The following is a 42,445-nucleotide window of genomic DNA, read 5'->3' as shown; positions in this document are numbered from 1 at the left end:
GAACCAAAAGTACAGTGCGATCAGTGTACTGATGAAGAACATGCTAAAAACAGACGTTCTGAATTCATGATCGTGAAGAAGTAAGCACTGCTTCTTAAAATACGTTATAACTAAAAAGCACCCCGTTAAGGGGTGCTTTTTTTATTTCTAGGAATTGACGGTAAATATTTAGGGAGCTTACTTTTGTTTTTGAGCGCGCTTTTTTCGCGTTTAAACCTGGATTTACGGAAACAATATAGTGGCTGAGGAATGCTCGCCGTTTTATGTATATCGGCCCTGAAAAAGGCTGATTCTGCTTCAGTAGTAATTTGTAAAACAGTAGAAATAAAAAAAGCGCCCTTTGTAGGGCGCTTTTCATTTTTTAACTCAAATTATTCACTTTTAGCAAACTTAATGAATGTTAATTCACCAGTATCTGCATCAGTATAAGAAACCTCCATGGTATCATACGTTAATGATATTAGGTTTTGTATAGTTTCTACTTCAGTTGGAACACCGTCGATTTCTTCCGTAGTGGTCAAAATCAAAGTTCTTCCGTCTTTTCTGTATTTTCCTTCCTCTAAAACTTCGCTTTCACAAGTTGTTCCGTTGTAGTGGAAATCCGTAAAGCTAAAGCTGAAATCCTCATTTAAACGAAGGTAGTCAAGATCACATTCCGAATCATTTTCATAAGGAAGATAATCCAGGATGTTTTCATCATTTAATGAACCCGTCTCGACAGGAACCCATTTTCCTGCTAAATAATTTGGTTGCACGAAGTTAACATCGTCGTCATCATCACATGAAGCAGTCAATGCCAATAGAGTAAACGCAAAGGAAATCTTAAATATGTTCTTCATGTTTCTTAGTTGTTAAAACCGTATACTTTTACGTTATCAACCTGGAAAGCACCGTCTAAAGTAAGGTCAGTACCAGATCCTCTGAATTTGTAAGCTACATAGATATTTCCAGTATAAGCAGATAAATCTACAGTAGAATTAAGAAATTGATACCACGCTGTAGCTTTTACCGGAGCATTGTAAGTTACAGGTGTCCAAGTTGCAGTAAGTAAATTTGAACCGTTATAATCTGTTGAAACCAAAACTTCTAAACTGTTGTTAGGAGAATCTACATCCAAATGGTGCTGACAAACATCAAACTTAAGAATGTTGTTATCATAAGTGTTAAGGTCGATCGCCGGCGTAACTAACCAAACCACGTTTGTAGCATCACCTGAGTTGAATGCGCTGAATTCCGCATAACCATTAGTTACACCACCGGAAGTAAAGGTTTTTTCTCTCCACAAATCGTTTCCTAATTGTGCGAAATTAACCCATCCCGGATTGTTCAGGTTGGTATTGTTTGTAGCCGTTTGGAAATCTTCCGAGAAGAAAGGAGTAGCTAAACCAAAACGAGGGTTGCTCAACATGATGTCTCTTTCGTAACGTGCCATGAACTGATAAGTATCACCGAAACGAGTTAATACACCTCTAACTTTTCCGCTTCCTGTTGCTACCAATTTATGAGCATATATTGCAAATGAACTTGTTCTGAAAACCATCTGAGTTCCCGTTCTGTCCATGATATAGTGGTTTGTAGCCCCACCCAAGTCGTTGTTTGACTCGTAGTAGTGTTTGCCAACTGCTGCATCTGTAAACTGAACATTGTCAACTTCAACAAGTTTGTTTAAGTAACTGTCTGCATTAGTACCCAATTGCGCAAGACTAACATGCTGAACCAATTCTTCTTCGTTTACAACCGTACATGAACCTTTCAATGCATTTTTTGTTTGTGAGATGGAAAGACGGCCTACTTCCGCAACACCGTCAGAAATGTAAGCACCTCCGATTCTCATTCCGCCATCACTGATATCCGTGTAAAGGCCTCTCATTTTGATAAAGACTTTTTTACCCGGCTGATAGTCGATGAATGAAGAAGTAAGTTCTGTAGGTACGCTGAATGCTTTTGAACCATCCAAAGTCTGGAACGAAATTGATTTGAAGAAGTTTCCTGCCTCATCACTTGAAGTAACGTAAGCTTCGATAATGTCATCTTCGGTGTACTGTGCCAATACATCACCTGCTGGAATTTCAGAAACCTCTTTGGTTTTTACCAATGCTGGTTCAGTGCATTGTAAGTCCGGAGTATTATAATCGTCACCATGTACACATCCGGTTAAAGCCGTTCCCAAGAACGTGAATAAAAGAGCTGATTTTATGATTCTTGTTTTCATTTTTTAAAAAAATTAGAAGTTAATGTAAAGGTTAACGAAGTAGGTTCGTCCGTAACCGTAGAAATATTTAGGGGCGAAAGCCGGAGTGCCGCTTGAAACATCCTGATTTAATTCTCTGTATGACGCATTTCTTGCCTGCTCGTAACCACCTGTTTTGTATTTGATGTCAAATACGTTGTTTAACGAAGCGAAAACGCCAATCATTTGTTTTCCTATTTTCCATGATTTTCCACCGGTAAGGTTAACCAATGTTAAATCGTCAAATTTCTCCTGTTTAAGCAATTGACGTGCTCTTTCCTCTGTAGCTTCCGGGAATGAATTTCCGTTTACGCTTTCAGGGTTTCTGTAGAAATTATCGGTTCTCAGAATTGGAGCGATATCAATGTAGCGGTCTGCTAAATAGTTCACGTTGGCACCGATCCACCAAAAATGAGGATCGCGGTATTCCAATCCGAAGGAAGCTGCTTTTTGTGGCATACCCGGTTGGTAGTAGTTTTTTAATTTAGATTCTCCATAGTTGGTGACCGGAGCTAAATTTGTACTTGAACCTAAAGCATCCACTGTCAATGCTACATTTGGATTGTTATCATAGGTATATTCTCCGTATGAAGCAACAGCTGTAGCCTTTATCGTTGTAGTGATCTGGTATTCGAAACCAAACTCTGCACCGATGTTTTTCTTGTCAATTCCTGTTACCGTTTCCGCAACGAAATTGCTGGATTCGTCTGTAGTATCAGGATTACCGTCGTCTACCGTAACTCCGTCCGCAAAGAAGAAAGAAGTTTCCGTAGCGTTTTCTGTTTTTGAGTAGAAAGCGGTTAAACGTGCTTTTACTTTTGGTGATCTGAAAATGTAACTTGCATCGGCACTGGAGATAGTCTCGTTGCGTAATCCCGGCACGATGTTGTTGTTTACACGCGCGTTAGGGAATGTATTTCTTAACGTCGGCGCTTTTGACATTCTTACTCCGTTGAAAGTAAACAAGTGGTTTCCTGAAAGTTTATAAGTCAGACCTCCTTTGAAACCGAAGTTGTCAAATGCAATTTTACGGCTGTCTCCAAAAGAGTTTGATGGATAGTAACCGTTTCTGTATAAACCTTCTCTTTGGTACTCGTTTCTTGCGAAAGTCTGTGCTAAATAGAAATCAAATTTTCTGTACGTGAATTTGAATTGCGTGAATGCATCGATTGCCGTTGCATAAAGATTGTAGTTGTAGCCATAGTTATCGCCTTCTCCTACAATTCTTCCCGGATTGTTTAAGTCTGATTCGACCTGGTTTTCGTTATTTCCGAACGTATTGATGTCGGTATAATAGTTACCTCCTAAGAGGTCCAATAAAGTTTTGTGGTTGTGTGATTTTAAATGTCTGAAAGTTGCTCCGGCATTTAAAACAATGTTATCAGCGATCTGAGAGTTCAGGATTGAATTTGCGGTCCATTGTGTATCGTCTGTTCTGTCTTCGTATAATACATAAACACTGTTTCCTGCGTCGGTTTTCTTGTTGGTATCATACATGCGGTCCCAGTTTAACTGTCTTTTGTTCGGATCAAGGAAGGTAGCAACATTCGGATCGGATGCACTAACCAAATCAGGCTGGTGAATACCTCCTAAACCACCCGGTTGATAAGCTGAGGGATCGTTAGCCAATACGTAAGCAGGGTCGTTGTTGTATAATGACTGGTAGTAGCTAGGCAGGTTTCTGTAGTAAGTGGGATCCGGATTGTTCACACCCTGGAAGTCGATTCTGCTGTTTCCAACAGTTCCGGTCTGAAACGCCACATTGGTGTTCAAACTCGTTTTTTCGTTCATTTTCCAATAGTGACTTAACATTACGATAGGCTCCTGTACGTCTTTGTCACGGGAATTTCTCTTTTTTCCGTCTTGCCAACCCCAGTAAGAATTATAGTTGCTGCCAGCCATATTATTGACTTCATTCGTGTTAGGAGAGTTTTTTCCTCTGCTGTTTTGTGCGTAGATAGAGGTAAAGTTGATGCTGTGGCTGTCGTTGATTCTTTTTTCAACACTTGCGAAAAGCGAGTTAGCGCCGTAATCTGTTCCGTCGAAGTAGCCTTCTTCAGCCCATCTTCTTGATCCGGAAATCACGAAAGCCCATCCGTCACTGTTCATTCCTGAAGCATAGGTTCCCATACTTCTCCAGCTGTAGTTTGTATTTGTACTTGAGAAAGATACTCTCGCTCCCGGACGGTAGAACGAAGCTCTTGTGCTGATTTGTTGTGTACCTAGGATGTTTCCAAAGGTATAATCTGAAGGAGCAGAACCCATGGTGAATTCCTGGTTTCTCATCGCGTCGTTCAAACCTCCCCAGTTGCTCCATTGCGGACGGCCGTCGTAAAGTTTGTTCATTACAACACCATTGATCATGGTAGTTCCGTATTCGTTGTCTAAACCACGGATTTTGAAACGCGCTGTTCCCCAGTTGAAAGCAGCTGCTTGTTGGTAAGCATCGCGCGAAGCCTGTAAAAGTCCCGAAGTACTTTCGGAACCACTGTTGTCATCACCTAAATCATTGTCGGTAATTACAACTAAGGCTAAACGCTGCTCAGTGGTAACGTCTTCTTCTAAGACAATAACACCTAAGTCAAGAGTTTCCCCTTTTTTAATTTCAATTGTAAAAGTTTGAGGTAAGTAACCACTGCTGCGAATCAAAAGGACCTGATTTCCTTCAGCTGCGGAAGTAAAAGCGAACGTTCCCAAAGCATCTGTAGTCGTTGACTGGTTCGTGCTCTGAATAGTTGCAATAACATTTTGTAGTGCTTTCTGCGTTTTTGAATCGACGACCTTACCTTTTACGGCGGGGCTTTGTTGCGCCCAGGCAAAAACGACTTGCATTACAAGTAAAGTACAAATTACAAGTTTTTTCATAAAGTAAATTAAAGTTAATCTCCTGTTTATTAAAGAATAAGAAACTAAGGGGCGCAAATTTACGTGTTTTACAACAACCTGCAATAGTCTTGTTATATATTTTTACAAAACTTAATCATAAGTTAATCATAAATTTTTTTGTTTTTTGGGGAAGAACAAAAAGAAATAGTTGTAACGGATTGATTTTTAGTTAAATAAAAATAAAAATTTGTTTTTTCATATCGATTTTTTTTGTGAAAATTTATTAACTTATAAAAGTAAACAAATTAGCATTATTATGTTACATTTGTTGCCCGAAAAATTAAATTCGGAAAGGATTCCAAATTGTTTGGCAGTATATTTGAGTTGGAAAATGAAAGGTATTAAAAAATACCAATCCGTTAATAAATTTAATAGTAACAAATTACAGATAATCAATTTATGAAAAATAGAATTATCATTCTTTTTGTCTTGTTCCTTAGTGGGATTACAGCCATCGGTCAGAATCAAAACAAGAAATTTGCGGTTCAGACAGTAGCTTTTTACAATTTTGAAAACCTTTTTGATACGATCAATCAGGCGAATAATGATGAAGAGTGGCTTCCGAACGGCGCACAAAACTGGACAGGTACTAAGTACAAAAAGAAATTGGAAAACTTAAGCCGCGTTCTGTCCGAATTGGGAACCAGCGAGTATCAGAAAGAATCTCCTGTTTTGATCGGAGGAAGTGAGATTGAAAACCGCGGCGTTTTGGAGGATCTGGTAAAACAGCCGAAATTAATCGATAAACATTACGGAATTGTGCATTTCGATTCGCCGGACAAGCGTGGTATCGATGTGGCTTTGTTGTACAAGAAAGATCATTTCCAACCGCTGAGTTACAAAAACATCCCGTTGATTATTTATGAAAAAAACGGCGATAAGAAAGATAAAAAGGAATCTGAAGAGAAGACGGATGACAATTCCCATGTAGATGCCAGCTCAAAACGAATCTATACACGTGACCAATTATTGGTGACTGGTTTGTTAGACGGTGAAGAGATCAATGTGATTGTTTGTCACTGGCCCTCGCGTTCAGGAGGAGAAAAGAAAAGTGCTCCTTACCGTGAAGCTGCGGCAGCGTTGACAAAAAAGATTACCGATTCATTACAGCGCATTAAACCGGAAGCAAAAGTGATTATTCTTGGGGATTTGAACGACGGCAGTTTCAATAAAAGTGTTAGAGAAGTAATCGGCGCTAAAGGAAAAAAATCGGATGTAAAACCTTTGGGTGTTTACAATCCTTTTGAAAGCATGGCCAACCAGGGTATGGGAACCATCGGTTACCGTGACGCTTGGGATATTTTTGATATCATTATGATTACTGAACCACTTATCAAAACGGATTACAGTTCGTGGCGCTACTGGAAGGCAGGTATTTATAACAAACCGTTCCTGATTACAACCGCAGGTCAATATAAGGGTTATCCGTTGCGACATACGCTGACCGAAGTAGGTTTCAGCGATCACTTCCCCGTTTACATCTATTTGATTAGGGAAGGAAAATAAAATAGAAAAGCCGGCGAGAGTCGGCTTTTTATTTTTGTAAATTAGCGGAGCTAAAGATCAGATTATGGCAGTTCAAAAACCTTTCAACCTCAATCAGTGGATTGACGAAAACCGACATTTGCTGAAACCGCCCGTTGGCAATAAGAATATTTATGTGGATTCTGACGATTATATCGTGATGATAGTCGCAGGTCCTAATGCCCGAAAAGATTATCATTACAATGAAACCGAAGAGTTGTTTTATCAGCTGGAAGGAAACATAAAAGTCGTAATCCAGGAAGGTGGCCAACGCAAGGAAATGGAACTGAAAGCTGGTGATATGTATCTACATCCCGGTCGTGTTCCGCATTCACCTGTGCGGAGCGAAGGTTCGATCGGATTGGTAATCGAAAGAAAACGTGCCGGCAAAGGTTTTACCGACGGATTGCTTTGGCATTGCGACAACTGCAATCATAAATTATATGAAGTGTATTTCGAATTGAAGGATATCGAAAAGGACTTCCTGCCTCATTTTCAGCATTTTTATAATTCGGAAGAATTACGCACCTGTTCTGAATGCGGTACCGTTATGGAAACGGATCCAAGGTTCACAATTAAGAAATAATTAAGTTTTATTTCACTAAAAGTCAATACTTTCGCAAAAAATTTCCAAAAAAAGATGGACAGTTATCTGAGGAACAGTAGTAATTAAAGGATTGGCTTTTGAATCATAAAGAGCCTTTCCCAAACAGGCACATACTTTTATGATTAGATTTTACAAAAGTCAGGACGGATTGTTTTCGACTGACATTCAGGGAAAAAACTGCTGGATCAGTGCAGTTAGCCCAAACCAGGAAGAAACCCGATATCTGTTGGAAGAACTGCAGATTCCCGAAGCGTTCTACAACGACATTGAAGATATTGACGAACGCCCGCGTATCGAAATCGAAAACGGCTGGGTGCTTATTATTCTCCGCGTTCCCTTTAAGACAAATGATGCAAAACTGCCTTACAATACGGCTCCTATCGGACTGATGTTCAAAGATGATGTATTTGTTTCGCTGTGTTTTCAGGAATGCGAACTGCTGGAGGATTTTGTGATTTACACCCAACGCAAAAAGGCGGGAATAAAAGATCCTTTCGATCTGGTGCTGAAACTTCTGCTTTCTTCGAGCATTTGGTTTCTGAAATACCTGAAGCAGATCAACCTCCTTATCAAAGCCGCGGAAGACAACCTGGAGAAATCCATCCGAAACGAAGATTTACAGCAATTGCTTCAGATTGAAAAATGTTTAGTATATTTCATTACTTCATTAAAGGGTAATGAAGTGTTGTTCCATCGGATCAAAAACCTGAAGAATTTCAAAGAAACGTACGATCCGGAGTTGGTGGAAGATGTGGAAATCGAATTGCGTCAGGCCGAAGAAACCACGAACATTTACAGCAACATTCTTACTGGAATGATGGATGCATATGCCTCGGTGATTTCCAATAATCTGAATGTGATCATGAAACGACTGACCTCGATATCGATCATTTTAATGATTCCGACCGTGGTAGCGAGTTTTTATGGTATGAATGTTCCTAATAATCTGGAAAACAACAGCTTCGGTCTTTGGATCGTCTTGGCGGTTTCGATTGTGATTTCGGGAATCGGGGTGTTTCTTTTTAAGAAGAAAAATTTGTTTTAACGTATTTTTTGTTATAAAACATTGATAAAAAGCGTAACTTTGCAAAAATTTAAAAAACACAGAAGACTATAAATAATGACAACAACAGCAGTAGACCAATTTGGTATTCAGGAAGCCTTGCAACAATTAGGCTTAAAAGAGATAAATGAGGGAACTTCTACAGGTTCTACCTGGTTTTCTAACGGAAAAATAATCGAATCATATTCTCCTGCCACAGGTGAATTGATCGGAAAAGTTAAGTCTTCTACTAAAGAAGATTATGAAACAGCGATGAGCGCTGCAGAAGAAGCGTTCAAAACATGGCGTTTGATGCCGGCTCCAAAACGTGGTGAAATCGTTCGCCAAATGGGAGAGGAGCTTAGAAAATATAAAGAACCACTGGGGAAACTTGTTTCTTTTGAAATGGGAAAAAGCCTTCAGGAAGGTTTGGGAGAGGTTCAGGAAATGATCGACATCTGTGATTTCGCAGTAGGATTGTCACGTCAGTTATACGGATTGACAATGCACTCTGAGCGTCCGATGCACAGAATGTATGAGCAATGGCATCCGTTTGGAGTAGTAGGGATCATCTCTGCATTCAACTTCCCGGTAGCCGTTTGGTCTTGGAACTCTATGTTGGCTTGGATCTGTGGTGACGTTTGTATCTGGAAACCAAGTTCTAAAACACCTTTATGTGGTGTAGCTTGTCAAAATATTATCCAAACCGTATTGGAAAGAAATAATCTTCCGGAAGGAATCAGCTGTTTAGTGGTTGGTAACGAATCCGGTGATTTGATCAATAACGATAAACGTATTCCTTTGGTATCGTTTACAGGTTCTACAAGAATCGGTCGTCACGTGTCTCAGGTAGTGGCTTCCCGTTTCGGAAATACTATCCTTGAGTTAGGTGGTAACAACGCGATCATCGTTTCAGAACACGCTGATTTATCAATGGTATTGGTAGGAGCGGTATTCGGAGCGGTTGGAACTGCAGGTCAGCGTTGTACTTCAACCCGTCGTCTGATCATCCACGAAAGTGTATACGATAAAACGTTAGACGTATTGAAAAACGCTTACGGACAGTTGAAAATCGGAAATCCTTTGGATGAGACGAATCACGTTGGTCCGCTAATTGACAAAGGTGCGGTTCAGGATTACCTAAACGCAATCGCAAAAGCGAAAGAAGAAGGCGGAAGAGTAATCGTGGAAGGCGGTGTATTGGAAGGTGAAGGATACGAAAGCGGATGTTACGTAAAACCATGTATCATCGAAGCGAAAAACGAATTCGAAATCGTACAGCACGAAACGTTTGCTCCGGTATTGTATGTAATGAAATACAGTACAATCGAAGAAGCGATCGCAATGCAAAATGGCGTGCCGCAAGGATTATCATCATCAATCTTCACCAACAACATGAGAGAAATGGAGTTGTTCCTTTCTGCTGCCGGTTCAGACTGTGGTATTGCCAACGTAAACATCGGAACTTCCGGTGCAGAGATCGGCGGTGCTTTCGGTGGAGAGAAAGAAACTGGCGGTGGTCGTGAGTCAGGATCTGACGCATGGAAAGCTTACATGAGAAGACAAACCAATACGATTAACTACGGAACAGCGCTTCCGTTGGCACAAGGCATTCAGTTTGCTTTTTAATTAGGGTTTACACATTTATAGTAAAAGGGTTCAGAATTTCTGAACCCTTTTTTTTATAATTTTTTGATGGTTGCCAATTTGTTGGGAAAACACAATCTAAATGTGAAATTATCTGTTGTGCGAAAATCATAAAACAACGCAATTTTGTGTGCTAGGGTTTGTCTTTTTTTTAGATTCGTAAAAATTTTAAGAAGGACCTTACTTAGCTTATGTAAGCTCCTCGGCTACTGGAATCAGAGAACATTTAGGTTATACAAGTTGGTGGCCATTTTAAAAAAGACAACTATGAAAAATTTTCTTATATATTTAAAAAAGGTGAAATGTGGCCAGTGTGGTTTTGTACAAAACTACTTTAGATTCCCTAAAAATTGGAGACAATTTTTATGGGGTGGCTATACTTGCACAAATTGTGGTTCAGAGATAGATAAGTTTGGCAATTTAATAAAGAAAACAAATTCTTAAAAATAAAATCTTCTGTAAACAGCAATTTGCAACAATAGTGATTTTGAGACTTTTAAGTATATAAGGCTGTTTGGTAGATGTAATCAAATTTGATTTAAAATAGGATAATTTAGTTGAAAAGGGCCGGGTAATTAGTATCCGGCTCTTTTTGTTTTAGCACTGTGAAGATTAACAAAAATTTAGAAATTTTACTACAAAAGCTTGGCTATCTTTGAAATTCAAAATTTAAAATATGCGCTATCTTATTGTTTTCATACTATTTTCTTTTGGAAGTTTTGCCCAGACAGTTTCTTTGGATACGATCGTTTTGAAAGAGGTAATCATTCAGAAAAACAACAAGAAGGAGATAAAATACGTTTCGCCAGGAAAAGGTACGGTTAGAAGTGGTTTCGGGGCAGATTTTCAAATAGTCAGTTTGTTGGATAATATACCGTCCGGGCAATTACAATCCGTGACATTTTATTTTAACGATAGAAGTATTTTTGATGCCATGATGCAGATGGAATATAAAACGGCCGATTTTGAATTGCTGTTGTTTACCGTTAAAGACAATCAGCCGGATAAAAGACTTTTGGAAGAAGAGCTGCTTTTTACCGTAAAGGATTTTGATAAGGGAAAGATTATTCTCGATGTTTCTGCTTTAGAAATTTCTAATGAAAAACAACTTTTTGTTGGGTTTCGGAAGTTGGAGAAAACGGAAAAATCTAATTTCAATATTATTTTCAAAAAGGATCCCAAAGGAATCACGATGGTTCGAACTTCGGAAATGAAATCTTGGAGCGAATTTCCATCCATAACCGACAGGCCAGATGAAAAAGGAACCTTGAAAATTGATTTAACTTTAAAATAAAGAAATGCCGACTTTCATAAGTCGGTTTTTTTATGCAATTTTATTTAAGAATTGAAACTTGTTCACGATGAAAAAATATCTGCTTTTACTCTGCTTCTTTCCTTTTCTGATGGCAAATCAGTGCAATAATGACGATGACGGCCAGATAAATTGCACTCAGGAAGCGAAAGCCGGACTCAACGTCACGGTTCGCCATGCTCTGACCAATGCGGTTTTGACCGAAGGAGTGATTGTGGTAGCAAGAGATGGAACTTATTCCGAAACACTGGAACTGTTCCCGGGGACTGATGTTTTTTCAGGAGCCTGGGAAAGAAAAGGGAATTATGTACTGACGGTTTCAAAATCGGGTTATCAGACCTATACTTCGGAAACAATAAAAGTTTCTTCGGATGTTTGCCATGTGATTCCTCAAACGGTTGTAGTTCAACTTGTCCCGGAATAAAAGGGCTTGCTTTATATTCCGGCTGTTGCAATGTTAATCGGACAGGTGTACTGTACGTTCACGAGTTTTCCGTTTGAAACCGCGGGTGTAAATTTGTTGTTTTTCGCAAATTTTTCAATGGCTAAAAGTGCCTCCATTTCGAATTCGAAATATTTCGACGATTTCGGAATACCGGTTAACACAAGTTCGCCATTTTTAGTGATTACAAATTGTACCATAAGGGCAGTAGTTATTCCTTCTTCGGAAAACCGGAATTCCGGAACGTTATATTGTCTCCCAATAGCTCTTCGAAACAGGAAACTCACACAACTTTCCTCGGGCTTTTTGTTTGCTGTTTTGCAATTCTCATGTGTGGGCTCGCTGTAAGATTCATCGGGACCGGGATTTATCTGACCCGATTTCAAAATGTTTTCGGGATTGTCAGTTAGGATGCCCACTCGCAGGGACTTATCCCGTAAACCATATAAAGAGTCTAATTTAGCCAATTTGGCCTTATAAAATACTTCTATGGAGGTAAGTTGTTCTGATGACAAATCAGCTATCCAAAAACTTTTGTGTGCGGCTTTAAAGTTGGTATATAACCCGATCAATTCCTTGTAAAAATCATTGTTTTGGGAATTATAGTCTTTGGGCTTATTTGCTCTGGAGGCCGCCGTATTTTTAAGCAACAACTGCTCCAGTTGGGCACAATTATTTTCCTGAATTTTAAAAGCTTCGTTCAGCTTGTCGCTATTTGTGGAAGGCTTATCATTTTGTGCACTAATAACGTGTCCTAACAGCAATAAAGCAATTAAAAAATAGTTTCTCATATAATTTGATTTAAAAAAATATACTGCTCCGAATTACTTCGTCTTCTTCACATACTGTGTAAGGATCACAATGTATTGTCCTTCCACGCGTCCTTCAATCTGTTCGGCATTGTCCCAAACCAGTTTGATGTTGTGAACAGCAGCCCCACGTTTTGCCGTAAAGTTAGCGCCTTTTACGTCCAAATCTTTAATCAGCACCACAGAATCCCCGTCCTGTAAAATATTGCCGTTAGAATCCTTGTGAACGATTTTACCTTCGCCTTCGTCACCTTCCCCGGTTGCTTTTGCCCATTCCAAAGCCTCTTCGTCCAGATACATCATATCCAGCAAGTCGTTCTTTTTTAAACGGGTAAGCATACGCCAGGAAACAACTTGTACAGGTAAATGCTCACTCCACATACTGTCTGAAAGACAATGCCAATGGTTAGCATCGGTGGTTTCCGGGTTTTCAATCTGTCCTACGCAGGTTTTGCACGCCAAAATACTGTCGTTTAAAGTATCTTTCGAATCCGGCGGAATATTATATACTACCAAATCGTGTGGGTTGCCACACAATTCACATTTGGAATCACTACGGTCTTTTAATTTTTTTTCTATTACGCTCATGATAATTGTTTTTATGGATTATAAATTAAAGCTGGCTCCAATATAAAAGACAGCTTGATTGTTCAGTTTTTCGTAGCCTTCCGGTTTTCCGCCATAGCTGCTTATCGGGAAACTTACTTCAGAGAAAAGTCCGAAACCTTTGGTAAAGAAATAACGGGCGCCCACATGACCACCGAAATTTCGCGTACCTAAATTCAGGCCGGGATAGATGTCGAATTTTTGTTCAATTCCGAAAACATCGGCAATATTGGCGTTAAAGCGCGCTCTTAAGTCCGCTTGATCTTCAAAATCTGCACCATCGCCATCAACACCGGTTAAATACGTAGCGCTAAGACCGATGGAGATGTTTTGTCCTACGCCATAATCAAAAGAGGTTACGATTCCGGCCGCATGATCCTGAAAATTGCCGCCCACTTGAAATTTTTGATCTCCTTTTCCGCTAAAAACCTGTCCGTAAGTTAAAGTGAGGGAAGTAAGTGCCAAAAAGGTTAATAATTGTTTCATTGATTTATTTGAGTTAGTTTTTAATTTAGGTATTGTGATTAGTTGCGACCTTTTTCGTCCGGATATAATTCGGGTAGCGGAGTGCTTTGCCAGAATTCCTTCGAATCGACGTCCATGATAGTCAGACGGCCTTTAAAAGCTGCACCGGTGTCCATATTCCAAACATTGGCGCGGTTTACCGGAACCGAATAACCGATTCGGGTTACGGGTGTATGACCGATGAAGATTTCCTCGTAGAGCGCCATTCGTTTCGGGTAAAACAGATCTTTTCGCGAAAGTGTCTTGTCCATCGCCAAAGCCGCTTCCCATAACGTACGGTCCCACCAGAACATCCCGCGGAAATATTCGTATTCCACTCCTTTTAGGCTGGTAAAGCCGGCGTGCACGAAAAGTCGGTTTTTTTCATCCAAATAGTAGTCGTTCAGTTTGATGAGAAATTCGATGTGAGCTTCAATTCTGTCTTTTTCGATTTTTTCATAAACGTCAACGGTAGACTGACCTCCGTGCAGTCGCCATTCTTCGTTGTCATAACCTTCCGTAAGCCATAGCAAAAGCATTTCCTCGTGATTTCCCTGAATGAAAGTACAATCGTGAGTTTTCTCCAGTTCGATTAAAAAGTCGATTACATAAGGTGTGTCATTCCATCCGTCAACAAAATCGCCTAAAAAAATCAGTCGGTCGTTTGTAGTTACGTGCGCGCGGTCCAAAATCTGTTTCAGGGCTTTTAGCCCGCCGTGTATATCTCCGATTACCAGAGTTCTGCTCATTGTGTGCTTAATTTTAGTCAAATTTCTTAAAAACAATCGAAATTATCAAATATGAAAGAAAAGTATTACAAAATATTTTTTATATTTGCTGTAGATTTTAATTTCTTAAGTAAGAGAATTGAGATTTTTTCAGAGTTAAACATCTAATTAAGTAACCCGGTTACAGCAAGTTAAAAGAATTACTATAAGCCGAAAAAGAATAAAGCATGCCTTGATTTAGCTTCTGTGTCGGGTACTTGTTAGATTTAGGATTCTGAGGTCAACCTCGTCTAATTATACTTAACCTTACGTAAAACCCGCATGGTTTCCTTGAAGTAAATGTACGCCATCTGGTTTTCAAGAGTTTTTAAATACGGTTTGGCTTCAATCAGTTTCAGCTTCGCTTCTTCGAAACCGTTTAGGTAACAGATCATAAGCGTGGAAGGTAAGTTTTCCAGATCTTTACTTTCTCTTGCGGATAAACTCAGTCCCTTTTGAAGTTTCTGAATCAGCGCTAAATTCGAATTATAGATGTGATGCAGCATTTTTCGATTGTATTGCGGCGGTTCGAAAAGCATTTTTGTTTCCATTTTGTAATAGCCATTCTCATAAAAATGAAGCGTTACCTGCTCCAGCGGATAATAACTGGTTCGGTCGTTCAATCCCAATAGCACATATTCGGTAATTGTAAAATCATTATCCGAATATTCCACTGTTACTTCATCGAAGGCCGAATAAAACAGTTTCACCTGTTCGTTGATAAGCTCGATATCCACTCGGGAATAGAACGTTTTCTCGCGGATTTTTTTCTTATTTCCGGCCCAACATACTATAAAAAGCTCTTTAAAGACTTTGTATTTTGGAGTCATGTCCGGATGACGGTTGTTCATAAAATCAATCACGCTTTCCAGCGTATGGGCAATGCTGTTATGCGAGTTGTTTTCAATACTGATGACTGTTTCGGCGTTTAAGTTCTTCGCTTTGATCGACATCGAAACTTCAGTCGTGGTTTCCACAGGCATGGTCGAGCTGCCGCGTCTTAAGAAAACACTGCGCGCGACAATGGTATGGATACCTTTTTTAAACGAAGAAATCTTATTATTGGGTTTAATGGTGACCAATCCAACCACTTTGTCTTTCGGAAGATTGGGAAAGGGAACATTCTCATATTGGATTTTCGGCGGATTATCCAAAAAAGCATTCACAAGATTCTGAATACGGCTGTCATCGAAGAAATCGTCTCCCACAATTTCATTGTCTTGATCTTCAACACCAACAACGATATAGGAATTGTTCAACGGGTTGGAATTGGAAAGCGCGCAAATGTGTTTCAAAAACTTGGCCTTGCCTTCCTTAGTGTGCAGGTTAAGCTGTCTTTTTTTATCATAAAAAGTACTTTCGTCACTGTGGGCGAGCAAATTTTTGATGAGAAGACGCTTATTGATCATCCTGAAAAATGTTTATGGTATAGTGCAAAGGTTCGTATAAAGGTCGTTAAAATTCTGTTAAGAGATATAAGGTAATGGTAAAAGAAACGTTTTAAAATTTACAACCCCATTAAAATAACCTAAAAAGAGTTACTATGAAAATCCTTAAAAACTACAGGTGGGCATTTTTGCTAATGGCCTGCGTCTCTGCTTTTTTAATAAGCTGTAATGACAATGATGATTCCGAAGTCGGTGGTACTTCAAAAATTACGGTTCGAATGACGGACAATCCGGGAGATTACGATGAAGTTAACGTTGAGGTAGTCGACGTGGTGATCAAATCGCCGGAAGGTGGCTGGGTGAGCATCGGTAACATAAATCCTGGTGTTTACAACCTGTTGGATTTAACAGGAGGCGTGAATGTTATATTGGCGGATAATTTAGTGCCATCCGGCTACTTGAGCCAGATGCGCTTAATCCTGGGCGACGAAAATACTGTGGTAAAGGACGGGGTGACATACCCTTTGCATACGCCGAGCGCCCAACAATCCGGATTGAAACTACAAATCAATCAAACATTGCAACCGGATTTTACTTATAACTTCCTTTTGGATTTCGATGTGCAGAATTCCGTGGTAGTGGAAGCAGGCGGTTCGGGTAACTATAATCTGCATCCGGTGATCCGGGTTACCACAGAAACCATGTCAGGAGCCATTAAAGGAATCGTAGAACCGATAACCGTGCCGACTTTAGCATCCGTTCAGGTCAATGGAGTAACCGTTTCGGCATATACAGACGCCTTCGGAGCTTTTCAGCTTAACGGAATTCCATCGGGAACTTATTCGGTAACTTTAACACCGGATCCGGCTTCCGGTCATGCCGTTCTGGTAGTTGCCAATGTCGTCGTGGTTAACGGTGAGATTACCAACATGGGAACTCTTGTCCTGCCATAAGTTAACAAGAAATGAAAATTTTATTAAAAGACAGCCAAAACCATGGTTGTCTTTTGTTTTTTAACCAATTGTTAACAACTAAGCACTAAATTAATTATCAATTTGCAGTGTTAAAATATCTTATTAATTTCACGGCTCAAAAAACACACGCAAATGGAAGATACGACAGCTACTATGGACATTAGGGCAATTAATGAAAAAATAGAGAGAGAAAGTGCTTTTATTGACCTTCTGACAATGGAAATGAATAAAGTAATCGTCGGTCAGAAAACCATGATCGAACGTTTACTTATCGGCCTTTTGGCGCAGGGTCACATTCTTTTGGAGGGTGTTCCCGGACTGGCAAAAACCTTAGCCATCAATACCCTGTCACAGGCAGTTCACGGTACGTTCAGCCGAATTCAGTTTACACCCGATTTGCTTCCTGCCGATGTAGTGGGAACCATGATTTATAATATGAAAGTAAACGACTTTTCAATTAAGAAAGGTCCTGTTTTCGCCAATTTCGTCCTTGCCGATGAGATTAACCGTGCTCCGGCTAAAGTACAGTCTGCATTGTTAGAAGCCATGCAGGAAAAACAGGTCACCATTGGGGAACAAACCTTCAAATTGGATCGACCGTTCTTGGTAATGGCTACGCAAAACCCGGTGGAGCAGGAAGGAACCTATCCGTTACCGGAAGCACAGGTAGACCGTTTCATGCTGAAAGTGGTTATCGATTATCCAAAAATGGAAGACGAACGTCTGGTAATACGTCAAAACCTGAATGGCGGATTTGAAAAAGTGAGCCAAGTGGTAAGTATCGACCAGATCTTACGCGCACAACAAGTCGTTCGTGAGGTGTATATGGACGAGAAAATTGAGAAATATATCCTGGACATCATTTTCGCAACACGTTACCCTGAAAAATATAAATTGGCGGATTTGAAACCGTTGATCAGTTTCGGAGCATCACCTCGTGGAAGTATCAACCTGGCCTTGGCAGCAAAATGTTATGCTTTCATCAAACGCCGTGGTTATGTAATTCCGGAGGATGTTCGCGCCGTAGTACATGATGTATTGCGTCACAGAATCGGGATTACTTATGAAGCGGAAGCGGAAAATGTTACTTCGGTAGACATCATCAACAAAATCGTTAACGAAGTTGAAGTGCCTTAATCAGTAGGAAGATTTTAGTAGGCAGTGTAATACTATAGCCTGAAATCTCCATTCTGCATTCTGAAAAATATGGATACCAAAGAATTACTGAAAAAAGTACGGAAAATTGAAATCAAAACCCGAAGACTGAGCGATCATGTCTTTTCGGGCGAATACCATACGTCTTTTAAAGGACGCGGAATGACTTTTTCCGAAGTGCGCCAGTACCAGTTTGGAGATGACGTTCGTGCCATCGACTGGAACGTGACCGCACGCTACAACGAGCCTTATGTAAAGGTATTTGAAGAAGAACGTGAACTGACCATGATGTTGATGGTAGACTGTAGCGGATCGGAAAGTTTCGGCACCAAAAATCAGCTGAAAAGCGAAATCGTTACTGAAATTGCGGCAACCATGGCTTTTTCAGCGACGCAAAACAACGATAAGATCGGACTGATTTTGTTTTCCGATCAGATCGAATTGTTCATTCCTCCGAAAAAAGGAAAATCACACGTACTTCGTATCATTCGCGAGCTGATCGAATTTAAGCCGCAAAGCAAAAAAACCGATTTGTCTCAGGCACTGAAATTCCTGTCCGGTATTCAAAAAAAGAAAGCGATCGTATTCGTAATTTCCGATTTTATGACCAGTGATTACGAACAAACACTGAAAATTGCAGGAAAAAAACACGATGTAACAGGCGTACGCGTTTACGACCATCGCGAAGAATCTATGCCGAATGTCGGAATGGTTGCCATGGAAGATGCGGAAACCGGCGAAATCATGACGGTGAATACCAATTCGAAATCGGTACGCATGGAATACGAGAAAAACTACCTGAATAATGTAAAATATTTTAATGAAACATTTTCACGTTGCGGTTCTGGAGCGGTAAGCACAAGGGTAGATGAGAGTTACGTAACCAAATTGCTGGGCTATTTTAAATCGAGATAATTATAATTGGTTGCGAATTAGTACAAGTAGTGACAAAAATGACAAACAGAAAAAGATACATATTCCTTTTTTTACTGATGGCAACCTTGGGTTTTGCCCAACAACCGGTGCAAACCAGTGTCGACTCGACCAAAATTAAAATTGGTTCGCAGTTCAATCTGACTTTAAAGGTAAAAGGAACCAAAGAAACCCGTGTCGCATTCCCGGAAAGCAAAAGCTTCGGAGCATTGGAAGTACTGGAATCCTATCCGATAGACACGATTAAGAAAGATGCCACTTACGAATTCATTAAAAAATACGGTTTGACACAATTCGACTCCGGTCGTTATGTGCTGCCGAGAATTCCGGTGTTGATCGGAAATAAACAATTCCTGTCGGATTCGGCAGTAATTGTAGTCAATAATGTTGTTGTCGATACCTTGAAACAGAAAATGTACGACATCAAACCGATTGTTGAGGTTAAGGATCCTTCCTCTAATTTTTGGTGGTATTTATTGGGAATAGTGCTTTTAGGCGGATTAGTATTTGCAGGTTATAAGCTTTATATAAAATACAAGAACCGCCCGAAAGAGGAAGTGATTGTTTATGCTTCTCCGATTGAAAAAGCGACTACTTTATTACAGAGTTTGGAGAAAAAATCATTGTTGCAGCACGGAGATGTGAAAGCGTATTATTCGGAAATGACAGATATTACGCGTACTTACATCGAAGAAACGGTTCATATTCCGGCCATGGAAAGTACGACCGGTGAGCTTTTAGAGGCCATGAAACAGGCATCAATGAAGAAGAAAATGGGCATTCGCCAGGAGACGATGGAAACCTTCGAAAAAATCCTGAAAAATGCCGATCTGGTAAAATTCGCGAAATCCAAACCGATGGATTTTGAAATTATCGAAGACCGTAAAAACATAGAAAGTATCATTTTAACGATCGACAAGGCCCTTCCAAAGGAAATCGAGGAGGAAGAAAGCGAATCGGATTACGAGCGACAGCAGGAAGAACTCAAACGCGCGAAAATCAGAAAACGTAATACGATTTATGGTGTCGCTGCAGGTGTTGCGCTTTTCCTGGTTCTTGGATTTGTATTAGCCAAGGGAAATCTGTTCGGAAGTTCCAACCAGGAATTGTACGATCAGGATTGGATTACCAGCGAATACGGAAATCCGGGCGTGATCATTGCAACGCCTAATGTTTTGAAGCGAATCGATAATGAAAAGGAATTACCAAAATCCACTATGGCCATGATGAAAGAGATGCAGATTTTCGAATTTGGCGATTATTTCGATGATTATTACGTGGCCGTATCTACTTTCAAATATAAAAAGGAGACCAAAGTGGATCTGGATAAATCGCTTGAGGGTAGTTTGCAGGCATTGGAAGCCAAAGGGGCTCAGGATATTATCGTGAAAACCGAAGATTTCAATACTGGTGAAGGACTGTCCGGACGAAAAGCCTATGGTACCATGAACTGGCTTGACAAAATCACGAAAAAATCCAAAAAAGCCTATTACGAATTTGTAATGTTCAGTCAGGACGGAGGATTACAACAGGTATTTACCATGCATGAAGAAGGTGATGAATTTGGAAGCAAAATCACCGCCCGAATTTTAGAATCAGTTGAACTTAGAAAAGCAGCGCAATAATGAAGAACATCACGTTTGCAAATCCGGAATTCTTTTGGCTGTTTTTGGTTGTACCGATGGCTCTTGCCTGGTTTTTTTGGAAACGAAAAGAACAATCCGCAACGTTGAAAGTCAGTTCGCTTAAAGGATTTAAAGTGGCGAAATCGGTGTTGCCGAAATTAAAACCGGCATTGTTTGTCATGCGGATTTTAGCTTTAAGTGCTTTGATTGTTGCCATGGCGCGACCGCAATCTACGGATGTAACGAATAAATCCAGAACGACACGCGGAATCGACATTGTTATGGCAATCGACGTTTCGGGAAGTATGCTGGCCAAAGATTTAAAACCGAACCGTATGGAAGCCTTGAAAAGAGTAGCTTCCGAATTCGTGGAGCAACGCCCGAACGACCGTATCGGTTTAGTGGTTTATGCGGCCGAAAGTTATACCAAAACGCCGGTAACCAGCGACAAGGCAGTTATTTTGGATGCCTTGAACAGTGTCAAATATGATAATTTGCTTCAGGACGGAACCGGTATCGGAGTAGGATTGGCTACGGCGGTAAACCGTTTAAAGGACAGCAAAGCTAAAAGTAGAGTGATTATCCTTTTAACGGACGGGGTAAACAATTCCGGATTTATCGATCCGAGAATGGCTTCGGAAATTGCCAAGGAATGCGGAATAAAAGTATACACCATCGGAATCGGGACCAACGGCATGGCAGAGTTCCCTTATTCCATTGCGCCTAACGGACAGTTTTTATTCCGCATGATGAAAGTGGAAATCGATGAAAAACTTATGAAGGAAATCGCCCAGATGACCGACGGAAAGTATTTCAGGGCCACGAGCAACAAAAGTTTGGAAAACATTTATAGTGAAATCAATAAATTGGAAACCACGGAAGTACAGGAACAGCGTTTCTATAATTACGATGAAAAATACAGGTTGTTCGGATTTATGGCTCTTGGTTTGCTGAGTTTGGAATTATTGTTAAGAAAGACCTTGTTTAGAGGCTTTATATAAGTAATGATGGAAAATTTTGAATTAGACGAACCGAAATATTTTTATTTGGCAGCTATTCTGCCGATTCTTCTGGCGCTTTTCCTGATCAATTTATATTGGCAGCGAAAAAAGCAAAGAGAATTCGGTGATTCGGAATTGCTGAAACAATTAAGTCCCGAAAGATCGACATTCAAGCCGTTTTTGAAGCTTGTGGTCGTATTATTGGGATTGTCGGCGTTGATTTTGGGGTTGGTAAATCCGAAAATCGGAACAAAGATCGAAACCGTGAAACGTCAGGGTGTGGATATCGTTTTCGCCGTGGATATATCGAAAAGTATGCTGGCGGAAGATATTGCGCCAAACCGATTGGAAAAGACCAAACAGGTAGTTTCGCAAATCATCAATCAATTGGGAAGCGACCGTGTTGGAATTGTTGGTTATGCCGGAAGTGCTTACCCGGTTTTGCCGATAACCACAGATTACAGCGTAGCCAAAATGTACCTGCAAAGCATGAATACCGATATGGTTTCATCTCAGGGAACTGCTTTAGGGGAAGCTTTGAAATTGGCAAGTTCGTATTTTGACGATCCGCAAACCAGCAAGTTGATCATCATGTTGTCCGACGGAGAAGACCACGGAGAGGGGTTTGAAGAAGCTTTGGAGGAAATCAAAGACAAGAAAATAAAGGTAATCACGGTTGGTATAGGAACTGAAAAAGGAGGACCAATTCCGTTGCGTCATAACGGCGTGATCGAAAGTTTCAAAAAAGACCGTGAGGGAGAAACCGTTATCACGAAATTATATCCGGAAACACTGAAAACCATCGCGAAAAATGCCGGTGGTGGTTATGTTTTCGGAGGGAATACCAAAAATGTTCTCGAGTATGTGAAAAATGGATTGGATAATTTAGAGAAAACTGATTTTGAAAGTCAGCAGATCGCCAACTTTGAATCACAGTTCCAATGGTTTTTAGGGTTTGCTTTCGTATTATTACTTGCGGACGTTTTCTTTTTGGAACGCAGAACAAAATGGGTCAGAAGACTGAATTTATTTAATGAGGAGAAAAGATAATAAACGATGAAGCATTTAATTTTATATACTTTTTTGTTGTTTGGCGTTTGTCTTTCTGCTCAAAAGAAAGATAAAAACCTGCCGAAAGGAAACGAGGAGTTTAACGAAAAAGAGTTCGCGGAAGCGGAAGCCGATTACCGTGTTTCCCAATTTCAGAATCCGCGCAGAGCTACAGCGTCCTATAATTTAGGTAATGCGATTTACCGTCAGAAACAACCCGCCGAGGCAAAACATTCTTACCTTGAAGCCATCGAAAACGCTAAAGGCAAGAAACAGAAACACAAAGCCTATCATAATTTAGGGAATGTGTTGATGACGGAAAAAAACTATCAGGGCGCAGTGGAAGCGTACAAAAATGCCTTGCGCAATAATCCAAATGACGAGGAAACCCGTTATAACTATGCTTTGGCGAAGCAAAAATTAAAAGAGAATCCTCCTAAAAAAGACGACAACAAGAAGGACAAGGATAAAGATAAGGATCAGAAGCAGGATCAGCAACAGCCTAAAGAGAACAAAGAGCAGAAGCAGGACCAACAGAATAAAAACCAGGACAAAAAAGACGACCCTAAAAATCCTGACAAAAAAGAAGGTAAAGGCGATGAGGATAAACAACCTCAGAAACCACAGCCAAGCGGTGCATCCAAACAGCGTATGGAAAATATGCTGGAGGCTGTGAATAATGAAGAGAAGAAAGTTCAGGAAAAAATGAAGGGTAAGGAAGTCAAAGGCAGGCCGACCCAAAATGAAAAAGATTGGTAATCAATCGGAGTGAGAATAATGCAAGTTGAGTTTATAAAAGAAAATAAATTGATGAAAAATAAGAGTTTCATTCTGTTTTTGTTGCTGGCCGTACAGTCGGTCTTCGCTCAGGTGGAATTCAAAGCCACGGTGAGTAAGAACACTATCGGAATCAATGAACGATTACGCATCGATTTTACTATGAATGACGACGGGGATAATTTTGAAGCGCCGTCTTTTGAGGCATTCCGTATTTTAGGCGGACCCAATCAGTCGGTGAGCTATTCTTGGGTGAATGGCAGAAAATCGTTCAGCAAATCCTATTCTTTCTTTTTGATACCCACTAAAAAAGGAACTTTTGTTATCAAACCCGCTTCGATAGAAATAGCCGGTAAAATATATAAAACCAATTCGGTAAAAGTTACGGTCGGAAATGCCGTGACACAACCGGAGCCGGAGGAGGAAGAAGACCCTTTTGCCATTATCTTCGGAAGTCAGCGAAGACGTCAACAACAACAACAACAGCAGCAGCAACAATTGCCTCCGCAGTTAAAGGACGCAGAGGGTATCCATTTGGTGGCTGAAATATCCAATAATAATCCGTATTTGAACGAGCCGATCACTGCTGTTTATAAATTGTATGTAAGTCCGTATGTGAGCGTGAGTGATTTCCGCGAGACGGCAAGTCCAAAATACAATAATTTCTGGAGTCAGGCCATTGATATTAAAAACCTTTCGGTTCAAATGGGTAAATACAAAGGTGAAGATTATCGTTATGTAGTGCTTCGGAAAACCGTTTTGTACCCGCAAAAAACAGGAAAATTGTTGATTGAGCCGTTAAAATTGGACATAACAATGCAAGCTCCCACAGGCCGACGCGATATTTTCGGACGAATGGAAATTACGAACGGAGTGAAAACCGTGTCCGCAGGAGCAAAGTCTATTTTTGTGAAAGTCTTACCGGAAGCGGGGAAACCGGAGAGTTTTACTGGAGCTGTAGGGGCTTTTGATTTCAAAGTGAAACCTTCCAAAACCACACTGAAAGCGGGCGAGTCATTGCAACTGACAGTAAGTGCGACCGGAAAAGGGAACATGAAACTGTTTACCCTTCCAAAACCGGTTGTTCCAAGTGCTTTGGAAATGTACGATCCGGAACATCAGGAAGACGTGACTACGCCTTTGACCGGTTCGCAGGGTACAATTACAGATACTTATACGATCGTACCGCAATACAAAGGAGTATATGCGATAAAACCTTTGACATTCAGTTATTTTGATCTGACGTCAAAAGCATATAAAACCATTACTTCTGAGGAGATCCGAATCAATGTAATGGAAGGACAACTGCCTGCTTCGGCGGATCAAACGGCTTTGGCAGAAAAACAATCCGTTCTCAAAAGCGATCAGTTTGCCTTTGTGAAATCAAAAACGGAATTATCGCCGATCCGCAGGGATGATTTTCTTGGTTCAACCTTATTCTATACGCTTTTGTTTGCACCGCTCTTAGTCATTCCGGTAATTGTATTGGCTAAGAAGAAAAAAGAAGCGATCGATAGTGATGTGGCAGGAAATAAAATCCGTCAGTCAAACAAATTGGCCAAAAAATTCCTTTCGGAAGCAAGTAGGCAATTGGGGAACAAAGAACCGTTCTATGATGCTATGGAGCGCGCAATGCACAATTTCCTGAAGGCGAAACTGCATATTGAAACTTCTGAAATGAGTAAGGAAAATATTCAGGAGTTACTGGAATCCAAGAAAGCACAGTCGGAAACAATCAGTGATTTCATGAGTTTAATGGATAACTGCGAATTCGCCCGTTACGCGCCGTCCACGAGTGTGGCAATGCAGCAGGATTATGATAAAGCAGTAAGTGTGATTTCCGATTTGAGTAAACAGATTTAATTTTGAAAACGATGAAAAAGTTATTCTACCTGGTTTTATTGGTTGCTCAGACGATTTTTGCTCAGACGGCTTTTGAGAAAGGAAACGAACTGTACCGCAAAGAGAAATATCAGGATGCCGTGGTTTTGTATGAAGGGATTCTGAAATCCGGCGAACAGTCGGCCGAACTGTATTTTAATTTGGGAAATTCCTATTACAAACTGCATAAAGTAGCGCCCGCGGTATACAATTATGAAAAAGCACTTTTGTTAAGTCCTGATGATGCTGAAATTCAGACCAACCTGAAGTTTGCTCAGAAAATGGCCATCGACGAAATTAAAGTAGTGCCCAAAGTAGGTTTTTCCAAAATGCTGAGCGATTTGCTGGATGTGTTTCACTATGATACCTGGGCGGGAATAGCCACTGGTTTTTCGGCTTTGTTTCTGTTGTTTTTTATCGGTTATTATTTTGGGGGAACCTCGTTAGTGAAACGTTCGTTTTTCGTAGCGATGGTGCTTTCTTTGGTGGTTATCCTGATAAGCATCGCTGCAGCCATAACAGAACGAAAGAATTACAATAGCGAACGTCCGGCGATAGTTTTTGCCGAAGCAACTTCCGTGAAAAGCGAACCAAAATCATCTGCGCCGGAAGCCTTTGTCTTACATGAAGGTGCCAAAGTATTCATTTTGGAAGATCACGACAAATGGAAAAAAATTCAACTTACCGATGAAACTGAAGGCTGGATTGAAAAAGACGCCATTCGAGAGCTGAAGTAATTCTAAATACGTTTCTTCAGATTGCTGAACCAATCGGTTAAAACCGGCAATAAAAATCCGGATGTTTTCACCATTGGATTAAAGAACAATGAGCTTTCCTGGGTTTCCTTGGAAACCAGCATGTTGTTAAAGTTCACTTTTTGAAACATGGATAATACAACGCCTAGCAATAAAACCGTCTTTATTGTGGCAAAAAGTCCGCCTCCTATAGTATTCAGCCAACCCATTGCGGCAAAACCTGCAATACCGGTCAAAGCTTTGGCCAACAAATGAATAGCCACTACCACAACGATCAGTGTTAAAATAAACGCGGTAACCTGAATGGTCTTCGGCGACCAGGATACCACACTTCCTACGGTTGAACGAACCAGATAGGAGAATTTAATCGCTATGTAAATTCCTAAAAACAGAGAAATCAAGGAGGCTAATTCCACGAAAAGACCATTTCGGATGCCTTTAATCACACTAAAAACCAGAATTGCAGCCAAAATGATATCTATAAAACGCATAATGTTGAAATAAGTGAGGCGCAAAGATAAAAGAATGGGTTGAATAGGAGGGATAAGGGAATAGTAAAAAGCGAAAAGAGGCGTATAAATGGAAAAGACTTTGTTAAGATTTCCATTGTCAGTTTTCAACTTAGTATCTTTGCGTAAAAATTTTGTGACAAGTGAATTCATGATTCATTAACGCATAACTCATAATTTAAAAAATGTCAAGAGACGAACTATTAAAATCCCGCTGGGAAACAGTGGTCAACATACTTTCCAATCAATTCGCAGAAGGTGATATTCTTGATTTGGATGCCATAATTTATCTGATCGGTGTTCAGGAATTAGGGCAATTCAACCGTTCTTTTAAAAAAGACGAAAAGGTAAATTTGATGCACATCGCCATTTGCCGCTTGTTAGAGCCTTACGGTTACTACGAATTTGAATTTTTCGACAACGAGGGCTGGCCCCATTACAAGGTTAAGGAACAGCTTCCGCCATTGAAAGCAGGGGAACAATCGGTGTTGATGAAAGAAGCCATTGTGAATTATTTTCTGGAAAAACAGATAATTGAGTAAAAATCAGTTAGCAGACGGCAGAATTGAGAAGAAGTATGTAACAGTGATGTTTCTGCAATCTAATTTCTGCTTTCTGCGGTGTAACTCCTAACTTTTTCCTAAATTTGCATCCAATTACAGAATGACGATGACAGACAAGATTAAAGAATACATTGGTGAAGCAGAAGCATTTACCACCGACAATAAAGAAACTTTAGAGGCTTTTCGAATTAAATTCCTGGGAAGCAAAGGCTTGTTGAGAGATCTTTTCGCCGAGTTTAAAAACGTGCCTAATGATCAGAAAAAAGAGTTCGGCCAGGTAATCAACTTGTTGAAAGTTACCGCTGAAGGTAAAGTGAAAACCATTCAGGAAGCGCTGGAAAGCAAAGAAGTGGCAGGCGGAGTTTATGGCGATTTAACACGTCCGGGCGAGCCTTTGGTAATTGGTTCACGTCATCCTATTTCCATCGTAAAAAATCAGATTGTAGATATTTTTTCCAACATCGGATTCAATGTTTCGGAAGGACCGGAAATTGAAGACGACTGGCATAACTTCACTGCGTTGAACCTTCCGGAATACCATCCGGCAAGAGACATGCAGGATACTTTTTTTATCCAGAGCAATCCGGATGTATTGTTGCGCACGCATACGTCATCAGTTCAGGTACGCTACATGGAAGGCAATAAACCGCCAATCCGTACGATTTCTCCGGGACGTGTATTCCGTAATGAAGCGGTTTCTTCGCGTTCGCATTGCATTTTCCATCAGGTGGAAGGATTGTACATCGATCAGAATGTTTCCTTCGCTGATTTAAAACAGACTTTGTTGTATTTCACCAAAGAAATGTTCGGAAAATCAAAAATCCGTCTGCGTCCGAGTTACTTCCCGTTCACCGAGCCAAGTGCTGAGGTGGATATTTACTGGGGTTTAAAAACAGAAACCGATTACAGAATTACCAAAGGAACCGGTTGGCTTGAAATCATGGGCTGCGGAATGGTTGATCCTAACGTATTGAAAAATTGTGGTATCGACGCCGACAAATACAACGGTTTCGCTTTCGGTATGGGTATCGAACGTATTGCAATGTTATTATACCAAATCGGAGATATCCGAATGTTCTACGAAAACGACGTTCGCTTTTTGGAGCAATTCAAATCAAGTATATAAAGTTAAGGCTGTCGAAAGACAGCTTTTTTTATTTTTAGCAAGTTCCTAAGTTAATGATGGATCAGTTTTAGAATTTATTTGTTAAATAAATAGGATTTTGGCCGTTTAAATAGTGATTTTATCGTTTGTGCCGTTTAAAAGGTTTTTCAATTTGAAAGCAATTTTTATATTTGAAAACCCAAAAAATAACGATCAAATCTTAAAGAATGAAAAAAGTTACAAAAATTGCCATAGTACTTATGGGATTATTTCTCTTCTCCTGTTCACCGGAAGAACAGGATGCTACAGGAAACACTGAAAATTCAGAAACTGCAAAAGGACCTAATACTAACCCCATAACCAAAAACTGGGAATTTAACGATCTGAACGAATGGCAGGATGCTTCTCAGGTTGGAACGGGTGGTTATTTTTTGGATAACGGTAATCTGAAAATATTTACTAACGCTAACACCTGGGAGCGTGCTAAGGTCAAAACCACAGCTACTTATGGAGCCGGAACTTATAGCTGGAGAGTCTATGTGCCGGAAATGGGGGCTGGAGATATGTCCAGTATCGGAGCATTCCTTTATTACGATGATACGCATGAGTTGGATTTCGAAATCGGTTACGGAAGTCAAAGTATCCGACAAAGTTTGGCTGCACAAGAGGATGAATTAGTTGCCTACATGACTTCACAGGGCAATCCTTTTAATTCGGTACGAAAAACGATTACAAGAAATCAGTGGTACACTTTGACTATCGAATTGAGGCTGACGTCCGGCAATAAATATTTTGCAACCTGGAAAATTGACGGAACAATCGTGGCTTCAAAACAACTAAATTTTGGAAACAGGTTTAAATTTAACATTTTTTGCAGCATGGAGAACCTTACATTTATAGGAGATCACATTCCGCAAACGCAGAACTACGCGCTGTTTGATTCGGTACAATACACAAGTTTTTAGTACGCAATATAATTTGTAAAACGGTCCCATTTTGAAAACTTCAGAAAGGGACCGATTTATTTTATAACCTTCTTTAAAACATAATGCGACTTTAAAGCGCCTTCGATTGCTTTTCCGTTGCGATCCAGCATAATAAGTTTTCCTTCCGCCACCTTATATTGACTTTCTGTACCGGCTTTGTCTAGCTTAATAATGCTTCCGGTGGAGTCCCAGCTAAAGGATCCTTTGATAATGGTTGGCTTTTTTTGTCTTTCTTGGTATAATACGGAAAGTGAATAGGTTTTGTCATCGTTTAATGTCAGTCCTGTTTCAATTCCCGGACAATCGGCACAAGGGATAATTCCTTCATAGTAACCGCTCCAGTCCAGTGACAGCTCCGAAGTATGTTGATCATTCGTTAAAGGCACAGTGTTCGTTGTTTTTTCAGTGGTTCCCGATTCGTTTTTCTTTCCGAATTCACAGCCAAAAACAGTTATGTTGACGAAAAACAGTGTTGTAATCAGTAGTTTCATGATGATCGTATTTTTGAGATTTGATAATTAATGACCTCAAGGATTTAGTCCTACTAAAATTAAGGAATATTTGAGTAAATTTGCAGACTTTTAATTTACAGTGTTATGCAAAAGGATATTATTATACCAAAGGTGGAGAATGTTTATGTGGCAACCGTTCAGGAATGGAACGATGATTTTATGGAAAATTCCTGGTACGCCTACTTGGTTAATGATAGTGATGCGAAATTGGAAATGGCTATTGTGGTGTCCAGAGCTTATGGGCAGATCAACGGTGAAGAACGCAAAACAGGAACCTTCCGTCACGCTTTTAAAGAAGTGCTGCCGAATTCGGCTGTAAAGATCGAATTGCTTGAGAATAATGTTCTTCAACTGAACAACGAATTTTTGGTGACCTTTTTCATAGATGATAAACTGTACGACAGAAGTTATGTTTTCAGAGCCAATTCAATAAACGATCGTGCCATGACCGATATTCCGGTGATGAACAAACGCGGGGTTTTGGTAAAATAACTGTTGATGAATTATTTCAACGGAGAGTTGAAGTTCTGAGGATTTTTTTTTGTTTCCGAAACAGTTGATTTTAGGGATATAAATCCGAAACGGGGTTAGAGGATGTTGGATTATTTCCTACTTTAGGGAAATTTTTCAGCACAACTTCTAATGAGAAAAACAGCTTTGCTATTTATTACGGCTTTCCTATCGGTAAGCGCTTTTTCACAAAAAAACAATTATGCGCAATATGTGAATCCGTTCGTAGGAACGGGTGGTCACGGACACACATTTCCTGGTGCGACGGTTCCTCACGGAATGGTTCAATTGTCGCCGGACACAAGAATTGACGGCAGTTGGGACGGTTGTGGCGGTTATCATTATTCCGATACTGTTATTTATGGTTTTTCCCATACGCATCTCAACGGTGTAGGTGTTTCTGATTTTGGCGATATTATGCTGATGCCAACGATGGGCGAACCGTCATTAGATAATACGGTCTATTCGTCCGCTTTTTCGCATGCTCATGAAAAAGCCAAAGCCGGATTTTACGCAGTGAAATTGGATAAACACAATATTGATGTTCGATTGACCGCTTCCCCGAGAGTTGGTTTTCATGAATATACGTTCAACAAAGACGGTCAGGCCAATATAATTTTAGATCTGAACCACCGCGACAAACTTCTGCAAGGTGAAGTGAAGGTCATCGACAATAAAACCATCGAAATTCTACGTCGGAGCGAAGCATGGGCACGTGACCAATATGTTTTTGCACGCATTGAATTCAATGTGCCCATGAAGGTGTCCAATTCGAAAAACAGTAAACTTGCTTCGGACAAAGAAGCCTTGAAATATCTGGCATTAGCTTTCTCCAAACCAGTTAAGAAAGGCGAAAAGATCTTAGTTAAGGTAGCGCTGTCGCCCACAAGTTACGATGGTGCCAAACTGAACATGTCGGAAATCAAGCACTGGGATTTCGAGAAGGCAAGAAATGCAGCTACGGCCCTTTGGGATAAAGAGTTGTCAACAATCGAAGTAAATTCTTCCGACAAGGAAAAAATGGCGATTTTCTATACGGCATTGTACCACACGATGATGCAACCCAATATTGCAGAAGACATCGACGGAAAATACAGAGGCCGTGACAATAAGATCCACGTAGCGGATAACTTTGATTATTATACGGTTTTCTCACTTTGGGATACCTTCCGAGGTGCACATCCGTTGTATACCCTAATTGACAAAAAACGAACTTCCGATTATATCAATACGTTTATCAAACAATACGAACAGGGCGGAAGGTTACCGGTTTGGGAACTGGCTTCCAACGAAACCGATTGTATGATCGGATATCATTCTGTTTCGGTAATTGCCGATGCGATGGTAAAGGGAATCAAAGGTTTCGATTACAACAAAGCATTCGAAGCGGCTAAACATTCAGCGATGTTGGATCATTTAGGATTAGACGCTTACAAGAAAAGCGGATTGATTTCTATCGATGACGAACACGAGAGTGTTTCCAAAACGGTGGAGTACGCTTATGACGACTGGTGTATTGCTCAAATGGCAAAAATCCTTGATAAAAAAGAGGATTATGAGTATTTCATGAAACGTTCGCAAAGCTGGAAAAACCTTTTCGATAGTCAGACTGGCCATATGCGTCCGAAGAAAAACGGAGGCTGGGACAAACCGTTTGATCCCAGAGAAGTGAATAATAATTTTACGGAAGGTAATTCCTGGCAGTATTCGTTTTTCGTTCCGCAAGATATTTCGGGAATGATAAAAGCCTATGGAGGAGAGGAGAAATTCGAAGCAAAATTGGATGAGATGTTCACGGCACCTTCAGCGACAACCGGACGAGAGCAAGCGGATATCACCGGTTTGATCGGGCAATATGCACACGGAAATGAACCAAGTCATCACATGGCATATCTGTATAATTACGTCGGAAAACCGGAGAAGACCAAAGAGAAAATCCATTACATCTTAAACGAATTCTACAAAAATACACCGGACGGATTGATCGGTAATGAAGATTGCGGGCAGATGAGCGCATGGTATGTGTTAAGTTCGATGGGGATTTATACCGTGACGCCCGGAAGCGGAATCTGGAATGAAACAGAACCGTTTTTTGACAACGTGAAAGTGAATCTTGAAGACAGTAGATCGTTGGATCTTGCAAAAGGCGGAATAAATAAGAAACTAAGCATCAATAAGAGCCAAGGCACAACAAAGAACTATCATTACGATTTAATTACTCCGGTTCCTGCGATTCAGGCGGACAGCAAAGCATTTAAAGATAATTTGAAAATCAGCATTGAATCCGATTCAGGTAATAAAATCTACTATTCGTTAGCCAATAGCAATGATTTTAAAGCATATACCATGCCTTTGGAAATAAACGAAACCACCACCGTTTTTGCCTACAATGTTAATGGTGCAGGCGCGAAAAGCAGTGTGATTTCGGCGACGTTCTTCAAAAAACCGAGCGATTACAGTATCGAGATTAAATCAAAATATTCATCACAATATCATGCCGGTGGTCCGGAAGGTTTAATCGATGGTGTATTAGGGAACGAAAACTGGCGTAAAGGCGATTGGCAGGGTTATCAGGGACAGAATTTTGAGGCCGTTATCGATCTGAAAAAGGTTACGAATGTGCATGAATTCAGCGGTCGTTTTTTACAGGACACCCGCGCCTGGATCGTAATGCCAACTAAAGTGGAATACTATATTTCAAATGACAATGTAAAATTTGAATTGATTGGTACAGTTTCTAATACGGTTGCGGCGGATGATTATAAGGAGCAGATCAAAGGTTTTACCTTAAATACAAAAGAAACCAAAGCAAGATACATAAAAGTGATTGCTTACAACTTTGGTAAATTGCCTGGATGGCATCAGGGTGCCGGAGGCGATGCTTATATTTTCGTTGACGAAATAACTGTAAAATAATTAGGTAAAAGCGTTAGAATTTCTAGCGCTTTTTTATTTTCTGTCAAACGATTATTCTTTAACCGGGAATAAGAGTGATGCAACCACGGAAAGCGCCAAAATCGTTCCCACGATCAGAAGTGAAACCGGAGACGAAATATGCTGAAAGGGAGCAATAAGCATTTTCACCCCTATAAAAGCCAAAATAACGGCCAGCCCGTACTTTAAACGACTGAACATATACATGAAGTTAGCCAAAAGAAAATAAAGCGCTCTAAGTCCCAGAATCGCGAAAATGTTAGAAGTGTATAAAATAAACGGATCATTGGGCGCAATAGCAAAAATGGCAGGAATACTGTCGACGGCGAAAATCAAATCGGTAAATTCAATAACGGCTACCACTACTAGTAAAGGCGTGGCCATTTTTACTCCGTTTTCGACCGTGAAAAAATTGCCGCCGTCATAATTTTCACTGACTTTGAAAAAACGATGTACTAAACGGGCTCCGGGACTTTTGGTAAAATCTTTATCGCCTTCGTCAGGCTCGGAAAACCAGGATTTGAAACCGGCGAAAATCAGAAAGAATCCAAAAACAGAGAGGATAACGTTGATTTTTACAAAATGGCCGAAGATGTGTATTTCGGGCAGGTACGTCATATTGATCAGTTCGACACCCGTAAAAATAAAAATAGCGCGGAAGACCAACGCTCCGATAATTCCCCAAAACAATACTTTGTGATGCAGCTCCCGTTCAACGTTGAAGAAACCGAAAACCATGATAAAAACGAAGAGATTGTCCACAGAAAGCGCTTTTTCGATCCAATAGGCCGACTGGAATTGCGCAAATTTCTCGACACCCATATAATAGTAGATCACACTGCTGAACCCCATCGCAAGTGAAATCCAGATAACCGACCACATCAGTGCTTCCCGGTTGCTTATCGCGTGATTGTTCTTCGAAAAAACGCCCAGATCCAAAAGCAGCATGGCCAGGATTACGACCGTAAATACAGTTAAAATTCCCGGGTGATTGATTAACTTATCCATTTGTGTTTGACAAATTTGATTCTGCGGACAGAATTGTTATTACTATCTTCCTACTCGGTATTTGGGGCTGGCAATCGCATAAGGGTGAAGAACCGGACTTGCGAAGTACTAATCCAGTTTTTCAGTCAGTTTCTTGAAGACTTTTTTAGGTTCCTTTCCTTCATACAGGATGTCATAAACCGCATCAATGATCGGCGTTTTGGCTTTGTATTCTTCGTTCAGCTTATGAGCACTTTTGGTAGCGTAATATCCTTCTGCAACCATGCTCATTTCCATCTGTGCTGATTTTACGGTATACCCTTTCCCGATCATGTTTCCGAACATTCGGTTACGCGAAAAAATAGAATAGCCGGTTACCAGTAAATCCCCCAAGTAAGCGGAATCATTGATATTGCGCTTCATTTTGTGGACTTTCTTGATGTACTTCTTCATCTCCCGAATTGCGTTGCTCATCAGCAAAGCCTGGAAATTATCACCGTATCCTAATCCATGGGCGATACCGGCCGCAATGGAATAGATGTTTTTCAGCATGGCTGCGTATTCCGTACCGATGATATCGTCTGATGTCTTGGTTTTGATGTAATGGCTATTCAGGTTTTTAGCCATAATCTTAGCCTTTTCATCATCACCACAGGCAATCGTAAGATAAGAAAGTCGTTCTAAAGCAACTTCTTCAGCATGACAAGGTCCTGTAATAACGCCGATGTTATCATAAGCAATATCATAAACCTTATGAAAATGTTCACCAACAATTAAGCTGGTTTCCGGTACAATACCTTTGATTGCGGAAAAAATCACTTTATCATCAAGGCTTACGGTCAGTTTTTCCAATTCTCCTTTTAAGAAGGCAGACGGAATGGCAAATATGACATAATCCGCATAGGCTACTGCTTCGTTGATGTCGCTGGTAAGTCTTAACTTATTGGTGTCAAACTCAACCGAACTAAGATAATTCGGATTGTGTTTGTTGATTTTTATATGTTCAATGGCGTAAGTGTTTCGCATGTACCAAGCGATTTCCGGAAGGTTAACGCATAACATCTTTGCAATCGCTGTTGCCCAGCTACCGCCACCAATTACCGCAAATTTCGGTGTATCAGTCATTTTCTTGTTCGGGTTTGTAGCTTCAAAAGTACTCAAATTTGACGAAAGAGAAAAACTTTGCTTTTGGCAATGAACGGGGATAATGCGTCGATCGCCTTATTTATCAGGCGTGCAGGAGGAAACTGGTTCCTGTTGAAAAAACTTTAACATTAGATTATGATTTTCCAAAACAATGAAAAGCAGGCGAGGTCGTTATTATCTCGGTTAAGAACGATAAATGTGTGTTTGCATTTTCGTAAAGTTAGAAAAAGTTAATATTTTTTGTTTTTGGTGAGGGAGGCGCTCTTGAAATTCATTTCGGAGCGCCTTTCGGTTTTTTTCTCTTTTTAGATGGAGAAATAGCATAAAAAAACGCCCCAAAAATCGGAGCGTTTTCTGTCGTATCAATAACTCAATTCTACAATTTCCCGAACTTTTTCCGGTGTAATATTTTGTTGTTCGCCAAGTCCCTTCCAGCCGCGTTCTTCAAATCGGGCTACGATAAAATCAGCCGTATTTTCATAATTGGCCGTGTTTTCGGAAAGTTTGGTCAGCATTCCCATCGTATGTAGGAAGTCAACGGTTTTTTCGATGGCTTTTTCAGCTTTTTCTTCTACGGAATTACCCTGAACTCCGAAAACGCGCTCGCCGTACTGGGCCAGTTTGTCCTTTTTGGTATCAAACATCACGCGGTATAAATTCGGACCGATAATGGCCAAAGTTCTGGCGTGATCGATTTCATATAAGGCAGTCAGTTCGTGGCCTATCATGTGTGTCGCCCAATCGGTAGGGACACCTTTATTCAGTAGGCCGTTTAGTGCCATTGTTGCACACCACATGTAATTGGATGCCAGTTTATAGTCGCTCGGATTTTCAACGACACTGGGACCGATTTCTATCAAAGTCTGCAAAATACTCTCGGCAATTCTGTCCTGAAGCAGTGCATCATGCGTATAGGTCAGGTATTGTTCCATAACGTGGGTAAAAGCATCTACGACGCCGTTTTGTATCTGTCTTTTTGGCAAGGATTCAATCACTGTAGGATCACAAATGGAGAATTGCGGGAACAAAGCACTTCCGCCAAAGGCCAGTTTTTCCTGTGTTTCATTGATGGTTACTACGGAACCTGAATTCATTTCACTTCCTGTAGCCGGTAAGGTTAAGACGGTTCCAAACGGGATAACCTGAGAAACGTCTCTTATCGACATGCGTTTTTTAAGGATGTCCATCGGATTCCCTTCAAATTTTACGGCGGCCGAAATGAATTTTACGCCATCAATCACACTACCGCCACCTACGGCCAAAATAAAGCCGATGTTTTGCGTACGGATGATTTCCACAGCTTTCATCAGGGTTTCATAACGCGGATTGGGTTCAATGCCACCAAATTCGACGATGTCAAATCCCGGAAGAGCATTTTTTACCTGATCATAGACGCCGTTTTTAAAGATGCTTCCGCCGCCATACGCTAATAATATTTTTGTGTTTTTTGGAACTAAGTCGGTCAGCCTGGCTGTTTGGCCTTTTCCAAAGACATAATTGGTGGGATTGTATAATTCGAAATTTAACATAAGTAAGTCTTTAAAAGATTCAAAATTTTCAAAACTTAAAGATACTTATTGTTCTGACCTGATTGTTTTAAAAGAATGTTAAGAGATATTTTTTATTTTAGCGTAAAAATTACACTATTATGGAAGGGTTGCAGAATATCAGGGTTGCCGTGGATGCCGTGGTCTTTGGCTATCGGGATGCTTCGTTATATGTTTTGCTGATTCAGCAGAAATTTGGCAGTCACAATACCTATTGGGCTTTACCCGGCGGATTGGTCCGAGACGATGAAACCCTTACGGAAGCTGTCAAAAGAGAATTGAAGGAAGAGACCAATGTTTCCATTAATTATCTGGAACAGCTTTATACATTTGGTGATGATGTGAGCAGGGATCCTCGAAATCGTGTGATATCCGTATCGTATTTTGGTTTGGTGGATCCTTCTAAGATCGAAATTAAAGCGGATACCGATGCAGATGAAGTAGCCTGGGTGAAAATTCAGGATGTGCCCAACCTCGCTTTTGATCACGATGCTATTCTGAAAACGGCAGTGCAACGCTTAAAAGCAAAACTGACCTATCAGCCGGTGGGATTTGACTTATTGCCGGAGCTTTTCCTGTTTTCCGATCTTGAGAATCTTTATACTACGATTTTAGATAAACCGATCGATCGGAGAAATTTCCGCAAAAAGATGCTGAGCTTTGATATTCTTGAAGAAACAGATGAGGTAAACGTTGCTAAATCAGGACGTCCTGCTAAGTTTTTCCGGTTCAATACAACTAAATACAAAGAACTTTTGAAGCACGGTTTTTACTTTGAAATCAAGTTTGTGTAAAAAAAACGCAAAATAATTTTGAAGAATTAAAATAGTGTTTTACATTTGTGTAAATATTACGCAAAATAAATTATTTATGATACTGAATTTAGATACCAATTTCAAACCTATTGAAGGTGATGAAATAGCCTTCCAGAGTTTTACTTTTTCGGGAGGTGAACCGCATATAAAAATACAAAGCGCTATTAAGAGCGATGCTACTGTAACCATCACCCATAGAATCAATTCTTTCAATGATTTCGGGCTGCTTTGTCTGGCAGTGGACGCGCTCAGAAGAATGGGAGTGAAAACGATCAGAGCTTTTATTCCTTACTTTCCGGCTGCCCGTCAGGACAGGGTTATGGTTGGTGGAGAGCCTTTATCGGTTAAGGTTTATGCCGATATTCTGAATGCACTGCAATTGGATAGCATAACCGTTTTTGATGCTCATTCGGAAGTTACACCTGCGGTGGTGAATAATTGTACAGTAGTTCCGAATCATAATTTCATCGAAGAAGTTTTGAACGTTACCGGTAAAAACATCAAATTAATTTCGCCGGACGGCGGTGCACTGAAAAAGATTTACAAACTTTCCGAATATTTGGGTGGTATTGAAGTCGTGGAATGCAGCAAAAGCAGAGACGTGAAAACAGGAAAGTTATCCGGATTCAAGGTTTATGAAGAAGATTTGCAGGGTGCGGACTGTCTGATCGTGGATGATATTTGTGACGGCGGCGGAACATTTATCGGATTAGCAGAAGAACTGAAAAAGAAAAATGCCGGGAAGCTATACCTGGCGGTGAGTCATGGAATTTTTAACAAAGGTTTTGAAGTGCTGGGAGCCAGTTTCGATAAAATCTTTACTACGAATTCCTTTAAGGATGTAAACGAGGAGCAGGTCGTCCTCATTAAACTGAAACTGAAAAATGAATAAAAAAGATAGAGTGGATATAGCAGAACAAACCCTTCAGATCATTGATGAAGGTTGCTATTCTCACAACGGAATAAAAAAAGAGATCGCTTCGGAAATCGCACAGAATATAAAAGAAACTTACGTTATTAAGGCCGGGGAATGGGAGGATTTGCTGCAGAAGCCGATTCGGGAAAATGAAGAATTTGCAAAGATTGTCACTACTAATTGTACCACAATTGAAGCTTTAATGAAGGAAAGGAGTTCTAAGACAGCGGTTTTAAATTTTGCTTCGGCAAAAAATCCTGGCGGAGGTTTTCTGGGAGGAGCGGTGGCACAGGAAGAGAGTCTGGCGCGATCATCGAGTCTGTACGCTTCACAAACCAAAGATAAAACAATGTATGAAATCAACAGAAATCAAAGGTCGTTTTTGTATACTGATACTCTAATTTACAGTCCGAAAACAGTTTTTTGGTTTGATGATCACGGGAAAGCTCTTTCGGAGGCGGTAATTGCGGATGTGATTACCTATCCGGCTCCCAACAAAGGAGCCATGTTGCAACACAACCGGCTTGATGAAATAAAGCAAATCGAAGCCGTTTTTAAAAGACGAATTGATCATGTGCTGCACATTGCGAATCTTGAAAATGCGGAGACCGTTATTTTAGGTGCCTGGGGATGCGGAGTTTTTCGAAACGATCCAGCAGATGTGGCCGATTGGTTTGCCCAGATCATTAGGGAAAAATACAGTAAAGCATTCAAAAAGATTGTTTTTGCGGTTTATGATTCGTCTGAAAGCAAAAAAGTGTTTAACGCTTTCGAAACAACATTTTTGAATTGTGTACCAAACTAAGTGAAACTTATGAAATATAATATCGATACTATTAGCGCAAATGATAAATTTCTGTTCTTTTGGGGGCATCAGCCTGCTAAAAACGGAACTATAACCAAAACGTGTTTCAGCCAATGGTGGCTGAGTGCTTTCGAGGTTGACGAAGTTGTCTATAGAACGGCAGAACATTGGATGATGGCCAAAAAAGCAGAATTATTCGATGACCAGGAGATATTTGACAAGATATTGGTCTGCGAATCACCAGCTGAAGCTAAGAAACTGGGAAGAGCCGTCAAAAATTACAACGAAACGCTTTGGCTGGAGAAACGATACGAGATTGTAAAACAAGGAAACTTTCATAAGTTCAGTCAAAATGAGGATTTGAAAGAATTTCTGATTACAACACAAGACCGAATACTGGTGGAGGCAAGCCCGGTAGACCCTATCTGGGGCATTGGAATGGCGGCAGATCATGAAGATGCGAACCGACCTGAAAAATGGCGCGGACTGAATCTGCTTGGTTTCGTCCTGATGGAAGTAAGAGATATGTTAAACGATAAATAAAGTAAATATGAATCCGTTATTATTAACCGATGGGTACAAAGTAGATCACAGAAGGCAGTATCCCGAGAACACTACGTTGGTTTATTCCAACTGGACGCCTCGAAAATCCAGAATCGGGAAAGTGGACAAAGTGGTTTTCTTCGGACTGCAGTATTTCATCAAAAAGTACATACTGGAAGATTTTCAGACGCATTTTTTCAACAAACCGAAAGAGGAAGTCGTGAGAAAGTACGCCCGACGTATCAATTTCTATTTAGGGGAAAATAAAGTAGGAACCACGCATATCGAAGCCTTACACGATTTAGGATATGTGCCGATGGTATTCAAAGCGCTGCCGGAAGGATCAGAAGTGCCGTTACGAGTACCGATGTTTACCATGTACAATACAAAATCGGAATTTTTCTGGCTGACGAATTATTTTGAAACGTTGCTTTCAGCGGTAGTCTGGATGCCTTGTACTTCGGCGACAATAGCGAAACAATACCGTATGGTTTTGGACAATTATGCACAACAAACGTCTTCGGTGCCCGAATTCGTAGACTGGCAGGGTCATGATTTCTCTATGCGCGGAATGGCTGGTATAGAAGCGGCTGTTATCTCCGGAATGGGTCATTTGCTGAATTTTACAGGAACCGATACGATTCCGGCAATCGACTGTTTGGAAGAGTATTATGATGCCGACGTGGAGAAAGAACTGATTGGCGGTTCCGTGGCAGCTACAGAGCACTCCGTAATGTGCATGGGGACTACGGATGGCGAATTTGATACTTTCAAAAGACTGATACTTCAGGTTTATCCGAAAGGAATCTTGTCCATTGTTTCCGATACCTGGGATTTGTGGAAAGTATTGACGGATTACATGCCGCGATTAAAAGAGGAAATCATCAGCAGAGAAGGAAAAGTGGTGATCCGACCTGACAGCGGCGATCCGGTAGACATCATTTGCGGCAATCCGAACGGAAAGACAGAGCAGGAAAAGAAAGGTGTTATTGAGTTGCTTTGGGACGTGTTTGGAGGCTCAATTAATGCAAAAGGCTATAAAGAGCTGGTGCCTCAAATCGGAGCCATTTACGGCGACAGTATAACCGTGGAACGTGCGGAACGAATCTGCCAAAGACTGAAAGAAAAAGGTTTTGCTTCTACAAATGTAGTGCTGGGAATCGGGTCTTACACCTATCAGTACAACACGCGTGATACTTTTGGTTTTGCGATGAAGGCGACGTACGGTGAAGTTAACGGACAGGGAAGGGAAATCTTCAAAGATCCGATAACTGATGACGGTACTAAGAAATCGGCCAAAGGTCTGATGAAAATCACTTACGAGAACGGTAATTATCACTTACTAGATCAGGTTTCCTGGGACGAAGAAAGCCAGGGCGAGCTGAAAGAAGTGTTCCGCGACGGAAAATTACTTGTCAGCCATTCATTATCCGATATTCGAAACCGATTAAAAAAATAAACGAGTCTTCTGACTCGTTTATTTTTTATAAAAAAAGTTGTGATCGATATAGTCCCAAACCTTCTGAGACAGCATAGGCTGAATGTTTTTTCCGGTTTTGATATTTTCGCGGATGAAGGTTGACGATATTTCCAAAATAGGAGCGCCCACATGATGGATTTTCGGATGATTGACAAACTGTGGATCAATTTCTTCCAGAACAGCTCTCGGATAGACATAAATGTCGTGATTCTGCAGAATTACCTCGTAATTTTTCCACTTGTGCAAGGAATTCAGATTGTCTTCCCCCATGATCAGACTAAACTTGTGGGACGGATACTTTTCCTGTAAATGCGCCAAAGTATTTATTGTATAATTGGGCTGCGGCAATTTGAATTCGATATCGGAAGGTTTAATTTTAGGATAGTTTTCGGTGGCCAGGTGCACCATATGCAAACGGTGGTAATCGTCCAAAAGCGAATTCTTTTTTTTGTGCGGATTGTGCGGTGTGACCACCATCCAAATCTGATCCAAATCAGAATGCTCAGCCATATGATTGGCAATGATGAGGTGCCCGATGTGGATGGGGTTGAAGGTTCCGAAATAGAGTCCGATTTTCATTTTTTTTAAAGGAAAAGTCAAAAGGGAAAAGTGATAATATTGTAGCTTTTAACTGGTCCCTTTTCTCTTATTACTTAGTTACAAAATTTTTTACCAATTCGTACGCCTCTTGTTTAGCCGTATCCAGATCGTAATTCTTGATAATGGTGTCGAATTGCGGAGCCGTAGCCAATTCTACATGGGCTTTGGCGATACGCATGTTGATTTTGTCTTCACTTTCGGTGGAGCGTTCTTTAAGACGACGTTTCAATTCATCAACACTTGGCGGTTTTACGAAGACAGCTAAGGTTTCTTCCGGGAATTTGGATTTGATACGTAAGCCACCAGCCACATCAATATCGAAAATCACATTTTTGCCTTGTGCCCAAATGCGTTCTACTTCGCTTTTCAGAGTTCCGTAGAAATTATCGCGGTATACTTCTTCCCACTCTACGAAATCTTCATTTTTGATATGTTTTTTGAATTCTGAGGCCGACATAAAGTAGTAATCTTTCCCGTTTACTTCTTCACCGCGCGGGTCACGCGTCGCCGCTGAAATGGAAAATTCCAGATTTAAATCATCCTGTCCTAATAAATGGCGTACTATAGTTGTT

40 protein-coding genes (1 of these 40 running past the window's edge) are annotated in these 42,445 nt (G+C 40.5%); 25 read left to right on the top strand and 15 right to left on the bottom strand.

The window, feature by feature from the left end; translation table 11 throughout:
* Positions 1-371 precede the first annotated feature (371 nt).
* The 3 genes from AC3E9U_RS15320 to AC3E9U_RS15310 are packed head-to-tail and all read right to left on the bottom strand — an operon-like array spanning position 372 to position 5,095.
* Entirely contained in the window at positions 372-839 is a 468-nt protein-coding gene (locus AC3E9U_RS15320; protein WP_488747801.1) for a lipocalin family protein, read from the bottom strand.
* A gap of 5 nt (positions 840-844) precedes the next feature.
* Positions 845-2,212, bottom strand: coding sequence for a DUF5689 domain-containing protein (locus tag AC3E9U_RS15315; protein WP_488747800.1), 1,368 nt, complete (start codon positions 2,210-2,212; stop codon positions 845-847).
* 12 nt (positions 2,213-2,224) lie between these two features.
* Entirely contained in the window at positions 2,225-5,095 is a 2,871-nt protein-coding gene (locus tag AC3E9U_RS15310; protein ID WP_488747799.1) for a carboxypeptidase-like regulatory domain-containing protein, read from the bottom strand.
* Between the two features lie 420 nt (positions 5,096-5,515).
* On the opposite strand from AC3E9U_RS15310, the gene AC3E9U_RS15305 reads away from it, so the two are divergent.
* The 6 genes from AC3E9U_RS15305 to AC3E9U_RS15280 all read left to right on the top strand — a co-directional run bounded on the left by AC3E9U_RS15305 (position 5,516) and on the right by AC3E9U_RS15280 (position 11,672).
* Positions 5,516-6,622 (top strand): endonuclease/exonuclease/phosphatase family protein, encoded by a 1,107-nt coding sequence (locus AC3E9U_RS15305; RefSeq protein WP_488747798.1) that lies wholly within the window; start codon positions 5,516-5,518, stop codon positions 6,620-6,622.
* 64 nt (positions 6,623-6,686) lie between these two features.
* The gene (locus AC3E9U_RS15300; RefSeq protein ID WP_488747797.1) at positions 6,687-7,226 is read left to right on the top strand and encodes a 3-hydroxyanthranilate 3,4-dioxygenase; all 540 of its coding nucleotides are present in this window, start codon (positions 6,687-6,689) and stop codon (positions 7,224-7,226) included.
* Between the two features lie 139 nt (positions 7,227-7,365).
* A complete protein-coding gene (locus AC3E9U_RS15295; protein WP_488747796.1) occupies positions 7,366-8,292 on the top strand; it encodes a magnesium transporter CorA family protein in 927 nt (308 codons plus the stop codon).
* 75 nt (positions 8,293-8,367) lie between these two features.
* Complete coding sequence (amaB, locus tag AC3E9U_RS15290) at positions 8,368-9,918, top strand: L-piperidine-6-carboxylate dehydrogenase (RefSeq protein WP_488747795.1); 1,551 nt, start codon at positions 8,368-8,370, stop codon at positions 9,916-9,918.
* 694 nt (positions 9,919-10,612) lie between these two features.
* Entirely contained in the window at positions 10,613-11,230 is a 618-nt protein-coding gene (locus AC3E9U_RS15285) for a hypothetical protein (protein WP_488747794.1), read from the top strand.
* A gap of 67 nt (positions 11,231-11,297) precedes the next feature.
* The gene (locus tag AC3E9U_RS15280; RefSeq protein ID WP_488747793.1) at positions 11,298-11,672 is read left to right on the top strand and encodes a peptidase associated/transthyretin-like domain-containing protein; all 375 of its coding nucleotides are present in this window, start codon (positions 11,298-11,300) and stop codon (positions 11,670-11,672) included.
* 11 nt (positions 11,673-11,683) lie between these two features.
* Here the strand turns inward: AC3E9U_RS15280 and AC3E9U_RS15275 are convergent, their stop codons facing one another.
* The 5 genes from AC3E9U_RS15275 to AC3E9U_RS15255 form a co-directional block, all read right to left on the bottom strand.
* Positions 11,684-12,481, bottom strand: a complete 798-nt coding sequence (locus AC3E9U_RS15275; protein WP_488747792.1) for an energy transducer TonB — start codon at positions 12,479-12,481, stop codon at positions 11,684-11,686.
* A 33-nt stretch (positions 12,482-12,514) separates the two neighbouring features.
* Positions 12,515-13,087 carry a PhnA domain-containing protein gene (locus AC3E9U_RS15270; protein WP_488747791.1) on the bottom strand — a complete coding sequence of 191 codons (573 nt, stop codon included), beginning with the start codon at positions 13,085-13,087 and terminating at the stop codon, positions 12,515-12,517.
* A gap of 18 nt (positions 13,088-13,105) precedes the next feature.
* Positions 13,106-13,591, bottom strand: a complete 486-nt coding sequence (locus AC3E9U_RS15265; RefSeq protein ID WP_488747790.1) for a DUF6646 family protein — start codon at positions 13,589-13,591, stop codon at positions 13,106-13,108.
* A gap of 38 nt (positions 13,592-13,629) precedes the next feature.
* Positions 13,630-14,358: a metallophosphoesterase gene (locus AC3E9U_RS15260; RefSeq protein WP_488747789.1), complete on the bottom strand. Its 729-nt coding sequence runs from the start codon at positions 14,356-14,358 to the stop codon at positions 13,630-13,632.
* A gap of 269 nt (positions 14,359-14,627) precedes the next feature.
* The gene (locus tag AC3E9U_RS15255; protein WP_488747788.1) at positions 14,628-15,785 is read right to left on the bottom strand and encodes an ATP-binding protein; all 1,158 of its coding nucleotides are present in this window, start codon (positions 15,783-15,785) and stop codon (positions 14,628-14,630) included.
* A gap of 134 nt (positions 15,786-15,919) precedes the next feature.
* On the opposite strand from AC3E9U_RS15255, the gene AC3E9U_RS15250 reads away from it, so the two are divergent.
* The 9 genes from AC3E9U_RS15250 (at position 15,920) to AC3E9U_RS15210 (ending at position 25,897) form a co-directional block, all read left to right on the top strand.
* Positions 15,920-16,717 carry a DUF4382 domain-containing protein gene (locus tag AC3E9U_RS15250; RefSeq protein ID WP_488747787.1) on the top strand — a complete coding sequence of 266 codons (798 nt, stop codon included), beginning with the start codon at positions 15,920-15,922 and terminating at the stop codon, positions 16,715-16,717.
* Between the two features lie 153 nt (positions 16,718-16,870).
* Positions 16,871-17,875, top strand: a complete 1,005-nt coding sequence (locus AC3E9U_RS15245; protein ID WP_488747786.1) for an AAA family ATPase — start codon at positions 16,871-16,873, stop codon at positions 17,873-17,875.
* 69 nt (positions 17,876-17,944) lie between these two features.
* A complete protein-coding gene (locus tag AC3E9U_RS15240; RefSeq protein ID WP_488747785.1) occupies positions 17,945-18,808 on the top strand; it encodes a DUF58 domain-containing protein in 864 nt (287 codons plus the stop codon).
* A gap of 38 nt (positions 18,809-18,846) precedes the next feature.
* On the top strand, positions 18,847-20,451 hold the full coding sequence (locus AC3E9U_RS15235) for a hypothetical protein (protein ID WP_488747784.1): 1,605 nt from the start codon (positions 18,847-18,849) through the stop codon (positions 20,449-20,451).
* Positions 20,451-21,452, top strand: coding sequence for a vWA domain-containing protein (locus AC3E9U_RS15230; protein ID WP_488747783.1), 1,002 nt, complete (start codon positions 20,451-20,453; stop codon positions 21,450-21,452). Before AC3E9U_RS15235 ends, AC3E9U_RS15230 begins: the two co-directional genes overlap by 1 nt.
* Before the next feature lie 3 nt (positions 21,453-21,455).
* A complete protein-coding gene (locus tag AC3E9U_RS15225) occupies positions 21,456-22,502 on the top strand; it encodes a VWA domain-containing protein (RefSeq protein WP_488747782.1) in 1,047 nt (348 codons plus the stop codon).
* Between the two features lie 6 nt (positions 22,503-22,508).
* Positions 22,509-23,261 carry a tetratricopeptide repeat protein gene (locus tag AC3E9U_RS15220; RefSeq protein WP_488747781.1) on the top strand — a complete coding sequence of 251 codons (753 nt, stop codon included), beginning with the start codon at positions 22,509-22,511 and terminating at the stop codon, positions 23,259-23,261.
* A gap of 51 nt (positions 23,262-23,312) precedes the next feature.
* Positions 23,313-25,142 (top strand): BatD family protein, encoded by a 1,830-nt coding sequence (locus AC3E9U_RS15215; RefSeq protein ID WP_488747780.1) that lies wholly within the window; start codon positions 23,313-23,315, stop codon positions 25,140-25,142.
* An 11-nt stretch (positions 25,143-25,153) separates the two neighbouring features.
* On the top strand, positions 25,154-25,897 hold the full coding sequence (locus AC3E9U_RS15210; protein ID WP_488747779.1) for a tetratricopeptide repeat protein: 744 nt from the start codon (positions 25,154-25,156) through the stop codon (positions 25,895-25,897).
* A gap of 2 nt (positions 25,898-25,899) precedes the next feature.
* Here AC3E9U_RS15210 and AC3E9U_RS15205 read toward each other — a convergent pair whose 3' ends face one another.
* On the bottom strand, positions 25,900-26,577 hold the full coding sequence (locus tag AC3E9U_RS15205) for a CvpA family protein (RefSeq protein WP_488747778.1): 678 nt from the start codon (positions 26,575-26,577) through the stop codon (positions 25,900-25,902).
* Positions 26,578-26,609: 32 nt separating this feature from the next.
* Between AC3E9U_RS15205 and AC3E9U_RS15200 the strand changes: the two genes are divergently transcribed.
* From AC3E9U_RS15200 to AC3E9U_RS15190, 3 genes are all read left to right on the top strand, one after another.
* Positions 26,610-26,966 (top strand): hypothetical protein, encoded by a 357-nt coding sequence (locus AC3E9U_RS15200; protein ID WP_488747777.1) that lies wholly within the window; start codon positions 26,610-26,612, stop codon positions 26,964-26,966.
* A gap of 127 nt (positions 26,967-27,093) precedes the next feature.
* Entirely contained in the window at positions 27,094-28,113 is a 1,020-nt protein-coding gene (gene pheS, locus AC3E9U_RS15195) for a phenylalanine--tRNA ligase subunit alpha (protein WP_488747776.1), read from the top strand.
* Between the two features lie 206 nt (positions 28,114-28,319).
* Positions 28,320-29,057, top strand: a complete 738-nt coding sequence (locus AC3E9U_RS15190; RefSeq protein WP_488747775.1) for a hypothetical protein — start codon at positions 28,320-28,322, stop codon at positions 29,055-29,057.
* A gap of 56 nt (positions 29,058-29,113) precedes the next feature.
* On the opposite strand, the gene AC3E9U_RS15185 is transcribed toward AC3E9U_RS15190, so the two are convergent.
* Complete coding sequence (locus tag AC3E9U_RS15185; RefSeq protein WP_488747774.1) at positions 29,114-29,569, bottom strand: copper resistance protein NlpE; 456 nt, start codon at positions 29,567-29,569, stop codon at positions 29,114-29,116.
* A gap of 105 nt (positions 29,570-29,674) precedes the next feature.
* On the opposite strand from AC3E9U_RS15185, the gene AC3E9U_RS15180 reads away from it, so the two are divergent.
* On the top strand, positions 29,675-30,082 hold the full coding sequence (locus AC3E9U_RS15180; RefSeq protein WP_488747773.1) for a hypothetical protein: 408 nt from the start codon (positions 29,675-29,677) through the stop codon (positions 30,080-30,082).
* Positions 30,083-30,232: 150 nt separating this feature from the next.
* A complete protein-coding gene (locus AC3E9U_RS15175) occupies positions 30,233-33,016 on the top strand; it encodes a GH92 family glycosyl hydrolase (RefSeq protein ID WP_488747772.1) in 2,784 nt (927 codons plus the stop codon).
* 51 nt (positions 33,017-33,067) lie between these two features.
* Here AC3E9U_RS15175 and AC3E9U_RS15170 read toward each other — a convergent pair whose 3' ends face one another.
* The 3 genes from AC3E9U_RS15170 to AC3E9U_RS15160 form a co-directional block, all read right to left on the bottom strand.
* Positions 33,068-34,042, bottom strand: coding sequence for a TerC/Alx family metal homeostasis membrane protein (locus tag AC3E9U_RS15170; protein WP_488747771.1), 975 nt, complete (start codon positions 34,040-34,042; stop codon positions 33,068-33,070).
* A 108-nt stretch (positions 34,043-34,150) separates the two neighbouring features.
* Positions 34,151-35,146 (bottom strand): NAD(P)H-dependent glycerol-3-phosphate dehydrogenase, encoded by a 996-nt coding sequence (locus AC3E9U_RS15165; RefSeq protein ID WP_488747803.1) that lies wholly within the window; start codon positions 35,144-35,146, stop codon positions 34,151-34,153.
* Positions 35,147-35,529: 383 nt separating this feature from the next.
* Positions 35,530-36,696, bottom strand: a complete 1,167-nt coding sequence (locus AC3E9U_RS15160; protein ID WP_488747770.1) for an iron-containing alcohol dehydrogenase — start codon at positions 36,694-36,696, stop codon at positions 35,530-35,532.
* Between the two features lie 119 nt (positions 36,697-36,815).
* On the opposite strand from AC3E9U_RS15160, the gene AC3E9U_RS15155 reads away from it, so the two are divergent.
* The 5 genes from AC3E9U_RS15155 to AC3E9U_RS15135 all read left to right on the top strand — a co-directional run bounded on the left by AC3E9U_RS15155 (position 36,816) and on the right by AC3E9U_RS15135 (position 41,252).
* The gene (locus tag AC3E9U_RS15155) at positions 36,816-37,508 is read left to right on the top strand and encodes an NUDIX hydrolase (protein ID WP_488747769.1); all 693 of its coding nucleotides are present in this window, start codon (positions 36,816-36,818) and stop codon (positions 37,506-37,508) included.
* A gap of 76 nt (positions 37,509-37,584) precedes the next feature.
* Positions 37,585-38,421, top strand: a complete 837-nt coding sequence (gene prs / locus AC3E9U_RS15150; RefSeq protein ID WP_488747768.1) for a ribose-phosphate diphosphokinase — start codon at positions 37,585-37,587, stop codon at positions 38,419-38,421.
* Positions 38,414-39,250, top strand: coding sequence for a TIGR02452 family protein (locus AC3E9U_RS15145; protein ID WP_488747767.1), 837 nt, complete (start codon positions 38,414-38,416; stop codon positions 39,248-39,250). Before prs ends, AC3E9U_RS15145 begins: the two co-directional genes overlap by 8 nt.
* 9 nt (positions 39,251-39,259) lie before the next feature.
* Complete coding sequence (gene ybiA / locus AC3E9U_RS15140) at positions 39,260-39,793, top strand: riboflavin biosynthesis intermediates N-glycosidase (protein ID WP_488747766.1); 534 nt, start codon at positions 39,260-39,262, stop codon at positions 39,791-39,793.
* Positions 39,794-39,800: 7 nt separating this feature from the next.
* Entirely contained in the window at positions 39,801-41,252 is a 1,452-nt protein-coding gene (locus AC3E9U_RS15135; RefSeq protein ID WP_488747765.1) for a nicotinate phosphoribosyltransferase, read from the top strand.
* 18 nt (positions 41,253-41,270) lie between these two features.
* Here the strand turns inward: AC3E9U_RS15135 and nadD are convergent, their stop codons facing one another.
* Both nadD and gmk read right to left on the bottom strand, forming a co-directional pair.
* Positions 41,271-41,852 (bottom strand): nicotinate (nicotinamide) nucleotide adenylyltransferase, encoded by a 582-nt coding sequence (nadD, locus tag AC3E9U_RS15130; protein WP_488747764.1) that lies wholly within the window; start codon positions 41,850-41,852, stop codon positions 41,271-41,273.
* A 70-nt stretch (positions 41,853-41,922) separates the two neighbouring features.
* A protein-coding gene (gene gmk / locus AC3E9U_RS15125; protein WP_488747763.1) for a guanylate kinase crosses the window boundary here: on the bottom strand, positions 41,923-42,445 show its 3' portion. Its footprint extends 50 nt past the window's final position; 523 of the gene's 573 nt are visible here — the last part of the coding sequence; its start codon lies beyond the right edge, outside the window; its stop codon occupies positions 41,923-41,925.

The organism is Flavobacterium sp. 21.1 (assembly GCF_057801535.1).
The sequence above is the reverse complement of the archived record's forward strand: the minus strand, read 5'-3'. Positions and strand labels throughout refer to the sequence as shown.

Coding starts and splice junctions, on each gene's coding strand:
- AC3E9U_RS15320 (WP_488747801.1), bottom strand. CDS start 839: ATGAAGAACATATTTAAGATTTCCTTTGCGTTTACTCTATTGGCATTG.
- AC3E9U_RS15315 (WP_488747800.1), bottom strand. CDS start 2,212: ATGAAAACAAGAATCATAAAATCAGCTCTTTTATTCACGTTCTTGGGA.
- AC3E9U_RS15310 (WP_488747799.1), bottom strand. CDS start 5,095: ATGAAAAAACTTGTAATTTGTACTTTACTTGTAATGCAAGTCGTTTTT.
- AC3E9U_RS15305 (WP_488747798.1), top strand. CDS start 5,516: ATGAAAAATAGAATTATCATTCTTTTTGTCTTGTTCCTTAGTGGGATT.
- AC3E9U_RS15300 (WP_488747797.1), top strand. CDS start 6,687: ATGGCAGTTCAAAAACCTTTCAACCTCAATCAGTGGATTGACGAAAAC.
- AC3E9U_RS15295 (WP_488747796.1), top strand. CDS start 7,366: ATGATTAGATTTTACAAAAGTCAGGACGGATTGTTTTCGACTGACATT.
- amaB (WP_488747795.1), top strand. CDS start 8,368: ATGACAACAACAGCAGTAGACCAATTTGGTATTCAGGAAGCCTTGCAA.
- AC3E9U_RS15285 (WP_488747794.1), top strand. CDS start 10,613: ATGCGCTATCTTATTGTTTTCATACTATTTTCTTTTGGAAGTTTTGCC.
- AC3E9U_RS15280 (WP_488747793.1), top strand. CDS start 11,298: ATGAAAAAATATCTGCTTTTACTCTGCTTCTTTCCTTTTCTGATGGCA.
- AC3E9U_RS15275 (WP_488747792.1), bottom strand. CDS start 12,481: ATGAGAAACTATTTTTTAATTGCTTTATTGCTGTTAGGACACGTTATT.
- AC3E9U_RS15270 (WP_488747791.1), bottom strand. CDS start 13,087: ATGAGCGTAATAGAAAAAAAATTAAAAGACCGTAGTGATTCCAAATGT.
- AC3E9U_RS15265 (WP_488747790.1), bottom strand. CDS start 13,591: ATGAAACAATTATTAACCTTTTTGGCACTTACTTCCCTCACTTTAACT.
- AC3E9U_RS15260 (WP_488747789.1), bottom strand. CDS start 14,358: ATGAGCAGAACTCTGGTAATCGGAGATATACACGGCGGGCTAAAAGCC.
- AC3E9U_RS15255 (WP_488747788.1), bottom strand. CDS start 15,785: ATGATCAATAAGCGTCTTCTCATCAAAAATTTGCTCGCCCACAGTGAC.
- AC3E9U_RS15250 (WP_488747787.1), top strand. CDS start 15,920: ATGAAAATCCTTAAAAACTACAGGTGGGCATTTTTGCTAATGGCCTGC.
- AC3E9U_RS15245 (WP_488747786.1), top strand. CDS start 16,871: ATGGAAGATACGACAGCTACTATGGACATTAGGGCAATTAATGAAAAA.
- AC3E9U_RS15240 (WP_488747785.1), top strand. CDS start 17,945: ATGGATACCAAAGAATTACTGAAAAAAGTACGGAAAATTGAAATCAAA.
- AC3E9U_RS15235 (WP_488747784.1), top strand. CDS start 18,847: ATGACAAACAGAAAAAGATACATATTCCTTTTTTTACTGATGGCAACC.
- AC3E9U_RS15230 (WP_488747783.1), top strand. CDS start 20,451: ATGAAGAACATCACGTTTGCAAATCCGGAATTCTTTTGGCTGTTTTTG.
- AC3E9U_RS15225 (WP_488747782.1), top strand. CDS start 21,456: ATGATGGAAAATTTTGAATTAGACGAACCGAAATATTTTTATTTGGCA.
- AC3E9U_RS15220 (WP_488747781.1), top strand. CDS start 22,509: ATGAAGCATTTAATTTTATATACTTTTTTGTTGTTTGGCGTTTGTCTT.
- AC3E9U_RS15215 (WP_488747780.1), top strand. CDS start 23,313: ATGAAAAATAAGAGTTTCATTCTGTTTTTGTTGCTGGCCGTACAGTCG.
- AC3E9U_RS15210 (WP_488747779.1), top strand. CDS start 25,154: ATGAAAAAGTTATTCTACCTGGTTTTATTGGTTGCTCAGACGATTTTT.
- AC3E9U_RS15205 (WP_488747778.1), bottom strand. CDS start 26,577: ATGAATTCACTTGTCACAAAATTTTTACGCAAAGATACTAAGTTGAAA.
- AC3E9U_RS15200 (WP_488747777.1), top strand. CDS start 26,610: ATGTCAAGAGACGAACTATTAAAATCCCGCTGGGAAACAGTGGTCAAC.
- pheS (WP_488747776.1), top strand. CDS start 27,094: ATGACAGACAAGATTAAAGAATACATTGGTGAAGCAGAAGCATTTACC.
- AC3E9U_RS15190 (WP_488747775.1), top strand. CDS start 28,320: ATGAAAAAAGTTACAAAAATTGCCATAGTACTTATGGGATTATTTCTC.
- AC3E9U_RS15185 (WP_488747774.1), bottom strand. CDS start 29,569: ATGAAACTACTGATTACAACACTGTTTTTCGTCAACATAACTGTTTTT.
- AC3E9U_RS15180 (WP_488747773.1), top strand. CDS start 29,675: ATGCAAAAGGATATTATTATACCAAAGGTGGAGAATGTTTATGTGGCA.
- AC3E9U_RS15175 (WP_488747772.1), top strand. CDS start 30,233: ATGAGAAAAACAGCTTTGCTATTTATTACGGCTTTCCTATCGGTAAGC.
- AC3E9U_RS15170 (WP_488747771.1), bottom strand. CDS start 34,042: ATGGATAAGTTAATCAATCACCCGGGAATTTTAACTGTATTTACGGTC.
- AC3E9U_RS15165 (WP_488747803.1), bottom strand. CDS start 35,146: ATGACTGATACACCGAAATTTGCGGTAATTGGTGGCGGTAGCTGGGCA.
- AC3E9U_RS15160 (WP_488747770.1), bottom strand. CDS start 36,696: ATGTTAAATTTCGAATTATACAATCCCACCAATTATGTCTTTGGAAAA.
- AC3E9U_RS15155 (WP_488747769.1), top strand. CDS start 36,816: ATGGAAGGGTTGCAGAATATCAGGGTTGCCGTGGATGCCGTGGTCTTT.
- prs (WP_488747768.1), top strand. CDS start 37,585: ATGATACTGAATTTAGATACCAATTTCAAACCTATTGAAGGTGATGAA.
- AC3E9U_RS15145 (WP_488747767.1), top strand. CDS start 38,414: ATGAATAAAAAAGATAGAGTGGATATAGCAGAACAAACCCTTCAGATC.
- ybiA (WP_488747766.1), top strand. CDS start 39,260: ATGAAATATAATATCGATACTATTAGCGCAAATGATAAATTTCTGTTC.
- AC3E9U_RS15135 (WP_488747765.1), top strand. CDS start 39,801: ATGAATCCGTTATTATTAACCGATGGGTACAAAGTAGATCACAGAAGG.
- nadD (WP_488747764.1), bottom strand. CDS start 41,852: ATGAAAATCGGACTCTATTTCGGAACCTTCAACCCCATCCACATCGGG.